Origin of the sequence: Nocardioides marmoribigeumensis, assembly GCF_031458325.1 — a bacterium.
Lineage (GTDB): Bacteria > Actinomycetota > Actinomycetes > Propionibacteriales > Nocardioidaceae > Marmoricola_A > Marmoricola_A marmoribigeumensis.
On the sequence record NZ_JAVDYG010000001.1, the window covers coordinates 1,237,094 to 1,293,710 of the forward strand.

Consider the following 56,617-nt stretch of genomic DNA (forward strand, 5'->3'; position numbering starts at 1 on the left):
ACGCCACCGGTGAGGTCCGCCAGGCCGTGGACGAGGACGAGGCCTACTACCTCGGGGAGTCGACCGTCGTCGACCGCGCCCGCCAGGACGTCGACGGCGACGGCACGCCCGAGCAGCTGGTGCTGGTCGACGAGGGCACCGACTCCGTCCTCCGCGTCCACGGCTCCGTGGACGGCGTCGTGAGCCTCCAGGCCGCGGACCCGGTCCGGGTCTCCGGTGTCGAGGACCTGGACGGGGACGGCGACCAGGAGGTGCTGGTCGACGTGCGCTGGCGCTCGGTCACCGCACTCGTGCTGGTGACGCTCGACGGAGGACGTCCGGCGCTGGTGACCTCCCCACCGGAGGGTCCACGGCGCTACTCCGGGGTGGTGGACGGCGACTTCCACGGCACGACGCTCATCGACGGCGTGCTGACCACCTGGGAGGGCCCGGGCGACGGCCGCCGCGTCGGTCCGGTCGACGGCGGCACCTGGGTGCTCGAGGGGACGCGGCTGCGGCTGGTGCCCTTCGGTCGGCCGACCTGCGCCGGCGTGGACGTCAGGCCGGCCCCGTGCTGAGCAGCTCCTCCAGCTCCGCGCGGCCGGGGAGGTCGTCGACCTCGACGACCTGTCCGTCGCGGACGTAGCAGAACGCCGCACGGACGCGGTGCAGCGGGAGGTCGTGCAGCTCGGCCCACGCCACGCGGTAGACCGCCAGCTGGAGCGGGTCGGCGCTGTGGGACCGGCTGGTCTTCCAGTCGACCAGCAGCCACGAGCCGTCGTCCTCGGGGAACGCGGCGTCGATGCGGCCGCGGACGACCTGGCCGGCGAGCACGAGCGCGAACGGCTGCTCGAGCACGGCACCCTTGCGGTCGGCGAACGGGCCCGCGCGGAAGCGGTCGGCGAGCTCCTGCAGGTCGGCGTCGTCGGCGAAGTCGGGGTCTCCGCGGCCCGCGACGTCGTCGAGGTCGAGCAGCACCTCCTGCCGTGCACCGAGGAAGTGCTCGACCCACGCGTGGAACCGCGTGCCGGCTCGCGCCGAGGGCGCGGGCGGCGTCGGCATCGGACGCGCGAGCCTGGCGGCGAACCCCTCGGGGTCGTCGCGCAGCTCGGACAGCGCGGTGGCGGACAGGGCCTGGGGCAGCGTCAGCTCGACGGTCGCGGCGGCCCGTGCCCGTGCCTCGGCGAGCAGGCGTCCGGCCTCGGCGTCCCAGGCCGCGACGAGGTCGGCCTCCTCGGCGCTCAGCCCGGTCGCGGGGTCGGTGGTCGGGGCCGCCCACTCCGCGACGACCCGCTCGGCGAGCGCGAGACGGCGCAGGGTCTCGGTGGTGTGCTCCTCCGGCGGCCAGGGGACCCGGGTGGGCTGCTCGTCGCAGGGGTTGGGGTCGCCCTTGGCCGGCTGGTCGGGCCACACCGGGAGCGGACCGTCCACGACGCCCGCGGCGACCTGGTCCTCGAGGAACGCACGGACCGTGCGCTGGTAGTCCGACGGGCCGCGCGGCGTCTTGAGCGAGGGCGCCCAGACGTGGGAGGTCACGACCAGCAGGTGGCGGGGCCGCGTCATCGCGACGTAGCCCAGGCGCAGCTCCTCGGTCGCGGCGTGCGCCTTGAACCGCGCGGCGTGGTCGGCGAGGTCCTCGCGGCTCCACCCGACCAGCCCGGGCAGGTCGAGCCGGTCGCCGCGCAGCTCGGTCGGGAGGACCGGAGCGCTGGTGAACCACTTGGAGCCCGCGCGCCCCGAGGGGAACCGCGACTGGCACACGCCCACGAGGAAGACCGCGTCCCACTCCAGGCCCTTGGCCTTGTGGACCGTGAGCAGCTTGACCGTGTCGGCGGCGCTCGGCGTCGCGACCTCCATGCCGTCCTCGTCCTCCTCGGCGGAGAGGTAGGACAGCAGGGCGGTCAGGCTGACCTCGCCGTCGATCGCCCGGAAGTCCGCGACCGCGCGCACGAACAGGTCGAGGTTGTCGCGCCGCGCGCGCGCGGCCGGGCTCACCGACGAGGCCAGCTCGACGTCGACCCCCGTGGTGTCGACGATGCGGCGCACCAGGTCGAGCAGGGGCTCGCCGACGTGGTGACGCAGCCGCGCCAGCTCACCCGACAGCAGGGAGAACCGCTCGAGCGCCTCGGCGGAGTAGGCACCCCGCTCCGGCTCGCCCGGGTCGTCCACGGCGTCGGCGAGCGAGACCACCTCGGTCGGGTCGGCCCCGGCCACGGCGTCGGCCAGCGCCCCGGCGAGGTCGTCGACCTCGCCTGCGGGGCGTCGGCCGGCCAGCTCGAGGGCGCGGGCGCCGAGCAGCGCCAGGTCGCGGGTGCCGATCGCCCACCGGGGCCCGGTGAGCAGCGTGAGCATCGCGGCGTTGTCGGTGAGGTCCTCGAGCAGGCTGAGCGTCGCGACGACGTCGGCCACCTCGGGGAGCTCGAGCAACCCCTTGAGCCCGACGATCTCGACCGGGACCTCGTGGCGCACGAGCTCCTCGTAGACCGCGGCCGCGTGCTTGTTGTCGCGGGTGAGCACCCCGATCTCGTTCCAGGCACCGAAGCGCTCGTGGGCGGCGACGACCTGCTCGGGCAACCACGCCAGCTCCTCGGCGTAGGTCGTGAAGGCCTCCGCGCGGATCTCGCCCGGGGCGGCGTCGGGCTTGGGGCGGAGGGGCTGGACGCCCGGGGAGTCGGCGTAGAGCGGGCCGGCGAGCCGGTTGGCCAGCTCGAGCACGAGCCGGTCGGAACGACGGTTGGTGGGCAGGCTGAACCGCGCGACGTCGGTCGAGCCGCCGGCGTCGGGGAAGGCCTCGCCGAAGCGGCGGATGTTGGAGACCGAGGCCCCGCGCCAGCCGTAGATCGCCTGGTTGGGGTCGCCGACCGCCATCACGGCGTGGCCGCGACCGGTCTCGACGGTGGGTCCGGAGAACAGCCGGCCGAGCATGAGCGCCTGGGCGACCGAGGTGTCCTGGTACTCGTCGAGGAGCACCACCGTGAAGCGTGCGCGCTCGGCCTCGCCGACCTCGGGGCAGGTGTCGGCCAGCCGCGCACCCAGCGAGATCTGGTCGGAGAACTCCATCAGGCCGAGGCGACGCTTGAGGGAGCGGTAGTCGCGCACGAGGTGGAGCAGCTCGTCGCGCTGGTCGAACACGCGCAGCGCCTTGGCGAGGTCGTCCTGGTGCCCCTTGAGCGTGGAGACGGCCAGGGCCTCGGCGATGCGCAGACGCTCCCGGTCCTGCAGGGCGGTCACCTCGGCGGGGTCGACGAGGTGCTCCGACATCGCGGCGTCGAGCGCGAGGAGGTAGGAGATCACCGTGCCGGGGTGCTCGCTGAGGTGCCGGACCTCGCGGGTGTGCCGGCTGATCACACGGGCGGCGAGCTGGTGCCGGGCCGCCTCGGTGATCACCCGGGTGTCGGGCTCGTGCCCGATGCGCAGGCCGTGGTCGGTGAGCAGGCTCGCGGCGTAGGAGTTGTAGGTCGCGATCGTCGGCTCGAGCGGCTCGGTCTCGGCGTCGGGGTCGCCGCCGACGGCCGCCTGGTCGAGCCCGGCCGCGGCGAGCGCCTGACGCACGCGGGTGGCCAGCTCGGAGGCGGCCTTGGTCGTGAAGGTCAGGCCCAGGACCTCCTCGGGGCGGACGCGACCGGTGCCGACCAGCCACACCACCCGGGCGGCCATGAGGGTGGTCTTGCCGGAGCCGGCGCCGGCGATCACCACGGCCGGGGCGAGGTCGGCGGTGACCGCCTCGAACTGCTCGGGGCTCAGGGGGAACGCGGCGTGCATGAACGCCTGCAGCTCCTCGGGCGTGCGCAGCCGCGGCGTGCTCACGACAGCACCGTCCCGCGGTTCTGGGCCGGGCAGAGCCGGCGGAACTCGCAGCGCTCGCAGTGGCTGCCCGGCGTCGCCGGGAAGTCCTCGTCGCGGACCAGCCGCGCGGCCGCGGCGAGCTGTCGCTCCACGACCCGCAGGCCGTCGTCGCCGGGCGCCTGGGGGTCCTGCTGCTGCACCTTGGGCGCGTGGGCGGCGCCCTTGCCCGCACCGACGCGCAGGTGGACCAGCTCGGCCCCGCCACTGGCGCCGCGCGTGCCGAGCAGCTCGTCGAAGCCGCCGTGGTCGACGGCCAGCTGGTAGACGCCGAGCTGCGGGTTGTCCGGGATCTTGTTGTCGGGCGGGGGGTACTTCCCGGTCTTGAAGTCGATCACGACCACCCGGCCGTCCTCGTCGACCTCGAGCCGGTCGGCGGCGCCCCGCAGCCGCACCCGCTCTCCGCCGACGGTCAGCTCGACGGTGAAGCCCTGCTCGGCGGCGACCACCCGGCGGGCCGACGGCCGGCGGCTCCAGGTCAGGAAGCGCTCGAGCGCGGCCCGGGCCTCGGCCCGCTCGCGCGGTCCCGACCACGGCGTGCGGAACTGGATCTGCTGCCACACCGCGTCGACGTGCGCCATCAGGGCGTCGACGCTCACGTCGGGGTCGATCTCGCCCTTGACGTAGCGGTCGACGATGGTGTGCACGACCTTGCCGAAGCCCTGGGCCTGGGTCGTCGCGTTGCGCCCACCCGCCTCGCGCTCGAGGAACCACTGGGCCGGGCAGCGCTGGAGCCCCTCGAGCGCGCTGGCGCTCAGCGCCACGGGACGGTCCTCGGGACGGACCGGCGTGCTCGCGCGGCTGCGGCCCCGCACGCCCCACCACGAGGCCGGGTCGGCAGCCGGCGCGACCGGACGCTCCCCCACGCGCTCCTGCGCGAGCCGCGCGAGCCGGCGTACGGCGGCCTCCCGCAGCGCGGGCGACCGGCTCTCGTCGGCGGCGGTGCGGCGCAGGTCGGCGACGAGCCCGTCGAGCGAGAGCGGCCGGACGGGCCGGCCGACGACGGCGCGCGCCTCGACCCCGAGCTCGGCGGTGAAGCGGGAGGGCTGGTCGCCGTCGTCGTCCGGCGAGGCCACCGCGGTGACCAGCAGCCGCTGGCGGGCGCGCGTGCACGCGACGTAGAACAGCCGACGCTCCTCGGCGAGCAGCGCGCGGACGTCGAAGGCCGGCACGCCCGGCGCGACCGGGTCGAGGCCGACCTCCTCGACGTGGAGCAGCGTGGACCGCCGGCGCAGGTCGGGCCAGGTGCCCTCCTGGACGCCGTGGACGACGACGAGCCGCCACTCGAGCCCCTTGGAGCGGTGGGCGGTGAGCAGGCGCACGGCCTCTCCGCGGACGCCCGCGTCGGCGAGCGTGTCACCGGGGATCTGCTGCGCGGCGAGGGTCTCGAGGAAGGTCTGCGCCGTCGTGCGGTCGCGCTGGTCCTCGACCGACGAGGCCTCGTCGAAGAGCGCGCAGATCGCGTCGAGGTCGCGGTGGGCCGCCGCGGACCCGCCGCCGCCCCCGACCGCGACAGCGCGCAGCCGGCGGGGCCAGTCGGTGCCCGACCACAGGTGCCACAGGACCTGCTCGGCGCTCTCCCCCGCCGCGACCCGGGCGTGTGCGGCGGCGAGCAGGACGCCGAGCGACCGGGCCCGCTCGACCGCTGGGCCCTCGAGGCCGTCGAGCTGTCGGGGGTCGGCCAGGGCCTCGCGGACCAGCTCGTCACCCGACCGGGCCGCGACGCCGGAGGCGTGCTCGCGGTGGCGCAGCTGCTTGGCCAGGGAGCGCAGCCCGGTGACGTCGAGACCGCCGAGCGGGGACATCAGGAGCCCGGCGACCCGGCCGGCGTCGAGGTAGGAGGGCGAGGCGGGGTCGGTGACCGTGAGGTCCACCGCGGCGCGCAGCGCGTCGAGCAGGGGGCGGACCGCGGGCTCGTCGACCAGCGGGGTGTCGTCGGAGGCCACCTCGACCGGGACACCCGCGGCGAGCAGCGCCCGGCGGAGGCCCGGGATCGCGGTGCGGCCGCTGCGGACCAGGACCGCCATCTCGGACCAGCCGATGCCGTCCTCGAGGTGCGCACGGCGCAGGCGGTCGGCGGTGTGCTCCACCTCGGCCCTCGCGGTGTCGAAGTGCAGCACCTCCACCTCGCCGTCGCCGAAGGCGCCGGGGGCGGGACGCGGGGTGCGGAACGACCGGAACGCCTCCCCCGGGATGGCGCCGTGGGTGGGCAGCGCCTGGGCGACCGTGCGCGACGCCGCGAGCAGGCGGGGCCCGAAGCGCCGGGTGGTCTGCAGGGCGAGCACCGGCGCCGGGCGGCCGTCGAGGTCGCGGAAGCGGTCGGGGAAGTCGAGGATGCCGCGCACGTCGGCGCCCCGGAAGCCGTAGATCGACTGGTCGGGGTCGCCCACGACGACCAGGTTGCGGCCGTCGCCGGCGATCGAGCGGAGCAGCGCGACCTGGCTGGGGTCGGTGTCCTGGTACTCGTCGACGAAGACCCACGACCAGCGCTGCCGCAGGGCCCGGCGCACGTCGGGGCGATCGGCGAGGCCACCGGCCTGCACGATGAGGTCGGCGTAGTCGACCGCGCCCTTGGCGTCGAGGACGGTGAGGTACTGCTCGAGGAAGCGGCCAGCGGCCACCCACTCGGGGCGACCGCGCTCGGCGCCCAGCCGGGCCAGGTCGGGACCGGTCAGCCCGCGCTCGCGCGCCCGCGCCAGCAGCGACTGCACCTCGCGGGAGAACCCGCGGGTGCGCACGGCCTCCTGCAGCGACTCGGGCCAGCGGACCGCCTCGGGCGTGGGCTCGAGGAGCTCGCGGATCGTGACGTCCTGCACCGGCGCGGAGAGCAGCCGCGGCGGGGCCGCCCACGCGTCGGGGTCGGCCCACTCCTTGACCAGCGACCAGGCGAAGGAGTGGAAGGTCGAGGCCAGGTCGGAGCCGGTGGTGCGGCCCAGGCGGGCGGTCACCCGGTCGCGCAGCTGCTCGGCGGCCTTGCGGCTGAAGGTGAGGGCGAGGACCTCCGACGGGTCGACCCCACGCCGCTCGACGAGGTCGACGACCGCCTCGACCATGGTCGTGGTCTTGCCGGTGCCGGGACCGGCGAGCACCAGCAGCGGGCCGCCCGCGTGCTCCACCACCGCCTGCTGGGACGCGTCGAGCGTCGGCGCGGGCGCGGCGGTGCGCGCGGGGCGGCGCAGGAGGTAGGTCGTCATCGCGTCCTATCCCAGCACGGCGCTCCGACAGAAGCCGAGGGGCACGCGCCGGTTAGCGTCTCCGCATGGACGACACGCCGGCGAACCCCCGCGGCCCCCTCGACGGGGTGCTCGTCCTCGACCTCACGCGCGCCCTCGCCGGGCCCCACGCCGCGATGATGCTCGGCGACCTCGGGGCGCGCGTGGTCAAGGTCGAGGGGCCCGACGGCGACGACAGCCGCGGGTGGGGACCGCCGTTCGTGGGCGAGGCGCAGAGCCGCCAGTCGACGTACTTCATGTCGGCCAACCGCAACAAGGAGTCGGTCGTCCTCGACCTCAAGCAGGACGACGACCTCGCGCTGCTCGAGCGCATGGTGCGCCGGGCGGACGTGCTCCTGGAGAACTTCCGGACCGGGGTCATGGACCGGCTCGGCCTGGGCGAGCGACGTCTCCACGAGCTCAACCCGCGGCTCGTGCTGGGGTCGGTCACCGGGTTCGGCCACGACGGTCCCGAGGCGACCCGGCCCGGCTTCGACCAGATCGCCCAGGGCGAGGGCGGCCTGATGAGCATCACCGGCGACACGCCCACCCGGGTCGGCGTGCCGATCGCCGACCTGCTGGCCGGCATGAACCTCGCCTACGGCGTGACCGCCGCCCTGCTCGAGCGCGAGCGGACCGGCCGAGGGCGCACCGTCCGTACGTCGCTGCTCGCCGGCGTCGTCGGCGTGCACGCCTTCCAGGGCACGATGTGGACCGTCGGTGGCGTGGTGCCCCGCCCGACGGGCGCGCACCACGCGGCCATCGCGCCCTACGGCCTGTACGCCGCCGCCGACGCGCCGCTGCAGGTCGCGTGCGCGAACGACAAGCTGTGGCGGCTGCTCGCCGGCCTGCTCGGGCTCGACACCGCCGACCCGCGCTTCGCCACCAACGCCGACCGGGTCGCGCACCGCGAGGACCTGACCTGCGCGATCGAGGACGTCCTGGCGACCCGCACCGCCGAGGAGTGGCTCGCCGACCTCGCCGCGCTGGGCGTGCCGGCCGGCAAGGTGCGCACGATCGACGACGTCTACGCCTGGGAGCAGACCCGCTCCCAGCACCTGCTCCTGGAGGTGGAGCACCCCGCCCACGGGACCCTCACGTTGCCCGGCTCGCCCCTGCGCTGGGACGACCAGCCGTGGTCGGGCGGTCGCCGCGACCACCTGCCGCCGCCGCTGCTGGGCGAGCACACCGACGCGGTGAGGGCCGAGTTCAGCGACTGACGCGCGTGCCGGCCGTGCCGGTGACCGCGTCGGCGATGTGGCACAGCGAGGTGATCACCCCGGTGCCGCCGGTGCGCTCGGCGAAGCGGGTGACCGCCTGCACCTTGGGACGCATCGAGCCGGCGGGGAGGTCCTCGCGCGCGGCGATCTCGCGCAGCTCGGCCACGCTCACCGACCCCACCGGGCGGGGGTCGTCGGTGTCGAAGCCGGTCATCACCGCCTCGACGTCGGTGGCGATGACCAGCAGGTCGGCCTCGATGTGCTCGGCCACCAGGGCGGCGGTGAGGTCCTTGTCGATCACGGCCTCGACGCCCTCGAGCGAGCCGTCGGGACGTCGCACGGTCGGCACGCCGCCACCCCCGGAGCAGACCACGACGAACCCGGCGGCGAGCAGCGCGTCGGCGGCCGCCGCGTCGAGGGTGTCGACCGGCTCGGGCGAGGCCACCACCCGGCGCCAGCCCTTGCGGGGCACCTCGGTGAAGACCTGGCCGTGCTCCTCCAGCACCGACTTCTCGTCCTCGGTGAGGTGACGGCCGATCGGCTTGGTGGGGTGGGCGAACCCCGGGTCGCCGGCGTCCACGAGCGTGCGGGACACCAGGGTCGCCGTACGCCCCGGGTGACCGCGGCGCGCCAGCTCGGCGTCGAGCGCGTCCATCAGCAGCGTCCCGATCGTGGCCTGGGTCTGGGCGTCGCACCAGTCCAGCGGGTCGGGGGGTACGTCGGCCGCGGCCAGCTCGTTGCGCCGCAGCAGGTCGCCGACCTGGGGCCCGTTGCCGTGGGTGAGGAGCACCTCGTGGCCGGCGGTGACGACGTCGGCCAGCGGCCCGACGGCCCGGCCGACCGCCGCCCGCTGGTCGTCCGGGGAGTCCCCGCCGTCGTCCCCGACGAGCGCGTTGCCGCCCAGCGCGATGACCAGGCGCATGGGCTACTCCATCCGGTCGCGCTCCTCGGCGATCGTGGTGTCGTCGCCGTGGCCAGTGTGGACGACGGTGTGGCCCGGGAGGGCGAAAAGCCGCGTGCGGATCGACGCGACGATGACGTCGGCGTCGCTGAAGGAGCGGCCCGTGGCTCCCGGACCGCCCTGGAACAGCGTGTCGCCGGTGAACACCGCGTCGAGGTCGGGCACGTGGAAGCACACCGCGCCGGGCGCGTGGCCCGGCGTGTGCAGCACGCGCAGGACCGTGCCGGCGACCTCGATCTCCTGCCCGTCGGCGAGGTCGTGGTCCCACCGCGTGGTCGGGTGGGTCAGCTCCCACACCGGGGCGTCGTCGGGGTGCAGGTGGATCGGGGCACCCGTGCGCTCCCGCACGTCGGGGGCCACGCGGACGTGGTCGTCGTGGGCGTGCGTGCACAGGACCGCGACCAGCCGGCGCGAGCCCACCGCGTCGAGGATGGCGTCGACCGAGTGCGGGGCGTCGATGACCACGCACTCCTCGTCGTCGCCCAGCACCCACACGTTGTTGTCGACGTCGAAGGTCTCGCCGTCGAGCGAGAAGGTCCCCGACGTGACCACGTGGTCCACCCTCACAGCTCGACCACCGATCGCAGGACGTCGCCGTGGTGCATGCGCTCGAAGGCGGCCTCGACGTCGTCCAGCCCGATGCGCTCGGACACGAACGCGTCGAGGTCGAGCCGGCCCTGCTGGTAGAGGTCGACCAGCATCGGGAAGTCGCGGTCCGGCAGGCAGTCGCCGTACCACGACGACTTGAGCGCACCGCCGCGACCGAAGACGTCGATCAGCGGGAGGTCGGGGATGCGCATGTCGGGGGTGGGCACCCCCACGAGCACCACGGTGCCGGCCAGGTCCCGGGCGTAGAACGCCTGCTTCCACGTCTCGGGGCGCCCGACCGCGTCGATGACGACGTCGGCGCCGAACCCGTCGGTGAGCTCCTGGATCGCCTCGACCGCGTCGCGCTCCTTGCTGTTGACGGTGTGCGTCGCCCCGAGCCCGCGCGCCCACTCCAGCTTGCGGTCGTCGAGGTCCACCGCGATGATCCGGCTCGCGCCGGCGAGCGCGGAGCCCGCGACCGCCGCGGCGCCGACACCGCCGCAGCCGATGACCGCGACGCTCTTGCCCCGCCCCACGGCGCCGGTGTTGATCGCCGCGCCGATGCCCGCCATCACGCCGCAGCCCAGCAGGCCCACGGCCGCGGGCGAGGCGGACGGGTCGACCTTGGTGCACTGGCCGGAGTGCACCAGCGTCTTCTCCGCGAAGGCGCCGATGCCGAGCGCCGGGGTCAGCTCGGTGCCGTCCTCGAGCGTCATCCGCTGCTCGGCGTTGAAGGTCGAGAAGCAGTACCACGGCTCGCCGCGGCGGCACGCGCGGCAGTCGCCGCACACCGCGCGCCAGTTGAGGATCACGAAGTCACCGGGGGCGACGTTCGTCACGCCCTCGCCCACGGACTCCACGACGCCGGCTGCCTCGTGGCCCAGCAGGAACGGGAAGTCGTCGTTGATCCCTCCCTCGCGGTAGTGCAGGTCGGTGTGGCACACCCCGCAGGTCTGCACCTGGACGACCGCCTCGCCGGGGCCCGGATCCGGCACCAGCACGGTCTCCACCGAGACCGGCTCGCCCTTGGCGCGGGCGACGACTCCTCTGACCTTCTGCACGGGCACTCCTCCGCCGTCGGGGTAACAGGTGGCCGGGCCGACACCCGGCATCGGGCTCAACCTATGCGGGCTCGTGAAACACTCACCCGCGTGACCGGGGATCTCGACAGCACCGCCCCGCGTCGTCGTGTCCCCCGCCCCGACCTGCTCGGTCTCCTCGTGGCCGCGGCCTCAGCCGCGGTCTTCGTGAGCCACGGCTTCCTCGGGCGGCTCGACCGCGACCTCGCGATCTACACCTACGCCGGCCAGCGCGTGGCCGACGGCCTGCCGCCGTACGTCGGCATCGTCAACCGGTCCGGCCCGCTCAGCCACCTCGCCCCCGGCCTGGGGATCTGGGTCGGGCGCTGGTTCGACGCCCCCGACGTCACGTCGGCCCGGGTGCTCTTCCTCGTGCTCTCGGTCGCGGCGGTGTACGCCGCCCACCGGCTCGGCCGGGCCCTGCTCGGCTCGCCGTGGCTCGGGGCCGGAGTCGGCCTCACCCTGGTCGCGGTGCACGGCTTCGTCGACTACGCCTCCCGCGGCCCGCGCGAGAAGACGTTGATGGTCCTCCTCCTGCTGCTGGCCCTCGAGGCGGTCGTCCGCCGTCGCTGGGCGACGACCGGGGTGCTGGTCAGCCTGGCGACCCTCACCTGGCAGCCCGTGTTCTTCGCCGCGATCGCGACCGCCCTCGTCGGGCTGGCGCTCGAGCGTCGGGGTCACCGCTGGCGTGCCCTGCTCCGCCTCGGCATCGGCGGCGTGGTCCCCCTCGGCGCGTTCATGGCGTGGTACGCCGCGATCGGCCACCTGCAGGACTTCCTCGACTGCTTCGTGCTCATCCACGTGCGCTACACCCGGCAGCAGAGCGCGCTGCACGACCTGCCGCGGTGGGGGCAGGACCTGGTCGACCACTACGGGTTCTCGCTGTGGGTGATGGTCCTGGGCCTCGTCGCCTCGATGGTCGCCGCGGTCGTCGCCGCGGTCCGCCTGGTCCGCGTGGCCCGGCGCCGCACGGAGCGCACCGAGGAGCAGCGGGCCCTCGACGCGGCGCTGCTGGCGATCGGGGTGGGCACGGTCGCGTCGCTGGCCTGGACCGTCCGGGCCTACAACGGCTGGCCGGACGCCTTCTTGGTGTTCCCGTTCGCGGTGGCCGGGATCGCGGTGGTCCTCGGGGCCGTGCGGGGCCTGGCCGGGTCCCGGGCGGCGGTGGCGGTCGCGCTGGCCTGGAGCGTCGCGGCGGTCGCGCTGGGCGCCGTCTACGCGGTCGACTCACGCTCCGACGGCCTGGAGCTGCAGCGCGCCCACGCGACCGCGATCATGGCCGCGGTCGGACCGGACGCGACCATGCTGTCGATCCAGGCGCCGGCCCCGCTCGTGGTGACCGGTCACGTGGACCCGATCCGCCACCAGATGTTCAGCCTCGGTCTCCAGAACTACGTCGCCGAGATCTGGCCCGGCGGTCTCGCCGGGCTGCGCGACTACCTGCTGCGCACCCGCCCGACGGTCGTCGTCGTCGCGGCGGGGTTCCGTCCGCCCTGGGTCGAGCAGCTGCTGGAGGAGGGCTACGCCCGCGTCGGCTTCGACCGGTCGGGCGGCTACAGCTGGTTCGTGAGCAACGAGGTCCCCGAGGAGAGGCGGACCGCGGCCCAGGACGTCCTGCGCGACGCCACGGGCTGAGGGCTCGCCGGTGCCCGGGCCTCACGCCGGGTGTGCCACGATTCGCCCCATGGAGCCGCTCTACTCGTTGGTGATCCCGGTCTTCAACAGCGGCCGGATCGTCGGCGACACGATCGACCGCGTGGTCGAGGTGTTCACCGCGGCGGGACTCCGCTTCGAGCTGGTCCTGGTCAACGACGGCAGCTCCGACGACAGCTGGCAGGTCATCTCCTCGCGCGCCCGGACCACGCCCCACGTCCTCGCGATCAACCTGCTGAAGAACTACGGCCAGCACCACGCCAACCTCGCCGGCTTCCGCGCCACCACGGGCGACTGGGTGATCACCCTCGACGACGACCTGCAGAACCCGCCCGAGGAGGCGCTCAAGCTCATCCAGGCCGCGCAGGACGGCGGTCACGACGTGGTGTTCGGGCAGTTCGAGACCAAGCAGGCCGCCGGCTACCGCCGGCTCGGCAGCAAGATGATCAACCTGATCAACCGGCGCGTCTTCGGGCAGCCCACCGACCTCGCGGTGTCGAACTTCCGCATCCTGCACCGCGACGTGGTCGACCGCATCTGCAACGACAACAACGCCTACCCCTACGTCACCGGGCAGGCCCTGATCTACAGCAACGACCCCGGCAACGTGCTCGTGCGCCACGACCCCCGGCCGGTCGGGTCGAGCAACTACAGCCTGCTGCGCATCGTGCGCCTGCTGCTGACGATCCTGTTCTCCTACTCGCTGTTCCCGCTGCGGCTCGCGGCCGGCGTCGGGTTCGCCGTGTCCGCGCTCGCGTTCCTCCTGGGGGGCGGCTACCTCGTCCGCGGGTTCATCACCGACTCACGGGCTCCCGGCTGGACGTCGCTGGTCGTGCTGCTGGCGGTGTTCAACGGCTTCCTCATCGCGTTGGTCTCGATGCTCGGTGAGTACGTCCTCCGCACGCTCAACGCGGTGACGACCCAGCGCCCCTACCACGTGGTCGAGCGGGTGTCGGTCGACGAGGCGGGCGGCCGGGGCGGCCACCGGTGACGGGCGGTCACCGCCACCTGGTGGTCATCGGCGGCCAGCGCTGCGGGACGACCTACCTCGCGGACCTGCTCGAGGCGCACCCCGACGTCGCCCTGGCCTCGCCGCGCCGCCCGGAGCCCAAGGTCTTCCTCTCCGACGAGGTCCTCGCCCGCGGGCACGAGTGGTACGTCGAGACCTGGTTCGCCGACCGCGGCTCGGCCCGGGTGCTGGCCGAGAAGTCCACCAGCTACATCGACCACCCCGACGCCGCGGCGCGGATCGACCGGGTCCTCGACGAGCCGCTCGTGCTCGCCCAGGTCCGCGAGCCGGTCGCCCGCGCGGTGTCGCACTGGCGGTTCTCGGCCCACCACGGCGTCGAGCACCGCTCCCTGCACGACGCCCTCGCGGAGAGCCTGGTGCAGGAGCGGGCGTGGGACCCGGAGACCTACTCCGTCTCGCCGTTCGCCTACGTCAGCCGGGGCGACTACGCCGCCGCGCTGCGGCCGTGGGTCGAGCGCTTCGGCGAGCGCCTGCGCGTGCAGTTCATGGACGAGGTGGTCAGCGGCGAGGCGGTCGACGACCTCTTCGCGTGGATGGGCCTCCCGGCCCCGCAGCACAAGGAGCGCGAGCCCGCCAACGAGAGCCCCGGCGAGGAGCCCGAGATCGGCGCCGAGCTGTTGCAGCGGCTCCACGAGCACTTCGCACCGAGGGACCAGGCCCTGCGCGAGCTCCTCGGGCGCTCGCTCCCCTGGGACGACACCCGACACGAGGGAGCACGATGAACCAGCAGCCCGAGCAGGTCCGCTTCAACGTCCCGTCCCTCGAGGGACGCGAGCTGGAGCACGTCGAGGCCGCGATGCGCAGCGGTCACACCTCGTCGGGCGGGCCGTTCTCCCAGGCAGCGGGCGAGATCATCCGCGAGGAGACCGGCGGGGCGGGGGTCCTGCTCACCACCTCGTGCACGGCCGCGCTCGAGCTGAGCGCCATGCTCCTGGACCTCCAGCCCGGTGACACCGTCATCGTGCCGTCGTTCACGTTCGTCACCACGGCGCTGGCCTTCGCACGCCAGGGCGCCAAGGTGCTGTTCTGCGACGTCGAGCCCGAGACCCTCGCCGTCGACCCTGCCCACGTCGCCGAGCTCATGGACGACTCGGTGCGGGCGGTCGTGCTGGTCCACTACGCCGGCGTGGCCGGGGACGTCTCCGGGCTGTCCGACGTGATGGCCTCGCGGCCCGAGGTGGCCCTCGTCGAGGACGCCGCGCACGGGCTGTTCGGGGGCTGGAAGGGTCACCCGCTGGGCAGCCTCGGCCGGTTCTCGACCTTCAGCTTCCACGAGACCAAGAACATCGTCTGCGGCGAGGGCGGCGCGCTCGTGGTCAACGACCCGGCCGACCTCGACCGCGCCTGGGTGCTCTACGACAAGGGCACCAACCGCCGCGCGTTCATGGAGGGCCAGGTCGACAAGTACTCCTGGCGTGACACCGGGTCGTCCTTCGGCCTGTCCGACACCCTCGCCGGTCACCTCCTCGGCCAGCTCGAGGCCCGGGAGACCATCCAGGCCAAGCGCCGCCGCGTGCACGAGAGGTACGTCGACCTGCTGGCCGAGCCGTGCGAGGAGCTCGGGGTGCGCCTGCCCGTCGTACCCCCGGCGAGCGACCCGGCCTACCACCTGTTCCACCTGCTCCTCCCCGACGCCGCCACCCGCAACCGGGTGATGCAGGAGATGCGCGAGGAGGGCGTGCAGGCGACGTTCCACTACGTGCCGCTGCACGACTCCGAGGGCGGACGCCGCTTCGCGGCACGGCCGACCGAGTGCCCGGTGACGACCGACGTGAGCAGCCGGCTGCTGCGGCTGCCGTTCCACAACAACCTCACCGACGCCGAGGCCGAGCGGGTCACCGAGGTGCTGCTGCGCGCCTTGCGCCGCTGACCTCCTCGATCCCCAGCCAGGCAAGGGCTGCGCCCTCCACCATGACGAACAGCCACGCCACGTCGACCACCGGCGAGAGCGGGGAGACCAGCATCCACGCCAGCCCGACCACGCCGCCGAACGCCCACCCGCGCACCAGGGCGGCGCTGCGTCCCTGGGCCACGATCATCACCGCGAGCACGAGGTTGCCCATCGCGAGGACGGTGCCGGCGGCGAGCAGCGCAGCGACGCCGTCGCCGAGCACCACGTCCTTGCCGAAGACCAGCGCCACCAGCCAGGCGCCGATCCACGCGGCCAGCAGCGCGCCCGCCCCGGTGCCGACGACGACGAGCCCGGCCACGACGGCCTCCACCCGCCGCCAGGCGGACGCGGTGCCCTCCAGCCACTGGCGGGTGAGTCGCCCGGTGACCGAGGCCATCAGCGCCGTCGCCACGGTGTAGGGCGCCCGGAAGAGCGCGAGCCCGGCGAACAGCGCGGTCACGTCCTGCGCCCGTCCGCCCGACAGCGCGAGGACCACCGGCGCGCCGGTGAGCGCGACCTGCGCGAGCAGCTGTCCCAGGCCGGTCGCGCCGACGGCCCGCACCGGGCTCTCGGCCTGGTCGGAGCCGGTGTCGTGCCACGAGACGAGCGCGCGGCCGTTGGCCACGGCGACGGCGTAGCCCGCGACGAGCGCGAGCCCGAACGCCCACGGCTCGGTCCAGCCGAGCGCGGCGAGGCCGAGGGCGGCGACGCTGCGGACGGCGTTCTCCAGCACGAGGTTGAGGCCGACGGCCGAGAAGCGACCCCGCCCCGTCAGGTGTCCGCGTACGACGCCCAGCAGCCCCGCGCCGAGCGTCACCACCGCGACCAGGACGGGGAACGTCGGGCCCCCGGTGCGGAACAGCCGCTCGCCCCCGCCCCACGAGACCAGCCCCGACCCGACGGCGACCGCCGCGACCAGCACCCCCAGCCGGGGCAGGGCGTCTCGCACCGCACGCTCACCGCCCGCGGCCTCGACCGTGCGGGTGATCCAGTGCTGGAGGGGGAAGGTGATCGCCGCCGCGGTGAAGCTCCACCAGGTCCACAGCACCGAGACGGCAGCCGCGTCCTGCGGACCGAGCGCGCGCGTGGCGGTGACGAAGAAGACGTAGGCGAGGACTCCCGCACCCACCGAGCCGAGTCCGAGGGAGGCGACCGAGCGCCGTCGCGCTGACGTCACGCGGCTCACCCTAGCCGCGTCACTACTATCGGGCGGGTGAGGAATCTCCTGGTCACCGGCGGCGCCGGGTTCATCGGCGCGAACTTCGTGCGGCACGTGGTCGAGCACACCGACGACGCGGTCGTCGTCCTGGACAAGCTGACCTACGCCGCGTCCCCCGAGGCGCTGGCCGACCTGCCCGAGGACCGCGTGCGCACGGTCGTCGGCGACGTCGCGGACGCCGAGCTCGTCGGCCGGCTCGTGCAGGACGCCGACGTGGTCGTGCACTTCGCCGCCGAGTCTCACAACGACAACTCCCTGCGCGACCCGTGGCCCTTCGTGCACACCAACATCGTGGGCACGGCCGTGCTGCTCGAGGCGGTCCGCCACCACGGCGTGCGGCTGCACCACGTGTCGACCGACGAGGTCTACGGCGACCTCGAGCTCGACGAGCCCCGTCGCTTCGAGGAGGGCAGCCCCTACCGGCCGAGCAGCCCCTACTCCGCCTCCAAGGCGGCCGCCGACCACCTCGTGCGCGCCTGGGTGCGCAGCATGGGGGTCCGGGCCACCCTGTCCAACTGCTCCAACAACTACGGCCCCTGGCAGCACACCGAGAAGTTCATCCCCCGGCAGATCACCAACCTGCTCTCCGGACGCCGGGTCAAGCTCTACGGCGAGGGGCTCAACGTCCGCGACTGGATCCACGTCGACGACCACAGCTCGGCGGTCCTGGCGATCCTCGACCGCGGCGAGGTCGGCGAGACCTACCTCATCGGCGCCGAGAACGAGCGCGCCAACATCGACGTCGTGCGCGCCATCCTGCGCTCCCTCGGGCACGCGGAGGACGACTTCGACCGCGTGACCGACCGGGTGGGCCACGACCTGCGCTACGCCATCGACCCGTCCAAGCTGCGCGCCGAGCTGGGCTGGGAGCCGCGCTTCGCCGACTTCGACGCGGGCCTGGCCGACACGATCAGGTGGTACGCCGACCACCGCGACTGGTGGGAGCAGGGCAAGGACCAGGTCGAGGCGGCCTACGCGAAGGCGGGTCAGTGATGCGCGGGATCATCCTCGCCGGCGGGTCCGGCACGCGGCTCCACCCGATCACCACGGCGCTGAGCAAGCAGCTCGTGCCGGTCTACGACAAGCCGATGATCTACTACCCGCTGACCACGCTGATGCTGGCGCAGGTCCGGGAGATCCAGATCATCACGACGCCGCACGACCAGGCGGCCTTCCAGCACCTGCTGGGCGACGGCAGCCAGTTCGGGCTCGACCTGTCGTGGAAGGTGCAGGACGAGCCCAAGGGGCTGGCGCAGGCCTTCCACATCTGCGCCGACCACGTGCGCGGCCACTCCAGCGCCCTGGTGCTGGGCGACAACATCTTCTACGGCGCCGGGATGGGCCTGGCCCTCAACCGGTTCCAGACGATCGACGGGGCGATGATCTTCGGCTACCACGTGGCCGACCCCCGCAGCTACGGCGTGGTCGAGATGGGCGAGGACGGCGTGGCCCTGTCGCTGGAGGAGAAGCCGGAGAAGCCGCGGTCGCGCCTGGCCGTCCCGGGCCTGTACTTCTACGGTCCCGACGTCGTCGACAAGGCCGCCGACCTCCAGCCGAGCCCCCGCGGCGAGCTGGAGATCACCGACCTCAACCGCCGCTACCTCGAGGAGGGCCGCCTGCGGGTCGAGCTGCTCCCCCGCGGCACGGCGTGGCTGGACACCGGCACCTTCGACTCCCTCAACGACGCCAGCAACTTCGTGCGCACGATCGAGGCGCGCCAGGGCAGCAAGATCGGGTCGCCGGAGGAGGTCGCCTGGCGCATGGGCTGGCTCAGCGACGACGACCTGCGCGAGCGCGGCGAGGCGCTGGCCAAGTCCGGCTACGGCGACTATCTCCTGAGCCTGCTCGAGCTGCCCGAGGAGTTCGTCGAGGGCCCGCTGGCCGACCCGATCGGCTGAGCCGTGGCGGGCACGGGGCGGCGGGTGGCGGTGCTCGGACCGCTCGAGGTGCGCCGCGACGACGGCACCCCGGTCGACCTCGGCGCCCCGAAGCCGCGCATGCTGCTCGCCGCGCTGGCGCTGTCGCCGGGTCGGGCGGTCTCCGTCGACGCCCTCCTCGACCTGGTCTGGGGCGGCTCCCCCACCCCGGGTGCGCTGTCGACGCTGCACGCCTACGTCTCCGGCCTGCGCAAGACCCTCGAGCCCGACCGCGCGCGGCGCACCTCCTCCGCCCTCCTGGTCACCCAGGCCCCCGGCTACGCCCTGCGCGTGGCCGTCACCGACGTCGACGCCGGTCACTTCGCCGCCGAGGTCACCGCGTGGCACCGTCGCCTCGCCGGCACCCTCCTCGGCCCCGAGGACGCCGACGCCTCCACCCTCGCCGAGGGGGTCGCGGCCCTCGACGAGGCGCTCGGCCTCTGGCGCGGCGAGGCGTACGTCGAGCTGGGCGACCTGCCCGCCGCCGTCGCCGAGCGCGGCCACCTCGAGGAGCTGCGGCTCGTCGCGCTCGAGGACCGGGCCTGGGCCAGGCTGGCGCAGGGCGACCACGCCACCGTCGCCGCCGAGCTCGAGCCGCTCACCGCCCTGCACCCGCTGCGCGAGCGGCTGTGGGCCCTGCGCTCGCTGTCCCTCGTCCGGTCGGGCCGCCAGGCCGAGGCGCTCGACGTGCTCCGGTCGGTGCGCGAGGTGCTGGCCGACGAGCTCGGGCTCGACCCCGGGGTCGAGCTCCAGGACCTCCAGGAGCGGATCCTGCGCCAGGACCCGGCCCTGGCGTGGCGACCGCCCGCCTCCCCGTCGCGTCCCGCGCCGGCCCGGCCCGCCGTCGTACCCCCGGCCGAGGCGGAGGCCCCCGCCCACGGCTGGCCCCTGCTGGGGCGCGATCGCGAGGTCGAGGTGCTCGGCGCGAGCCTGGCCCGCGCGGTGCGCGGGCGCACCGAGCTGGTCGTGGTCACCGGTCCGCCGGGCATGGGCAAGTCGCGGCTGTGCAGCGACCTGCTCGAGCGGGCGCGGGAGCGCGGTGCCCGCACGGTCGTCGGCCGCTGCTCCCAGGACGACGGCGCCCCACCGCTCTACCCCTGGCGCGCGGTGCTCGCCGACCTCGGTGCGGGGCTGGGCGAGGTCGAGGGAGAGGTCCGCGAGGGCAACGAGTTCCGCACCTGGGAGCAGATCACGGGCCGGGTCCGCGCGGCTGCCGCGCAGCAGCCGCTCGTGCTCGTCCTCGACGACCTGCACTGGGCCGACACCGCCACGCTCCGGGCGCTGCGGCTGCTCGTGGAGACCTCGACCGACGACGCCCTCCTGCTCGTGCTGACCTGGCGCGACCGGCCCGAGCCCTCCGGCGCCCTCGCCGACCTCTCCGATGCGCTGGCCCGCCGCCACGCGGAGCGCCTGCACCTCGCCGGCCTCGACGCGTCCTCGGTCGCCGGGCTCGTCGGGGCCCTCACCGACCGCCGGCCCACGGAGCACGACTCCGCGGCCCTGCTGGAGCGCACCGACGGCAACCCCTTCTTCCTGGTGGAGTACGCGCGGCTGGTCGGCCGCGGCGACGACCTCACCGAGGTGCTGCGGCGGGAGCCGCCGACCGTCGTGCAGGACGTCGTCGGCCGCCGCGTCGCGCGCCTGCCCGACGACACGCAGCGGGCCGTCGGCATCGCCGCGGTGCTGGGCCGCCGCTTCGACCTCGACCTGCTCGCCACCACCTCCGAGGCGGACGAGGACGACGTGCTCGACCTGCTCGACCCGGCGCTGGCGACGGGCCTCGTGCGCGAGGACGGGGTCGACCGGTTCGCCTTCGACCACGCCCTGGTGCGCGACACCCTGCTGGCCCGGCTGCCGGTGAGCCGGCGTGCCCGGCTGCACGCCCGCGCCGCCCGGGCCCTGCAGGGCGGGGAGGGTCGCGAGACCGAGGTGGCGAGGCACTGGCTCGCCGCGGGTCCGACCCACGCCGCCGAGGCCTGGCGCGCCGCCGAGGCGGCCGCCCAGGTGAGCCTGGCGTCCTACGCCCACGACGAGGCCGTCGACCTGCTCCGGCAGGCCCTGGAGAGCCTCGAGAGCGACCCGACCGCCACCGACCGCGACCGGTGGCGGCTGCTGACCTCGCTCGCCGTGGCCCACCGGTGGGGCGGACGCTGGACCGACCTGACCGAGACCGCGGCGCGGGCGATCGAGGTGGCCACCCGGCTCGACGACCCGGTCGCGCTGGCCGGGTCCTCGACCCTGACCCTCACCGGCGCGCACTGGCAGTCCGCGCGGCACGGCGGGGAGAACACCGAGATCGTCGCCGCCCTGCGTCGCAGCCTCGACCTGCTGCCGCCCCAGGACTCAGCCCTGCGGTGTCGCTGCCTGGTGTCGCTGGCCCACGAGCTCTACTACGTCTCCGGCCCCGACGAGCGGCGCGCGCTGTGCGACGACGCCGTGGCGATGGCCCGGCGGCTGGGCGACCAGCAGGTGCTGTTCGACGCCTGCCTGGGCTCCGCGATGTCGCTGTGGTTCCCCGGCACCGAGCACGAGCGGCTGAGCCTGACCCAGGAGGCCGTCGCGCTCGCCCAGGCGCTGGACGACCTCCCCGCCGAGGTCACCGCCCGCACCCAGGTCGCCAACGTGCAGGCCGCCCTCGGCAGGCCCGAACTGATGTGGCAGGAGTACGCCCTGGCCCGCCCCGCGGCCGAGCGGCTCCGCATGGACTACGCGATCCTCGTCCTCGACTCGATGGTCGTGGCGTGGCTGGTCATGGCCGAGCGCGACGACGAGGCCGACCGGGTCATGGCGCACTGCCACCAGGCGCTCGCCCGGGTCAACCTCCACCAGGCGGCCGACGCGCTCGCCGGCCTGGTCGCCGTGGCGACCATGTGGCGCGGGGCCCCGATCACCCAGGAGATCCTCGACGTCGCCCTCGACGGACCGATGCCGACCAACTCCATGCTGGCCTGGCTCCTGGTCCGCACGGGCGACGAGGCCGCGGGGATCGAGTTCCTCCGGGAGCACCCGGCGCAGCTCAACCACCAGGACTGGTTCAGCAACCTGGCCTGGGCGCTGGCCGGCGCGATGGCGGCGTACGCCGGGGACGCGGAGCTGGGCTCGCGCGCCTACGCCCTCCTCGCGCCGTACGCCGGGATGTCGGCAGTCGCGGGCAGCGGCGTGGCCTCGGGCCCGGTCGACGCCTACCTCGCGCTCGCCGCCGTGGCCGCGGGCGAGCGCGAGACCGCGACCCGCCACGCCGACGACGCCGAGCGGCTGGGCCGGGAGTGGGGCCTGCCCCGCTACAGCCGCTGGCTCGCCGAGACCCGGGAGCGGTTCTCGATCTAGCCGGGCAGGTGCGCGAACGCCGCCCGCTGCAGGCGGCGGAAGCTGCCGCGGGACACGACCCACGCGACCCGGTGCGCGGTCCCGCCCTCGCGCCCCAAGAGCTCCTCACGGACCTCGGTCGGGACCTCGACCAGTGCCCACGGCACGAGGCGGAACAGCCGCCGCGGCGTCAGGGTCTTCTTGAAGTGCTCGTCGATCGCGTCGTACTCCGCCGCGCTGAGGAGGCGCTGGACCAGCGCGATGGTCTCGGTCTCCTCGTGGTCGAGGTGGCGACCGAGGGCCTCGCGCAGCGCCACGAGCCGCACCGTCAGCGCCGACCGGGTGTCGGCCGAGGGCGCGGCCACCATCGCCGTCAGGCCGTCCCGGCACGCCTCGAGGAGCGGGTCGACTCCGGCGTGCTCGTCCTCCATCGCCTCGACCGTCGCGCGGTCCTCGCCCTGCGCTCGATCGAGCAGTGCCGGCCACAGGTGGGCGTCCTCGCCGCTGTGGTGGTGGTGCAGCACGTCGGCGAACACCGCCCACCTCCGCTCGAGCGCCCGCCAGGCGGCACGGTCCGTCACCGGCGTGAGCGGGACGGCGCGGGCGAAGTCGCGCAGGTCGCGCCGGAAGGCGTGGTGGGCGACGTACATCATGGCCATGTCGACCGGGCCCTCCGGGGCCGCGGCCTGACCGGGCAGCCGCAGCTGCGGCACGGGCGTGGTGGTGCTCATGGGGTCCTCCTCGGGATCGGCTGGTGCGACGACGCTCCCGCGGGCTCCTTGGGACCTGCTTGGGGGCCGCTTGGGGCCTAACCTGAGCCGCGTTCGGGTCGTTGGACCGGGGACGTCCACCCCCGGAGGAAGCCATGCCGCGCCCGACCCGTCCCGTCGCCGCCTTCGCCGCGCTGGCGGCCGCCCTGGCCACCCTCGCCGCGCCGCACGCGAGCCCCGCTGCCGCCACGTCGCTGCCCGTCCCCGGCACGGTCGTCTCCTCCGCGCCCCTGCCGAAGCGGCTGTGGATCCCCCGCGCGACCAGCCGCGCCTGGAGGCTCACCTACGTCACGCGCGACTCCCACGGTCACCGGGCACTGAGCACCGGCACGGTCTTCGTCCCCTTCGGCACGCCCCCGAGGGGCGGCTGGCCGGTGGTCTCGTGGGCCCACGGCATCTCCGGTCTCGGCGACGACTGCGCGCCGTCCCGGGTCGGGCCCGTCCTGAAGCAGCGCGACTGGTCCTACCTGCGCACCTGGATGAGGCAGGGGTACGCCGTCGTGGCCACCGACTACGTCGGCCTCGGCACCCCCGGGCTCATGCCCTACCTCGACGTGAGGGCGCAGGCCCACAACGTCGTGGACATGGTGAAGGCCGGCCGCGCGTTCACCGCCGAGAAGCGGCCGCGACTGCGCCTGGCGCGCACGTGGGTCACGATCGGCCAGTCCCAGGGCGGCGGCGCCGCCATCGGCACCGCCCGCTACGCCACGAGGTACGGCGGCCGCACGCTGTCCTACCGCGGTGCGGTCGGCACGGGCACGCCGGCGTACATCGAGGACTACGTCGAGCTCCTCGGCCCCGAGGTGCCGCCGCTGACCGGCGACCTGACCGCCTACCTCACCTACATCGTCGCCAGCCTGCGCGACGTCCACCCCGAACTCGGGATCGACGGGGTCCTCACGCCCGAGGGCAGGAAGTACGTCCGGCTCGCGGAGACGGTCTGCGACGAGCAGTTCGCCGCGATGATGGAGGGGGTGCGGATGGGCTCGTTCTTCACCACTCCCCTGGCCGCGCTCCCCGGCTTCCGCGAGACGGTGGTCGACTACATGGGGATGCCCGAGTCCGGCTTCGACAAGCCGTTCTTCATGGGCCACGGCGCGCTCGACGTCGACGTGCCCTACGCCCAGACCGCGCGCTACGCCAAGGTCCTGGAGGCCAACGGCGAGCCGGTGGTCTTCACGACCTACCCGACCGACCACTCCGGGACGATGCAGGCCTCGCTGGCCGACACGCTCCCCTTCGTCCGACGGGCGTTCAGGCGTCCCTGACCCCGGGTGACTATCTCGGTCCGAATGGGGGTGGAAACTCACACTTTCGGTTTCCTGAACCGTGGTCCAGGTTACGTTGGGCGCGTGAGCAGCGCGTTGACCTCCAGCGTCGTCGGCTCGGCGTCCATCTGGACCCTCGGCCGCGTCGCTGGTCCGCGCCGCGAGGCCACCGTCGTGCAGGGCGGGTCCGACGCGATCTACCTCGACCTCGAGGGCAGCTGCATCGCCGTGCTCGCCGGCCGCGCCGTCCAGGTGCCCCTCGGCGTGCGCACGCTGCTGCCGGAGCTGCCGTCGGTGGAGACCGGCGACCCCGCGACCATCCACGACGGCGTCGTGGAGGTCGAAGGCCTCTCGGTCCTGGTCACCAACATCGTCGACACCACCGTGCCCGTGCTCTCGGCCGAGGACGCCGCCTGGGGCCGCATGCACCTGCCCAAGTTCGCCGAGCACCACGTGTCCTACCTGCGCGACGTCCTGCCGGCGCAGGCCTTCGACCAGCTCGCGGAGGGCGATGCGCAGGCCGCCCACACCCTGCTCGGCGAGGGACGCGGCGCCACGACGCCGCTCGGCGACGACGTGCTCGGCGGGTGGATCGCCACCGCGGTCGCGATCCGCCTCCCCTCGCTCCAGGCGATCCGCTCCGAGGTGGCGCTCAACGCCTTCGACCGCACCAACCTCGTCTCCGCCAGCCTGCTGGCCTGCGCGGCCCGGGGCGAGGGCGTCCCGGAGTTCCACAGCGCCATGAGCGGCGTGGCCCGGCAGAACGACGACATCCTCAGCCAGTCCCTCGACCTGATGTTCGAGCGCTGCGGCGAGTCCGGGATGGCCTTCGTCCTGGGCTCGATGCTGGCCTTCGAGGCCTTCGACCCCGACGCCTGAGCGTCCCCTCCCCACAGCTGACCGGCCGCCCGGTCACGCCTGGGAGCGTGTCCGGACGGCCGGTCCGTGGGTGCGGCGGGTCAGAGCAGCGGCGAGAACGGCTCGGTGCCGTTGACCAGTGCCAGGCCGGAGATGCCGGAGTGCTGCTGGGCGAAGGCGAGCTCCTTGGCCAGGTCGCCGACGCCGTTGGAGCCGGCGAGCGGCGCGATCGCGACGGTCGACAGGACACCGAGCGCCTTGCCGTCCTTGTCCAGGAAGGCGCTGCCGGAGTCACCCGGGATGCCCGGGGTCACGGTGTAGACGGTGTGCGACCAGCCGTTGCCGTCGTCGCCCAGGCTCGCGCCCTGCTTGGGCTTGAGCAGCTCGATGCCCGCGCGCAGGCTCGAGTTGCCGTAGGAGAAGACGTCGTCGCCCGCGGCGGTGCCGGTGGTGTTGATGCCGGTCGGGCCGCCCCAGAACGGGATCGAGGGGTTGACCGTGGAGACGTACTGCGGGTCGACCTTGACCAGCGCCAGGTCGTTGTAGGCGCAGGTGTCGGGGTCGGTGGTGCCGTCCTTCTGCATCGTCAGCCAGCTCGAGTAGACCAGCGTGCCGGTGCCGACGGTGGTGCCGGAGGAGACCAGCGACCCGTTGTCGACGAAGTCGACCTTGGTCCCCAGCGGGAGCGAGCCGGTGTCGCAGCCGTCGGTGCTCGTGGCCGCGCCGGTGCCGGCGCAGTGCGCGGCGTAGCCGACGTAGGTGTTGGCGGCGGAGTCGGTGTAGACGAAGTTGGCGGTGCACTGGGCACCGTCGGTGTACATCATCGTGCCGGGGTGGATCTTGGCGGTGGACGCGGGCGCGTAGGCGACCGTCGCGGTGCCGGCGGACTTCTTGGCGGCCTCGGCGGGCATACCTGCCACGGCCACGGCGGCGGTGGCCAGGGTGGCACTGGCCAGGGCGGCGACGACGGGACGGCGGAAAGCCATGAGCGACTCCTTCGTGGGGCGGTCTGTCGTGTGTCCAACGACTCACCCCGCCCCCCGTTACGCCGGTCGGAGCGGCCGTCCAGCCCGAAGTGACTAGTACGACGGCTGCGACGGGTCGATCTGGGTGACCCAGGCCGAGACCCCGCCGCCGACGTGCACCGCGTCGGCGAACCCGGCCCCCTTGAGCACCGCGAGCACCTCCGCCGAGCGCCCCCCGGACTTGCAGTGCAGGACGACCTGCTTGTCCGAGGGCAGCCCACCCAGGGCGCTGCCGTTGAGGAAGTCGCCCTTGGGGATGAGCACCGCACCGGGGATGTGGTTGATCTCGGCCTCGTTGGGCTCGCGCACGTCGACCAGCAGGAAGTCGCGCTCGCCCTTGTCGCGCTCGGCGAGCCAGGTCTCCAGCGTGCCGACCGAGATGGTCGAGTCGGCCGCCGCGTCGGCCGCGGCGTCACTGATCGCGCCGCAGAAGGTGTCGTAGTCGATCAGCCCGGTGACCGTGGGGTGCTCCCCGCACAGCGCGCAGCCGGGGTCCTTGCGCATCTTGAGCTTGCGGTAGTTCATCTCCAGCGCGTCGTAGACCATGAGGCTGCCGACCAGCGGCTCGCCGATGCCGGTGAGGAGCTTGATCGCCTCGTTGACCTGGATCGAGCCGATGCTCGCGCACAGCACGCCCAGCACGCCACCCTCGGCGCAGGAGGGCACCATCCCCGGCGGCGGGGGCTCGGGGTAGAGGCAGCGGTAGCAGGGGGCGTCGGCGCTCTGCCCGTCGACCTCGAGGGTCGGCCAGAACACCGAGGCCTGGCCGTCGAAGCGGTAGATCGAGCCCCAGACGTAGGGCTTCTTCAAGAAGAAGGCGGCGTCGTTGACCATGTAGCGCGTCGCGAAGTTGTCGGTGCCGTCGACGATCAGGTCGTACTGCTCGAAGATCTGCAGCACGTTGTCGTTGTCGAGGCGCTCGTCGTGCACCACGACCTCGACCAGGGGGTTGATCTCCTTGATCGAGTCGCGCGCGGACTCGGCCTTGGGCCGGCCGATGTCGCTCTGCCCGTGGATGACCTGGCGCTGCAGGTTGGACTCGTCGACCTCGTCGAACTCGACGATGCCCAGCGTGCCGACCCCGGCCGCGGCCAGGTAGAGCAGCGCGGGCGAGCCGAGGCCACCGGCGCCGATCACGAGCACCTTGGCGTTCTTCAGCCGCTTCTGCCCGGCCATGCCCACGTCGGGGATGATCAGGTGGCGGCTGTAGCGACGGACCTCGTCGACGGACAGCTCCTCGGCGGGCTCGACCAGCGGAGGCAGGGACACGGCTTCTCCAGACGGACGGTGGTGCGGGACTCTCAGCCCAACCACCGTAGTGCGCAGGTTGTTCCGCGCCGGTCGCGTCCCAGGTCCGGCCGGGCCGGACGGTCGGGCCGGACGGTCGGGTCAGACGGTCGGGCGGGGCTCGGCGAAGACCACGACGTTGGAGAGGTACTTCGTGCCGTCCCAGTCCTCGCAGGTGATGAGCACCAGGCGGCCGGGCCCGGTCTGGCTGAACACCTGCTGGGCGTCCCGGGCCAGCGTGGCCTTGCGGTAGATGGTCACCTTGCTGACGCGGTAGGGGATGACCCCCTTGGTGGTCCGCACCCGCACGACGTCGCCGCGCCGCACCTGCTCGAGGTCGTCGAGCTGGCCGCCGCCGGTGTGCACGGTGTGGCCGGTCACCAGCGCGCCGCCGCGCACCGCTCCCGGCTCCGCCCCGTCGGACCACCAGCCGAGGGTCTGCGGGTCGCCGGGCGGGATGAGGACGCCGTTCTCGACGCCGATGGGGACGACCGGGGCGTCCACCCCGAGGCTCGGGATCACCACGTGCGTCGGGGCGGCCATGGAGCGGTCGGGCCTCAGCGCCCGGATCGTCACCGGCCGCAGCGTGCCGGCCGGCGTGGGGTCCGGGTCGGGGTCGACCACGTCCCGGCCCGCCACGACCGCCGGGTCGGCCCGCGGCTCGCCGTCGCGGAGCACCGACCACCCCACGAGACCGGCGCCGCCGCCCACGAGCGCGAGCGACAGCAGGGCGCGCACGACGGTCCCGCCGCGCACCCGTCGTACCCATCCGGCCATGCCTCCACGGTACGGCGCCGCGGCACGCCCAGCGGGTCCTCGCGGGGAAGTGACCCAGGAGTAGGCTGCGCCCGAGCCGGCCCGCCCGGGGTGGCACGACCAGGAGGAACGCGTGAGCGACGCGGCGACGGACGGACAGCGTCCCCGTGGGATCCGGCTGCCCCGCAAGGCGCGCCGTGCCCAGCTCCTCGACGCCGCGCTCGAGGTCTTCGTGGCCCAGGGCTACCACGCCGCGGCGATGGACGAGATCGCCGACCGTGCCGGTGTCTCCAAGCCCGTGCTCTACCAGCACTTCCCGAGCAAGCTCGACCTCTACCTCGCCCTGGTCGAGCAGTCCTCCGACCGCATCATCGACGCCTGCCGGCACGCCCTGGAGGCCACCCACGACAACCAGCAGCGGGTGCAGGGCGCGATGGCGGCGTTCTTCGACTACGTCGCCAACGCCCAGGGCGCCTTCCGCCTGGTCTTCGAGTCCGACCTGACCAACGAGCCCGCGGTCCGCGCCCAGGTCGACCGCGTCACCGAGGTCTGCGCCCGCGACATCTCACGCGTGATCCACGAGGACACCGGGCTCCCGGACGAGGCCTCCGGCCTGCTCGCGGTCTCCCTGGTCGGCATGGCCCAGGTCAGCGCGCGCTACTGGCTCGACACCGGCAACTCCCTGCGCGAGGACACCGCGGCCCAGCTGGTCGCCGGCCTGGCCTGGCGCGGCATCAGCGGCTACCCCCTCGAGGGCCAGCCCGAGGGGGAGCTGGGCTGACCCACTAGGTTGGGGTCTCACGCGATCCGCCGGGCACCGGCGACGAGGAGGAGTCCAGCATGGAGGTCAAGATCGGGGTCCAGCAGGCACCCCGCGAGCTCACCGTCGAGGTCGACCAGGACGCCGACAGCGTCGAGGCGTCGATCAAGGCGGCACTCAGCGACGAGTCCGGCCTGCTCTCCCTCACCGACAGCAAGGGCCGCCGCGTGCTGGTCCCCACCGCCAAGCTCGCCTACGTCGAGCTCGGCTCCCCCACCGTGGGCCAGGTCGGCTTCCGCTCCTGATCCCACCCGGCCAGCCTCAGGCGTCGAGCCCGAGGCTGGTCATCCGCGCGGTGTGGTTCTCGGTCAGCCGCGCGAACAACCGGCCGATCGCGGCCAGGTCGAGCCCCGGGCGGTCGACGCCGCCGGCCAGCAGAGCCGTCAGCTCGTCCCGCTCGGCCGCGACCCGCTGGGCCTGGGTGAGCGCCTCACCCATCAGCCGCCGGCCCCACAGCGCCAGCCGGCCGGCGACCCGGTGGTCCTGCTCGATCGCGGCCCTGACCCGGGACACGACGAACGCCGCGTTGCCGGCGTCGCGCAGGCTCTCGGTGACGATGCGGCGGGTCTCGGGGTCGAGGAACGCACCGATCTCGGTGTAGAAGTCCGCGGCCAGGCCGTCGCCGACGTAGGCGGTCACCAGCCCCTCGAGCCAGTCGTTGGACCGGGTGCGCTGGTGGAAGGCGTCGAAGGCCTGCGCGAACGGTCCCATCGCCTCGATCGGGTCGGCGCCGAGCTCGGCGAGGTAGGCGGTCAGCCGCTCGTAGTGGCCGAACTCCACCGACGCCATGCGCGCCAGCTCGGCCTTGTCGGCCAGGGTCGGGCACATCCGGGCGTCGGCGGCCAGTCGCTCGAAGGCGGAGATCTCGCCGTAGGCGATCGCACCGAGGAGGTCGACGACCGCCGCGTGGTAGGCCCGGTCCTCCATCGCGGGGTTGGACTGCATGCCCGGCAGCCTACCGAGCAGCCTCGCGGCCTGCGTCCCCCTGACCGCCCGGTAGCATGAGCCGTCACACTCACGATCCAAAGGCATCACCCTGACCACCTTCAGAGAACTCGGGGTCCTCCCCTCGATCGCCGACGCCCTCGAGCGAGGCGGCATCACGACCCCCTTCCCCATCCAGGAGATGACCCTCTCGGTCGCGCTCCTCGGCACCGACCTCATCGGTCAGGCGCGCACGGGCACCGGCAAGACCCTCGCGTTCGGCATCCCGCTGCTGCAGCGCACCGCCGTGCCCGGCACCCCGGCGTACGACGAGCTGGCCGCGCCCGGCAAGCCGCAGGCCCTGGTCGTCGCCCCGACCCGCGAGCTCGCCGTCCAGGTCTCCAACGACCTGACGCTGGCCGCCGCGGACCTCGGCGCCCGCGTGCTCACCGTCTACGGCGGCGTGCCCTACGAGCCCCAGCTCGACGCCCTCAAGGCGGGCGTCGACGTCGTCGTCGGCACGCCCGGCCGCCTCATCGACCTGGTCAACCGCGGTTCGCTGGTGCTGTCCCACGTGCAGGTCCTCGTCCTCGACGAGGCCGACGAGATGCTCGACCTCGGCTTCCTGCCCGACGTCGAGCGGCTGCTGCGCGAGACCCCGGCGTCGCGCCAGACCATGCTGTTCTCCGCGACCATGCCGGGCGCGATCGTGTCGCTGGCCCGCTCACACATGCACCACCCGGTCAACATCCGGGCCGAGTCCGCCGCCGACACGCAGATGGTCCCGGCGACCGCGCAGTTCATCTTCCAGGTGCACGACCTCGACAAGACCGAGATGCTCGCCCGCATCTTCCAGGCCGAGGGCGCCGGACGCGCGATCGTGTTCACCCGCACCAAGCGGGCCGCCCAGCGCGTGGCCGACGACCTGGCCGAGCGCGGCTTCCCCGCCAGCCCCCTGCACGGCGACATGGCGCAGGTGGCGCGCGAGAAGGCGCTGCAGCGGTTCCGCGAGGGCAAGGTGCGCGTGATGGTCGCCACCGACGTCGCCGCCCGCGGCATCGACGTCCAGGACGTCACCCACGTGATCAACCACTCCTGCCCGGAGGACCACAACACCTACGTCCACCGCATCGGCCGCACCGGCCGGGCCGGCGCGACCGGTGTGGCGATCACCTTCGTCGACTGGCAGGACGTCACGCGCTGGAACGTCATCAACAAGGCGCTCGACCTGCCGCACAACGACCCCCCGGAGACCTACTCCACCTCCCCGCACTTCTTCGAGCTGCTCGGCATCCCCTCCGACGTCAAGGGCTACGTCGGCGAGCCGGTCGGTGGCCCCCGCAAGGACAAGGACGCGGGCAAGCCGCGCAACGACGAGTCCCGCCAGCGCCCGCCGCGCAAGCGCAACGACCGCACCCGCACCCGCACCCGCGGTGGGCAGAAGGTCGACGGCGCGCCCGAGGCGTCCGAGTCCTCCGAGTCCTCCGAGTCCTCGGTCTCGGCGGCCGCGTCCGACCCGTCGAGCAGCCCCGCGGCCGAGACGCAGGGCGACGGCACCGCTGCCCCGGCCCGACGCCGTCGGCGTCGTCGCAGCGGCGGTGGAGGCGGCTCCGCCCCCGCGGAGGGCTGAGCCCTCCGGCTCAGCCGGTGACGACGACCTTGGTGCCCACCGGCGCGAACGCCCAGAGCGCCTGGGCGTCGCCCGGCGCCTGACGGATGCACCCGTGGCTCAGCGGCGTGCCGAGGTCGCCCAGCCGCTGCACCGGGTGGCCGGACTCGCCCAGCGGCAGGTCGTGGAACCCGATCGCGGCGTTGTCGCCGTGGGCGAACCGCACCATCCACCGCATCGTCGTGCCGTCGATCCCGATGGCGTGCTCGGAGTGGGAGTAGACCTCGTAGGTGCCCGGGTGGAGGTTGTCGGTGACGCTCCCCGAGGCCAGGTAGGTGCGCAGGACCGTGCCGGTGCCCGTCACCAGCCAGACCCGCTGCTGACCCTGGTCGAAGACGACCCGGCGGCCCTTGCCGCTGCCGGCCGGCAGCGGGTGCTCGGTGACGTCCTCGGCCGCCGTGGAGGCGTCGTCGGGGACGTCGGGCAGGGGCTGCGAGCCCACGGGGGCGGGTTCGGGGTCGCCGGCCGCGCCCTGGTCGGGACGGCCGTGGCTGGCGGAGGCGTCGGAGCCCGCGTCGGAGCCCGCGTCCGGGCCGGTCCCGGGGTCCGTGGTGACGACGTCGGTGAGCTCGCCGGTCGAGTCGCTGAGCCGCAGCGACCCCTGCGCGCGGGGCGCGGCCTGGGCCGGGGAGGCCCCGTCGGGCAGCACGCCGACACCGCCGAGGAAGGCGACCGCGCACACCAGCGCCGAGGTGCCGAACGCCGCGATGCGGCCGTAGCGAGGACGGACCGCCTGGTCCCCCACCACGCTGCCCTGGGTCCGTGCGGACGTCGGCGGCAGCGTGGTCTGGGTCATGGGGTCCGGCCCTCCTTGCGGGCGACGAGGTGCTTGGCGACCTCGCGGTAGGCGTCGGCACCACGATGCCTGCGCGTGGTGCGCAGGATCGAGCGACCCGCCGCAGGGGCCTCGGCGAAACGGATCGACTTGGGGATCGGGGGCTCGAGCACCTCGAGGTCGTAGGTCTCCGAGATGGTGTCCAGCACCGTGCGCGCGTGGTTGGTGCGGCCGTCGTACAGCGTCGGCAGGACGCCCCACACGGTGAGGCCCCGGTTGGTGAAGCGGCGCACGTCGTGGACGGTGTCGAGCAGCTGGCCCACGCCGCGGTGCGAGAGCGTCTCGCACTGCAGCGGGATGACGACGCCGTGGGCGGCGGTGAGGGCGGCGACGGTGAGGACGCCCAGCGAGGGCGGGCAGTCCAGCAGCACCCAGTCGTACTCGTCGAGGTCCTCCAGCGAGACCTTGAGGACGTACTCGCGGCCGGTGCGCGTGAGCAGGTCGGCCTCGGCCCGGGCGAGCTCGATGGTGGCCGGCAGGACGTCGACGGCGTCCTCGGTGGTGACGATGACCTCGGTCGGGTCCAGGCCCTTGGTGAGGACGTGGTGGACGGAGAGGTCGAGGTCCTCGGGGTCGATGCCGAGGGAGAAGGTGAGGCACGCCTGCGGGTCGAGGTCGACCAGCAGCACGCGGCCGCCGAGCTCGGCGAGCGCAGCCCCCAACGAGGCGACCGACGTGGTCTTGGCGACGCCGCCCTTCTGGTTGGCGATCGCGAGGATCGTCGGGCCCGAAGTCTTCGCCGCGCTGTTCACGCCGTCATTGTGCCCCAGGGTCCGGTGCCCCTCCCCGACCGTCCGTGGAATGCTGCGCGCATGTCGCGCGTGACCCACCTGTCCACCCGCCGGGCCGCCGAGTCGGCCGCCGCGGGGGCCCACGACCCCGCCCGCCCGATCGCCCTGGTGACCGGCCCGACCGCCGGCATCGGGCTGGCGTTCGCCCACGAGCTCGCCCGTCGCGGCTTCGACCTGGTGCTGGTCGCCCGGTCCGAGGACACGCTGCAGGACCTGGCCGCGCGGCTGCGCACCGAGCACGACGTCGCCGTCGAGGTCCTCGCCGCCGACCTCGGCGACCGCGAGCAGCTGGCACGGGTCGAGGCGCGCCTGTCCGACCGGTCCCAGCCGGTCGACCTGCTGGTCAACAACGCCGGCTTCGGGCTCAAGGAGCAGTTCGCCGACAACTCGGTCGAGGAGGAGCAGGCGATGCTCGACGTCCTCGTGGTCGCGGTGATGCGCCTGAGCCACGCGGCGACCACGACGATGCTCGAACGCGGCTTCGGCGGGATCATCAACGTCTCCTCGGTCGCGGGCTACCTCCCCCGCGGGACCTACGGCGCGGCCAAGGCCTACGTCACCCGCCTGTCCCTGTGGGCCGACGGCACCTACCGCGAGCGCGGCGTGCGGACGATGGCCCTGTGCCCCGGCTTCGTGCGCACGGAGTTCCACGAGCGCATGGACGTCGGCCGCGACTCGGTGCCGTCCTGGATGTGGCTCGACGCCGACAAGCTCGTGCGCGAGGCGCTCGACGACTTCGACGACGGCAAGGCGCTCTCGGTCCCCGACCTGCGCTACAAGGCGGTCACCGCGGCCGCGCGCTACGTCCCGACCGGGCTCCTCACGCGCTTCCAGACGATGGGGCGTCGCTAGCGCGCGGACGCGCCGCCTCGAGTCGTGCGAGCTCCTCCGGCGCCGTGAGGTGGCAGCCGAGGTCGTGACCGACCTTGCCGGTGCCGTGGTGGTCGCTGGCCCCGGTCACGACCAGGCCGAGGTCGCCGGCGATGCCACGCAGCTCCGCGCGCTGCTCGGCGGTGTGGTCCTCGTGGTCGACCTCGACCCCGGTCAGACCGGCCCGCTGCAGGGCGGCCAGGTCCTCGGCCTGCATGACCCCGGCGGACTCGCGCCCCCACGGGTGCGCCACCACGGTCACGCCGCCCGCGGCCGCGACCACGCGGACCGCCTCCTCCAGCGGGGCCGCCGGCCGGTCGACGTACGCCGGACCGCCGTTGCGCAGGAAGCGTGCGAACGCCTCGTCCCGGTCGCGGACCACGCCGCGGGCGACCAGGGCGTCGGCGACGTGGGGGCGGCCGACCGAGGTCGCCCCGGCCGCCTGGGCGAGCACGTCGTCCACGGTGACCTCGTGGCCCAGGTCGCGCAGCCGCTCGACCATGCGCGGCATGCGGTCGCTGCGCCCCCGCACGACCTCGTCGAGGAGCCGGACCAGGTCGGGGTGCCGCGGGTCCGGCCAGTAGGCCAGCAGGTGCACCCCGTGGCCGCGGTGCTTGCAGCTGACCTCCATGCCGGGCACGAGGACGATGCCGACCGTGGCGGCGGCCTCGGCGGCCTCCTCCCACCCGTCGGCGTTGTCGTGGTCGGTCAGCGCCACCACGTCGAGGCCGGCCGCCGCCGCGGCGCGCACCAGGTCGCGCGGGGCGTCGGTGCCGTCGGAGCGGGTGGAGTGGGTGTGGAGGTCGATGCGCACCGCGTGCCTCAGCGCCCCTGGAAGACCGGCGCGCGGCGCTCCCGGGAGGCGCGGACGCCCTCCTGGAGGTCCTCCGTCGCCAGGGTCACCGGCTGGGCCAGCGCCTCCCACTCCAGGCAGCTGGTGAGGTCGGCGTGCCCGCCGTCGCGCAGCGCGACCTTGGTCAGGCGGCTCGCGACCGGGGCGGTCGCGGAGATGCCCGCCGCGGTCTCCAGCACGGAGTCGAGGAACTGGTCGTCGGGCGTGACGGAGGAGACCAGGCCCATGCGGAACGCCTCGTCCGCGCCGACCATGCGGCCGGTGAGCAGCAGGTCGCGGGCGTGGGCCTCGCCGACGATCGCGGGCAGGTGGTGGGTCGCCGCCATGCCCGCGTGCATCCCGAGCCGCACGAACGGGACGGACATGCGCGCCGACGCGGCGGCGTACCTCAGGTCGCAGGCGAGCGCGAGGCACAGGCCGGCGCCGACGGCCGGGCCGTTGATCGCCGCGATCGTCGGCACCTCGAGGTCGCAGACCGAGAGCCAGGCGCGGTAGAAGCCGAGCATCCGGGTGCGCAGCGCGTGCACCGGGGCGTCGGGCTCGCCGGCGATCCACCGAGGGTCGCCCCCGGAGCAGAACGCGCTGCCCTCGCCGGTCACCACGACGCAGCGGACGTCGGGGTCGGCCCGCAGGTCGGCGATCGTCCGCTGCCAGGCCTCGGTCATCAGGCCGCTCATCGCGTTGCGCTGCCCGGGGTTGTCGAGGGTCAGCAGGACGACCCCGTCGGAGGGGCGGTCGACCCGGAGCTGGGAGTCGGGCTGGGAGTCGGGCTGGGAGTCGGGCAGCGGCTGGGTCATGGGCGGAGCCTACGGCCGCCCGCGGACCCGTCAGGCGACCGCGGGAGTGATCGTCGTCATGGTGGACGGGACTGTGGAACGGGGCACACCCACGTAGGCTGGAGATGCAGGAAACTGCCGAAACTAGAACGTGTTCTACACTTCTGGCTGCCGGGCCCCAGGCCGGACCAGACGAGAGGGCGGCACCGCGTGACCACCAAGCAGGTCAAGCAGCTCGACCGGGTCATCATCCGCTTCGCCGGGGACTCCGGCGACGGCATGCAGCTGACCGGCGACCGCTTCACCCAGGAGACCGCGTCCTTCGGCAACGACCTGTCGACGCTGCCCAACTTCCCCGCCGAGATCCGCGCCCCCCAGGGCACGCTGCCCGGCGTCTCGTCCTTCCAGGTGCACTTCGCCGACCACGACATCCTCACCCCGGGTGACGCCCCCGACGTGCTGGTGGCGATGAACCCGGCCGCGCTGCGCGCCAACCTCGGCGACCTGCCCAAGGGCGCCACCGTCATCGTCGACACCGCCGACTTCACCAAGCGCAACCTCGCCAAGGCCGGCTACGACGCCGACCCGCTCGCCGAGGACTCGACCGTGCTGGCCGACTACCACGTCCACCCGGTCGACCTGACCCAGATGACCGTCGAGTCGGTCAAGGAGTTCGGGCTCTCCCGCAAGGACGCCTCGCGGGCCAAGAACATGTTCGCCCTCGGCCTGCTGTCGTGGATGTACGGCCGCCCCACCGAGGGCACGGTCGGCTTCCTCCAGCGGCGCTTCGCCAAGGTCCCCGACATCCGCGACGCCAACGTCGCGGCGTTCAAGGCCGGCTGGTTCTTCGGTGAGACCACCGAGGCGTTCGCCGTGCAGTACGAGGTCAAGCCCGCCGTGATGCCGGCCGGCACCTACCGCAACATCACCGGCAACCTCGCGCTGTCCTACGGCCTCGTCGCCGGCGGCGTGCAGTCGGGCCTGCCGATCTTCCTCGGGTCCTACCCGATCACCCCGGCCAGCGACATCCTCCACGAGCTCAGCAAGCACAAGCGCTTCGGCGTGACGACGCTGCAGGCCGAGGACGAGATCGCCGGCATCGGGGCCGCGCTCGGTGCCTCCTTCGCCGGCTCCCTCGGCGTGACCACCACCTCCGGGCCCGGTGTCGCCCTCAAGAGCGAGACCATCGGCCTGGCCGTGATGACCGAGCTGCCGCTGGTGGTCGTCGACGTGCAGCGTGGCGGGCCGTCGACCGGCCTGCCCACCAAGACCGAGCAGGCCGACCTGCTCCAGGCGATGTTCGGCCGCAACGGCGAGGCCCCGGTGCCGATCGTCGCGCCGCAGTCCCCCAGCGACTGCTTCGAGGCCGCCGTCGAGGCCGTGCGCATCGCCGTCACCTACCGCACGCCGGTGATGCTGCTCTCCGACGGCTACCTCGCCAACGGATCCGAGCCGTGGCGCATCCCCGACCTCGACGAGCTGCCGACCGTCGACCCGGCGTTCGCCACCGTCCCCGACGACGGGTCCGAGTTCCTGCCCTACTCCCGCGACGAGGAGACCCTTGCGCGACCGTGGGCGATCCCCGGCACCCCGGGCCTCGAGCACCGCATCGGCGGGCTGGAGAAGGCCGACGGGTCCGGCAACATCTCCTACGACCCGGCCAACCACGACCTCATGGTCCGCACCCGCGCGGCCAAGGTGGAGCGCATCGCCGCGAGCCTGCCGCCGCTGGAGGTCGACGACCCGTCCGGCGAGGCCAAGGTGCTCGTGCTCGGCTGGGGCTCGACCTTCGGCCCGATCGGCGCCGCGATCCGCCAGGTGCGGCGCGCGGGCCACGAGGTCGCCCAGGTCCACCTGCGCCACCTCAACCCGTTCCCCCGCGACCTCGGCGAGATCCTGCAGCGCTACGACCGGGTCCTCGTCCCCGAGATGAACCTCGGCCAGCTCGCCCTGCTGGTCCGCGCCCGCTACCTCGTCGACGCGGTCGGCTTCAACCAGGTCAACGGCATGCCGATCAAGGCCGCCGACCTCGCCGACGCGATCATGAACCTCATCGAGGAGACCACCCGATGACCGCTGAGACCTCCGACCTCCCCTTCCCCGGCCTCCGGGGCGTCCCGACGTCCGAGGAGCCCCAGAACCGCAAGGACTACACCTCCGACCAGGAGGTGCGCTGGTGCCCGGGCTGCGGCGACTACGCCGTGCTCGCCGCGGTGCAGGGCTTCCTGCCCGAGCTCGGCCTCAAGCGCGAGAACATCGTCTTCGTCTCCGGCATCGGCTGCTCGTCGCGGTTCCCCTACTACCTCGACACCTACGGCATGCACTCCATCCACGGACGTGCGCCGGCCATCGCCACCGGCGTCGCGACCGCGCGCGAGGACCTCTCGGTCTGGGTCGTCACCGGTGACGGCGACGCCCTGTCGATCGGCGGCAACCACCTCATCCACGCCCTGCGCCGCAACGTCAACCTCAAGATCCTGCTGTTCAACAACCGGATCTACGGACTGACCAAGGGGCAGTACTCCCCCACCTCCGAGGTCGGCAAGGTCACCAAGTCCACCCCCATGGGCTCGCTCGACCAGCCGTTCAACCCGGTCTCGCTGGCGCTGGGCGCCGAGGCGTCCTTCGTCGCCCGCACGGTCGACTCCGACCGCAAGCACCTCACCGAGGTGCTCCGCGCGGCCGCCGCCCACCGCGGCTCCGCGCTGGTCGAGATCTACCAGAACTGCCCGATCTTCAACGACGGCGCCTTCGACGCGCTCAAGGGCGCCAAGTCCGACCAGGGCGGCTCGGGCGCGGCCAACGCGATCATCCCGCTCGTGCACGGCGAGCCGATCCGCTTCGGCACCCCCGGCGAGGACGGCCTGCCCGGCAAGGGGGTCGTGCGCGACCCGCAGACCGGCGGCGTGCGCGTGGTCGAGGTGAGCGCCGACAACGCCGACTCGGTCCTGGTCCACGACGCCCACGCCTCCGACCCGACCACCGCGTTCGCGCTCTCGCGGCTCACCGACGCGGGCTACCTCCACCAGGCCCCGGTCGGCATCTTCCGCCAGGTCGACCGCACGACGTACGACGACGCCGCGCGCGAGCAGGTGCGCCTGGCCGCCGAGACCCTCGACGACCCGCGGACCGCGCTCGACCAGCTGCTCCACGGCAGCGACACCTGGTCGGTCGACTGAGCCGTCAGGACGGACGGGCGGGCGCCAGGCTCACGCTGCCCCGACGTGTGATCAGCCGCGCACTGTAGCTCCTGTCGAAGTTTCCTCCAGCCGCCAGAGCAGCTCGCCAGGTCCAGACCACCCCCGCCTTCGAGGGGCGGTCGACGCGGAAGCTCCACCCACCCCAGCTGCCGGCGGGTTTGGCAGCGACCGACCGCCAGGCACAGGAGGAGCACGTCCTCCTCTGCAGCGTGATGGTCCGTCCGCCCCAGCCGGGATGGATCACCCCGCCGAGGACAACCTTGCCGTCGACCTGGCGCGACCTCGCGTTGAAGTCGCGCATCGCCGGAAGCAGGGGGAACGTCGCACTCGACGTGCCCTCGACGGCGTCTCCGTTGCCCTCGTACGTCGTGCCGTAGCGAGCACTCCCGACGACGCGCTGCGGGATGTCGTAGCGTCCGTCGGCATCGGTCCTCACGCTGAGCACCCGCTCGAACACGTCGTCGCTGGGGAGCTGGCGGAACAGGTTGATCACCTCGCCCCCGATCCCCTCCCCGGTGGTGTCCGAGGTCAGCCGTCCGACCACCCGGAAGGTGTCCTCGGAGATGAAGGGGCCGGAGGTGTCGTAGAAGACTCCGTAGGTCGCCGGACGCAACGTGGTCGAGCCGGGGTACTGACGCTTGAGAGCGACGGTGATGCTGGTGGTCTCTGGCGCCTCTGCCTGCGCGCCGGTGACGGGCAGGACCGCGAGCCCGAGCGCGACGGCGAGGCTCACCACGGGAGCCAGGAGGCGGCGTCCGCGGCACGATGACATACGGGGCATGGGCTGAGACTAGCCCTTGCGGGTGTAGACCCGCTGGGTCGTGAGCTGGGCGCTGTAGCTCCTCTCGAAGTCGCCCGCCGCGGCGAGGACCGCCTGCCAGCGCCATACCGGCCCGACCTTGGCCGGGTAGGTGACCCGGAACGACCAGCCGCCGCCGCGACCCGCGGTCCTGGACGCGACCGTGCGCCACGCGCAGGTGCGGCACGTCTGGCGCTGCAGGACCACCCGCCGGCCGCCCCAGCCCGGGTTGACGTCGCCGCGGAAGTACAGCTTGCCGTCGACCCTGCGCTTGCCGGCGTTGAAGTCGCGCATCGCCCGGATCCGGCGCGCGACGTCGGAGCGGACCTCGCCGTAGGTGCCGTCGGTGTCGTCGGTGTCGCCGGCGAAGTACGTCGCGTAGGCGGCGGTCGCGACCACCCGCCGGTCGAAGACGTAGCGGCCGTTCGCGTCGGTGGTCGCCTTCTGGGTGAGCAGGCGGTAGTCGGACTCGGTGTGCGTGCGCTTCTGCAGCAGCCGGATCGTGCGCCCGGCCATCGGCCTGCCCTGGTCGTCCCTGAGGTAGCCGGTGACCCGGAACTCGTCGTCCGCGATGGCCGGCCCCTGGGTGTCCCAGAAGACCCCGGTGGACCGGCTCAGGGCGAGGGTCAGCGTCGGCGTCACCGCGGCCCCGGCCCCGCCGGCCGGGAGGACGACCACGCCGAGACCGAGGACCACGCCCAGCAGCAGCGTGAGCAGGCGACGCGGACGGCGGGCGGCGGTGCGGTTCATGGGCGGAGACTAACCCCGCCTTGCCGTGCCCACCTAGGCTGCCGTCTCGTGACGCCACGATGACCGCCCCCGACCGCAACCGAGCCAGGGACGGGTTCGTGCTGGGGTTCGCCGCCTATGCCATGTGGGGCGCCTTCCCGCTCTACTGGCCGCTGCTCGAGCCGGCCGGCGCGGTCGAGCTGCTGGCCCACCGGGTGGCCTGGTCGGCCCTCGTCATGGCGGTCCTGGCCGTGGCGCTGCGCAAGCGGGAGGGCCTGGCCCGCGTGGTGCGCGACCGCCGCGTCCTGCTCCTGCTGCTCGCCGCGGCGTGCGTCATCTCGGTCAACTGGGGCGTCTACATCTGGTCGGTGAACCACGAGCACGTCGTGGACGCCAGCCTCGGCTACTTCATCAACCCCCTGGTCACGGTGCTCATGGGCGTCCTCGTCCTGGATGAGCGCCTGCGGACCCTGCAGTGGGCCGCGCTCGCGGTCGCCGGGGGCGCCGTGGTGTGGTTGACGCTCGCCGAGGGCCGCGCGCCGTACATCGCCCTGACGCTGGCGTTCTCGTTCGGCACCTACGGCCTGCTGCGCAAGAAGGCAGACGTCGGTGCGGTCGAGGGCCTCACGGTCGAGACGTTCCTGCTGGCTCCGCTGGCCGTGGCCTACCTGGTGTGGCTGCAGGCCTCCCGCGACGGGCGGGCCTTCTCGGAGGGCCCGGGCCACTTCGGGCTCCTGGCCACGGCGGGACTGGTCACGGCCCTGCCGCTGCTCTGCTTCGGCGGTGCGGCCACGCGGGTGCCGCTCACCACGCTCGGCCTGCTGCAGTACGTCGCCCCGACGCTGCAGTTCGTGCTCGGCACCACCGTCGGCGGCGAGTCGATGTCGGTCTCGAGGTGGGTCGGCTTCGCGGTCATCTGGGCCGCTCTGGTGCTGTTCAGCCTCGACTCCGTGCGGTCCCGTCGCCAGTCGCGGCTCGTGGTCGAGGCCTCGGCGGCCTGACCCTCACGACTGGCCCGGGGGGCCGGTCGGACCGCCGGCCTGCCAGGCCTGGAAGCGCCTGATGCCGAGCGCGACGACCTGCCAGGCGAGCACCGACATCGTCCCGAAGAGCAGGCCGCCGGTGGCACCGGCGACGTAGTCGCCCGCGGAGTTGGAGAACTCCAGCGAGGTGATCAGCCCGCCCCACAGCAGCACCGCGGCGAGCCAGACCACGGCCCACGCGAGGCGCCGGGCACCCCTGCCCGCGACCCGGGCCCGCGCCAGGAGGAAGCCGGCCGGGACGACGTAGGCCGTGCCGACGACCGTCACCAACCAGGCCCCGGTCAGCGTCGGGACGGCGAGCCAGACAACACCCGAGAGCAGGTTGCTCACCAGCACGGGTCGGTCGTGGGCCATCGCAGCCTCAGGCCGTGCGGGTCGCGATCACGCCCGCGAAGTCGACCAGGGCCTGCTTCACGGGCCCCTCGGGCACCACGGTCAGCAGGTCGATCGCGCTGTTGGCCAGCTGCAGGACGTAGCGTCGCGCCTCACCCATGGCGGGGTGGGCCCGCATCAGGGCCAGCGCCTCGGCGTGCCGGGCGTCGTCGGTCAGAGGCGCGGACAGCAGCTCGCGCAGGCGCGCGTCGGCCGGGTCGGTCGACCGCAGCGCCATCAGGGTCGGCAGCGTCGGCACGCCCTCGCGGAGGTCGGTGCCGGGGGTCTTGCCGGAGACGTCGGAGTCGCTGCCCAGGTCGAGGATGTCGTCGGAGAGCTGGAAGGCGGTGCCCACGCGCTCGCCGTAGCCCGTGAGGGCCGCGACGACCTCGGGCGGGCAGCCGGAGAACATCGCGCCGTAGCGCGCGGAGGTCGCGATCAGCGACCCCGTCTTGCCCCCCACCACGCGCAGGTAGTGGTCGAGCAGGTCCTCGCCGGGCCGCGGCTCGCGGGTCTCCAGGATCTGGCCCTCGACCAGCCGGCTGAACGTCTCGGCCTGGATGCGGACCGCCTCGGCCCCGAGCCGAGCGGTGAGCTCGGAGGACTTCGAGAACAGCCAGTCCCCCGCCAGGATCGCGACGTGGTTGTCCCAGCGCACGTTGGCCGAGTCGGCCCCGCGCCGCAGGTCCGCCTCGTCCATCACGTCGTCGTGGTAGAGCGAGGCCAGGTGGGTCAGCTCGACCACCGACGCGGCGGTGAGCACGTCCTCGTTGATCCCCTCGCCCGCCTCGGCGGCGAGCAGCACCAGCATCGGGCGGAACCGCTTGCCGCCGGCGTGGAGCAGGTGGCGGCACGCCTCGGTGATGAAGTCGGCCTCGGAGCGGATCTCCGCCTCGAGCCGCTCCTCGACGGTGAGCATGCCGCGGACGAGGCGCTCACGGAGCGCCGCGTCCACCACGGGGAGAGCCAGCGGCACGTCCTGGGCGGGGGTCATCGGTTGGCCGGTCTCACCGGATGAACGACCCCGCGTTGCCGGCGAGGTCGAGGATCGGACCCGGGACGATGCCGAGCAGGAGGGTGGCCGCGAAGCCGACCGCGATCACGACGGCGGTCAGCACCGACGGCATGGCGATGGTGGGCCCCTCGCCGACCGGGTCGGCGAAGTACATCTGCACGATCACGCGGAGGTAGAAGAACGCCGCCACCGCCGACAGGACCACCGCGATCACCACGAGCGGGACGGCCCCGCCCTGGGCGGCCGAGGTGAACACCGCCCACTTGCCGGTGAAGCCGCTGGTCAGCGGGATGCCCGCCATGCCCAGCAGGAAGAACGACATCACCGCCGCCACCAGCGGCGCCTCCTTGCCCAGGCCCGCCCACCGGCTGAGGTGGTTGGCCTCGCCGCCGGCGTCGCGCACCAGCGTCACGATGCCGAACGCACCGACGGTCATGAAGCCGTAGGTCACCAGGTAGAACAGGACGGCCTGCAGCGATGAGATCTGGACCGAGTCGGGGCCGCCGGAGTAGAGGCCGACGAAGCCGACCAGCACGAAGCCCGCGTGCGCGATCGAGGAGTAGGCCAGCATGCGCTTGATGTCGCTCTGGACCAGGGCGAAGAGCGAGCCGACCACCATCGTGGCGATCGCGACCGCCCAGATCATCGGGGTCCAGTCCTCGCGGGCGCCACCGAAGCCGACGTAGAACAGGCGCAGCAGGGCACCGAAGGCCGCGATCTTGGTGCACGCGGCCATGAAGCCGGTCACCGCGGTCGGGGCGCCCTGGTAGACGTCGGGGGTCCAGGAGTGGAACGGCACGGCGCCGATCTTGAACAGCAGGCCGACCGCCAGCAGCGCGATGCCGCCGAGCAGCAGCCCCTCGCCACCGACGCGGCCGGAGACCGCCTGCGAGATCGCGGCGAAGTCGGTGGCGCCGGCGTAGCCGTAGACCAGCGCGACGCCGTAGAGGAAGAAGCCCGAGCTGAAGGCGCCGAGCATGAAGTACTTCAGCGCTGCCTCCTGGCTGAGCAGCCGGCGGCGACGGGCCAGCCCGCAGAGCAGGTAGAGCGGCAGCGAGAAGACCTCGAGCGCGACGAACATCGTGACCAGGTCGTTGGACGCCGCGAAGAGCATCATGCCGCCGACCGAGAACATCAGCAGCGGGAAGACCTCGGTGTGCTCCAGGCCCTGCGAGGACGCCTGGCGCTCGGCCTCGGTGCCGGGCAGCGCGGCCGCCTGGCCGGCGAAGGCGGTGACGCCCCCGTCGAGCTGCCGCTCGGCGAAGAGCAGCGCGCTGAGCAGCGAGAGCACGAGGAGCAGGCCCCAGACGAAGACCGACGGACCGTCGACCGCGATCGCGCCCATCGCGGCGATCGCACCACGGGCGCCGTCGTACTCCTTCAGGTCCCGCGCGACGAGGACGGTCATGACCAGGGCGCCGACCGTGCCCAGCACCGTCACGGCGGTCTGCAGCAGGTAACGGCGCTCGCGCGGGGCGAAGGCCTCGACCAGGACGCCGACCAGCGCGACGCCGAAGACCACCAGGAGCGGGGAGAGCTCGAAGTACTCCAGCTTCGGGGTGTCGAACGCGTTCACTCGTGCGCCTCCTCGGCAGCAGGGACGTCACCGGGGCTCACGGCCGGCGAGGGGTCGTGGGCGCCGACCTGCGTCAGCGTGGTCTCGACCGCCGGGCTGATCACGTCGATCAGCGGCTTGGGGAAGAAGCCGAAGAAGACGATCAGGGCCAGCAGCGGCGCGAGCGCGGCCACCTCGCGACGGTCGAGGTCGCGGATCGGCGCGACGGCGGGGGTCACCGGGCCGGTCATGGTGCGTTGGTACATCAGCAGGATGTAGAGAGCGGCCAGCACGATGCCGAAGACCGCGAAGACGGCGTACCACCAGTTGTGCACGAAGGCGCCGGTCATCACCAGGAACTCCGAGACGAACGGCGAGAGGCCCGGCAGCGACAGCGACGACAGGCCGCCGACCAGGAAGATGCCGGCGAGCACCGGAGCGACCTTCTGGACCCCGCCGAAGTCCTGGATCTGCCGCGAGCCGCGGCGCGCGATGAGGTAGCCCGTCACCAGGAACAGCACACCGGTCGAGAGGCCGTGGTTGAACATGTAGAGCGTCGAGCCCACCTGGCCCTGGCTGTTCATCACGAAGATGCCCAGCACGATGAACCCGAAGTGGGACACCGAGGTGTAGGCGATCAGGCGCGGGATCGACTTCTGCGCGATCGCGACCAGGCCGCCGTACAGCACGCTGATGACGGCCAGCGTGAGGACGACCGGCGTCGCCCAGCGCGAGGCCTCGGGGAACAGCTCCAGGCAGAACCGGATCATCCCGAAGGTGCCGATCTTGTCGAGGATGCTCACCAGCAGCACCGAGGTGCCGGGCGTCGCCTCGTCGGCGGCGTCGGGCAGCCAGGTGTGCACCGGCACCATCGGCGCCTTGACCGCGAAGGCGATGAAGAAGCCGAGGAACAGCCAGCGGCCGGTCGAGGTGCTCACGTCCTGCATCAGCGGGTGCAGGTCGGAGAGCAGGTAGGTCGGGGTGCCCCCGTTGAGCTTGGCCGACTGGACGTAGAGACCCACGACCGAGGCCAGCATCACCAGGCCGCCGAGGAGGCTGAAGATCAGGAACTTGACCGCGGCATAGGTGCGGCGCGGGCCGCCGTACCCCCCGATGAGGAAGTAGATCGGGATCAGCGTCGCCTCGAAGAACACGTAGAACAAGAACACGTCGACCGAGGAGAAGACACCGATCGCCAGGCCCTCGAGCGCCAGGATCCAGGCGAAGAAGGCGTTGGTGGACCATCGGCCGACGTCGGCGTCGCGCCAGGAGGCGACGATCACGACGGGCACCAGGATCGTGGTCAGCAGCACCAGCACCAGGCCGGTGCCGTCCACGCCGAGGGCGTAGTGGGCGCCGAAGGCGCTGATCCACGCGTGGGTCTCGGTGAGCTGGTAGCCCTTCTCGCCGGTGTCGAACTGCAGCGCCACCGCGATCGAGAGCGCGAAGGTCAGCACCGAGAAGCCGAGGGCCGCCTGCCGTCCGATCGTGCCGTGCTTGGGCATGGCCATCACGACGATTGAGCCGACGATCGGCAGCAGGAGTGCTGCGGTCAGCCAGGGGAAGCTCATGTCAGGTTCACCGCCAGGAGGGCCCCGAGCACGAGCGCCGCGCCGAGGAGGAGGGACAGGGCGTAGGAGCGGACGTAGCCGGTCTGGATGCGCCGGAAGGTGCCGGACATGCCCATCGCGGAGGAGCCGGTGCCGTCGACCACTCCGTCGACGATCGTGTCGTCGAAGCGGGCCAGCCCCTCCACCATCGTGTTGCCGGGCCGCATCAGCACCGCCTCGTTGAACGCGTCGCCGTAGAGGTCGGCGCGAGCCGCGCGGGTGGCGAACGAGACCTTGGCGGGCGCCTGGCGCGGGATGTCGCGCTTCATGACCAGCAGCCACGCCACGGCGATGCCGATCGCGACCGTCACCAGGACGATGAGCGTGTAGGCGATCGCGGGCAGCGGGAGGTCGTGCTCCGGCTCCTCGCCCACCACCGGCGCGAGGAAGTCGGTGATCCACCCGCCGACGAGAAGCAGGCCGCCCAGGGCGGACAGCGCGGCCAGCACCATCAGCGGCACGGTCATCACCTTGGGCGACTCGTGCGGGTGCACGCCCTCGGACCAGCGCTTCTCGGAGACGAACGTCAGGATCATCAGCCGCGTCATGTAGAACGCGGTGATGCCGGCGCCGACCAGCGCGGCGGTGCCGGCCCACCAGCTCTGGCCGAACGCCGTCTCGATGATCTTGTCCTTGGACCAGAACCCGGAGAAGCCCGGGAAGCCGATGATCGCGAGGTAGCCCATCGCGAAGGTCAGGAACGTGATCGGCACGGCCTTGCGCAGCCCGCCGTAGTGCCGCATGTCGACGTCGTCGTCCATGGCGTGCATCACCGAGCCGGCGCCGAGGAACATGTTGGCCTTGAAGAAGCCGTGGGTCAGCAGGTGGAAGATCGCGAACGCGTAGCCCGCGACCCCGAGGCCGGCGGCCAGCATCATGTAGCCGATCTGGCTCATCGTCGACCCGGCCAGCGCCTTCTTGATGTCGTCCTTGGCGCACCCGATGATCGCGCCGAAGAGCAGCGTGACGACGCCGACGATCATCACCGCGGTGCGGCCCACCTCGGTGCGCTCGAAGATGAAGTTCGAGCGGACCACGAGGTAGACGCCGGCGGTGACCATGGTCGCGGCGTGGATCAGCGCGGAGACCGGGGTCGGACCCTCCATCGCGTCGAGCAGCCAGGACTGCAGCGGCACCTGGGCCGACTTGCCGCAGGCGGCCAGCAGGAGCAGCAGGCCCAGGACGTTCAGCGTGGTGTCCGACGCCCCGCCGGCCAGCTCGGAGACGCCGACGAACTGCACGGTGCCGAAGGTCGCGAAGAGCAGCATCGCCGCGAGTGCCATGCCGATGTCGCCGACGCGGTTGACCACGAAGGCCTTCTTGGCCGCGACCGCGGCGCTGTTGCGGTGCTGCCAGAACCCGATGAGGAGGTACGACGCGAGGCCGACCCCCTCCCAGCCGAGGAACAGGCCGAGGTAGCCGTCGGACAGGACCAGCACGAGCATCGAGGCGACGAACAGGTTGAGGTAGGCGAAGAACCGGGCCCGCCGCTCGTCGTGCTCCATGTAGCCGATGGAGTAGACGTGGATCAGGAAGCCCACGCCCGTGATCAGCAGGACGAACAACGCCGACAGCGGGTCGTAGAGGATCCCGAGGTCGACCTTGAACCTGCCCGCCTCGAACCAGGTCCACAGGTGGCTGCCGAGCTGGCGGTCACCCTCGTCGCGGCCCAGCAGGCCGACGAAGGCCAGCAGTCCGACCAGGAACGACAGGCCGACCGTGGCGGTGCCCAGCAGGTGGGCCCAGGCCGACGTACGCCGGTTGCCCAGGAGCAGGATCGCGGCGGCGCCGAGCGCCGGGAGCGCGATGACCAGCCACAGCACGTCGTACACCCCGCCACCGGAGGTGGGGTGGACGACCGGCACCGCGCCGGAGCCCTCGGACAGGAAGAGGTTCGCCATGTGTCTCAGTCGCTCCTCAGTACTTCAGCAGGCTCGCGTCGTCGACCGAGGCCGAGCGGCGGGTGCGGAAGATCGTCATGATGATCGCCAGGCCGACGACCACCTCAGCCGCGGCGACCACCATCACGAAGAAGGCGGTCACCTGCCCGTCGAGGTTGCCGTTGACCCGGGAGAACGTGACCAGGGCCAGGTTGCTGGCGTTGAGCATGAGCTCGACGCACATGAACACCACGATCGCGTTGCGTCGCGTGAGGACGCCGATGCAGCCGATCGTGAACAGGATCGCCGAGAGGGTCAGGAAGGGTGTGGCGCTCATCGGCGCGCCTCCTCGTCGTCGCCGGTGGTGAGCTCGGTGACGTCGTCGGCCAGGTCGGCAGTGGACTGCACGTTGCCGCGCGCGGCCAGGACCCGCGAGACCGAGAGCTCCGAGGCGGTGCCGTCGGGCAGCAGGGCCGGGGTGTCGACCGCGTTGTGGCGGGCGAACACGCCGGGGCTGGGCAGCGGGCCGACGTGCTTGCCGTGGTCGGCGTAGTCGCGCATGCGCTGGCGGGCCATGTCGGCCTGGCTGAGCTTGGGCGTGAGCCGCTCGCGGTGGGCCAGGACCATCGCGCCGAGCGCGGCGGTGATGAGGAGGGCCGAGGTCACCTCGAAGGCGAAGATGTACTTGCTGAACAGCAGCTGGGCCAGGCCCGGCACGTTGCCGCCCTTGTTGACCTCGTCGAGCCCGACGATCGCGCCGACCGACGTCTGCGCGACGCCGAGGGCGAGGAGCAGGCCGAAGACCAGGCCGACGACCGCCGCCATGAGGCGCTGCCCGCGGATCGTCTCCACGACCGAGTCGCCGGCATCGACGCCGACCAGCATCAGCACGAAGAGGAACAGCATGAGGATCGCGCCGGTGTAGACGATGATCTGCGTCGCGAAGAGGAAGGGGGCGTCCTGCACGAGGTAGAGGATCGCCAGCCCGACCATCACGACCGCCAGCAGCAGGGCGGCGTGCACGGCCTTGCGCACGAAGAGGATGCCGAGCGCGGCCAGGACCATGAACGGCGAGAGGATCCAGAAGGCGATCACGACTTGAACTCCCCTCGGTAGTAGTCGCCCTCGTCGTCGCCGAGGCGCATCGGGTGCGGCGGCTGCTCCATGCCCGGCAGCAGGGGGGCGAGCAGGTCCTTCTTCTCGTAGATCAGGTCCATGCGGTTGTCGTCGGCCAGCTCGTACTCGTTGGTCATCGTGAGCGCACGCGTCGGGCACGCCTCGATGCACAGGCCGCACAGGATGCAGCGCAGGTAGTTGATCTGGTAGACGCGGCCGTAGCGCTCACCGGGCGAGAAGCGCTCGTCCTCGGAGTTGGAGGCCCCCTCGACGTAGATCGCGTCGGCCGGGCACGCCCAGGCGCACAGCTCGCAGCCGATGCACTTCTCGAGGCCGTCGGGCCAGCGGTTGAGCTGGTGACGACCGTGGAACCGCGGCGCGGTCGGCTTCTTCTCCTTGGGGTACTGCTCGGTGACGACCTTGCGGAACATCGTCCGGAAGGTCACCCCGAACCCGGCGACCGGGTCCCAGAACTGCTCTTTGAGGGTCGGCATCAGCTCTCCTGGTTCGAGGTCTGGTGGCTCACGGTCCGGCCGGTCACGGAGTAGGCCGGCGCGGTCATCGGCGGGACGGGGTAGCCGCCGGCGTAGGGGTCGAAGGCGTCCGCGGTCTCCTCGTCGGCCTCCTCCTCGTAGTCGCCGCCGAAGAAGAAGGCCACCAGGGTGATCGCCGCGACCACGCCGATCGCGATCAGCAGGGTCTGCCGGTCGACGCCCCCGTCGAGGGTCATCGCGCGGATCGTCGCGACCGCCACGATCCAGCCCAGCGAGATCGGGATGAGGCGCTTCCAGCCGAACGCCATGAACTGGTCGTAGCGCAGCCGCGGCAGCGACCCGCGCAGCCAGATGAAGAAGAAGATGAAGACCAGGACCTTGCCCATGAACCACAGGAACGGCCAGTAGTCCTGGTTGGCGCCGTCCCACAAGCTGATCGGCCACGGTGCGCGCCAGCCCCCGAGGAACAGGGTCGTGGCCAGGGCCGAGACCGTCGCCATGTTGATGTACTCGGCGAGGAAGAACAGCGCGAACTTCAGCGAGGAGTACTCGGTGTGGAAGCCGCCGACCAGCTCGCCCTCGGCCTCCGGCAGGTCGAACGGCGCGCGGTTGGTCTCCCCCACCATCGCGATCACGTAGATCACGAACGACGGCACGAGGATCAGCCCGAACCAGATGTCCTTCTGGGCCTCGACGATCTGCGAGGTCGACATCGAGCCGGCGTAGATGAAGACCGCGACCAGCGCCAGGCCCATCGCGACCTCGTAGGAGATCATCTGCGCCGAGCTGCGCAGGCCGCCCAGCAGGGAGTACGTCGAGCCGGAGGACCAGCCGCCGAGCACGATGCCGTAGATGCCGACCGACGAGATCGCCAGGATGAACAGCACGGCGACCGGCATGTCGGTCAGCTGGAGCTGGGTCGTGGTGTCGGTGAACGGGATGCGCACCTCGGGGCCGAACGGGATCACCGAGAAGGCGACGAAGGCCGGCACCACCGACAGCACGGGCGCGAGGATGAAGACGATCTTGTCCGCCGCCTTGGGCGTCAGGTCCTCCTTGAGCGCCAGCTTCACCCCGTCGGCGAGGCTCTGCAGCAGGCCGAACGGGCCGTGCATGTTGGGGCCGATGCGGTGCTGCATCCGGGCCACCACGCGCCGCTCCCACCAGATGTTGAACAGCGTGAGCAGCACGAGGACCACGAAGATCATCAGCGCCTTGAGCAGCACCACCCACAGCGGGTCGTTGCCGAAGGGACCGTTGAGGTCGGCCTCCCCTGCCTTGGTGAAGATCAGGTGGGTCACCGGACTCCCTCCAGAGTGGCCTCGGCCAGGGAGAGCGTGACGCTCCCACCCGACGCGACGCCGAGGTCTCGGCGCAAGTGCACCCCGCCGGCGGCGGTGGGCGCCCACACCACGTGGTCGTCGAGGTCGGCGACCTCGGCGGGCAGGACGACCGACCCGCGCGGGCCGCCCAGCTCGACCGAACCGCCCTCGACCAGGCCGAGACGGTCGGCCGTGGCGCGGCTGACCAGCACCACCGTCGGCGGTCCGCTGGCCTTGTAGAACTCGTCGCCGTCCTGCATCGGGCCGTCGCCGATCATCGACTTCCAGGTGGCGAGGACCAGCGTGGTCTCGGCGGGCTCGGCCACCGGCTCCGGCGCCACGCTCGGGGCCTCCGCACGGCCGCCGTCCCACGCCCCCAGCTCGTCGAGCTCGGCCGCGGCACCCTCCGGGGTGCGGAAGCCGAGGTGCGCGCCGAGCTCATCGGCGATGCCGGCCAGGGCGCGGACGTCGGGGATGGCGTTGGAGGTGGTGAGGACCTTGCCGAACGGGCGGACCCGGCCCTCCCAGCTGGTGAAGCTGCCCGCCTTCTCGGCGGGCGGTGCGACCGGCAGGACCACGTCGGCCAGGGCGGTCACCGCGCTCTCGCGCAGCTCGAGGCTGACCACGAAGCCGGCGGCCTCGACCGCGGCGCGCGCGGCGGCCGGGTCGGCCAGGTCGTCGAGCTCCACGCCGGCGACGACGAGGCCGGCGAGGTCGCCGCTCGCGGCGGCGGCCAGGATCGCGTCGGTGTCGCGGCCGGGGGCGGACGGGACGGTCGTGCCCCAGACGGTGCCGACGTCGACCCGCGCCGAGGCGTCGCCGACCGGGCGGCCGCCCGGCAGCAGGGTCGGCAGGGCACCGGCGTCGAGGGCGCCGCGGTCGCCCGCGCGCCGCGGGACCCAGGCCAGCCGGGCCCCGGTCTGCGCCAGGAGCACGCTGACCGCGCTCAGAGCGCCCGGGACGCTCGCCAGGCGCTCGCCGACGAGGATCACTCCCCCGGCGTCGAGCGCGAGCTCACCGTCGTGGCCGAGCCGCTCGATCGCGGCCGGCTCCTCACCGGGCGCCGTGCGTACGACGGTCGCGGACAGCTTGGCCAGGCCGCGCGAGGTGTGCGGGGCGACCGCGAAGACGCGCGGGCCACCGGCACGGACGGCCTTGCGGAGCCGCAGGAACAGCGAGCCGGCCTCCTCCTCGGGCTCGAGGCCCAGCAGGAGCACCGCACCGGCCCGCTCGAGGTCGGCGTAGGTGACCCCGAGGCCGGTGCCGGCGACGTGGGCGCCGAGGAACTGCGTCTCCTCGGCCGACAGCGGACGGGACCGGAAGTCGACGTCGTTGGTCTCCAGCGCCACCCGGGCGAACTTGGCGTAGGCGTAGGCGTCCTCGCGGGTGAGCCGGCCGCCGGTCAGGACCCCGACGCCGCCGTTGCGGCGGGCGTGGGCGAGGCCACGGGCGGCCACGGCGAAGGCCTCGGGCCACGAGGCCGGGCGCAGCTCACCGGTCTCCTCGTCGCGCACCTGCGGGTGCGTGAGGCGGTCGGTGGCGGTGGCGTAGCCGAAGGCGAAGCGGTCCTTGTCGGAGATCCACTCCTCGTTGACCTCCGGGTCGTTGCCCGACAGCCGCCGGACGACCTTGCCGCGCCGGTGGTCCACCCGGATGGCCGACCCGCACGAGTCGTGCTCGGCGACCGACGGGGTCGAGACCAGGTCGAAGGGGCGGGCGCGGAAGCGGTACTGCGCCGAGGTGAGCGCGCCGACCGGGCAGATCTGGATCACGTTGCCCGAGAAGTTGGAGCGGTAGGGCTCCTGCTCGTAGATGCCGACCTGCTGGAGCGCGCCACGCTCGATCAGCGCGATGAACGGGTCGCCGGCGATCTGCTCGGAGAAGCGGGTGCAGCGGGCGCACAGCACGCAGCGCTCGCGGTCGAGCAGCACCTGGGCGCTGATGTTGATCGGCTTGGGGAAGGTGCGCTTGACCTCGACGAAGCGCGTCTCGCCGCGTCCGTTGGTCATCGCCTGGTTCTGCAGGGGGCACTCGCCGCCCTTGTCGCACACCGGGCAGTCGAGCGGGTGGTTGATCAGCAGCTGCTCCATGACCCCGTGCTGCGCCTTGTCGGCGATCGGGGAGCTGAGCTGGGTGTTGACGACCATCCCCTCGGAGACCGTCATCGTGCAGGAGGCCTGGGGCTTCACGCGACCGGGCGGGCCCATCATCGTGCGGGGCTCCCCGTCCGGACCGGGCAGGGCGACCTCGACGAGGCACTGGCGGCAGGCGCCGACCGGCGCGAGCAGCGGGTGGTCGCAGAAGCGCGGGATCTGGATGCCGACGGTCTCGGCCGCACGGATCACCAGGGTCCCCTTGGGGACGCTCACCTCGATGCCGTCGATGGTGAGGGTGACCAGGTCGGTCTTGTCGACGTCGCTCTTCGAGCCAGCCGTCACGGTCATGCGCGTGCTCCCGCGGTCGCGAACAGGGTGGAGGCCACCGGGTCGAAGGGGCAGCCGCCGCGCTCGAAGTGCGCGAGGTACTCCGCCCGGAAGAACTGGATCGACGAGGCGATCGGGCTGACCGCGCCGTCGGCCAGGGCGCAGAACGACCGGCCCAGGATGTTGTCGCACTGGTCGAGCAGCTGCTCGAGGTCGTCCTCGGTGCCGATGCCCTTCTCGAGCCGCGCGAGGACCTGGACCAGCCACCAGGTGCCCTCGCGGCACGGGGTGCACTTGCCGCAGGACTCGTGCTTGTAGAACTCGGTCCAGCGCAGCACCGCCCGGACGACGCACACGGTCTCGTCGAAGATCTGCAGCGCCTTGGTGCCGAGCATCGAGCCCGCGGCGCCGACGCCCTCGTAGTCCAGCGGGACGTCGAGGTGCTCGGCGGTCAGCAGCGGCGTCGAGGACCCGCCGGGGGTCCAGAACTTCAGCTCGTGACCGGCACGCACACCGCCGGCCATCTCCAGCAGCTCGCGCAGGGTGATGCCGAGCGGCGCCTCGTACTGCCCGGGGCGCTCGACGTGGCCGGAGAGGGAGTAGAGCGTCATCCCCTTGGACTTCTCGGTGCCCATCGAGGAGAACCACGCGGCGCCGTTGCTCACGATGCAGGGCACCGAGGCGATCGACTCGACGTTGTTGATCACCGTCGGCGAGGCGTAGAGCCCGGCGACGGCGGGGAACGGCGGCCGCAGCCGGGGCTGGCCGCGCCGGCCCTCGAGGGAGTCCAGCAGCGCGGTCTCCTCGCCGCAGATGTAGGCGCCGGCACCGGCGTGCACCACGATGTCGAGGTCGTAGCCCGTCCCGTGGATGTCCTTGCCGAGGTGCCCGGCGGCGTACGCCTCCGCGATGGCCGCCTGGACGCGCCGGACCACGTGGAGGACCTCGCCGCGGATGTAGATGAAGGCGGTGTTGGCCCGGATCGCGTAGGAGCTGATGATCACGCCCTCGACCAGCGTGTGGGGGCTGGCCATCATCAGCGGGATGTCCTTGCACGTGCCCGGCTCGGACTCGTCGGCGTTGACCACGAGGTACTTCGGCTTGGGGTTGTCCTGCGGGATGAAGCCCCACTTCATGCCGGTCGGGAAGCCCGCGCCACCGCGACCGCGCAGGCCGGAGTCCTTGACCAGCTGGATGAGGTCGTCGGGCTGCATGCCGAGCGCCTTGTCGAGGGCCTCGTAGCCGCCCGCGCGGGTGTAGGAGTCCAGTCGCCACGGCGTGTCATCGCGCCAGGTGGCGGACAGGACCGGGGTGAGCTGCGTCGCCTGGGTGGTCACTTGTCCTTCTCCTCCCCGCTGGTCAGGGCCTTGTCGTCGGGCGAGGGCGCGGTCCAGCCCCGCTCCCGGGCCAGGTCGAGGCCGACCATGGAGGCAGGGCCGCCGGCCGGGCCCTCGTCGGCGAGCCCGTCGTTGTAGCCGGCGAGCACGCGCTCGGCCTCGCGCCAGGTGCAGATGCGGGGACCGCGGGTGGAGCGGACCTCCTTGCCGGCGCGCAGGTCGTCGACCAGCTGTGTCGCGGACGAGGGGTCCATGTTGTCCATGAACTCCCAGTTGACCATCATCACCGGGGCGTAGTCGCACGCGGCGTTGCACTCGACGTGCTCGAGCGTGATCGCGCCGTCCTCGGTGGTCTCGTCGTTGCCGATCCCGAGGTGCTCCTGGAGCCGCTCGAAGATCGCGTCGCCGCCCATGACCGCGCACAGCGTGTTGGTGCAGACGCCGACGTGGTAGTCGCCGACCGGCCGGCGCTTGTACATCGTGTAGAAGGTCGCGACGCCGGCGACCTCGGCGGCGCTGAGGCCGAGGATCTCGGCGCAGGCCTCGATGCCGGCCGAGGTGACCCTGCCCTCCGCGCTCTGGACCAGGTGGAGCATGGGCAGCAGCCCGGAGCGGGCCTGGGGGTAGCGGGCGGCGATGTCGCGCAGCTCGGCCATCGTCGTCTCGTCGAGCGGTCCGCTGCCGGGCGTGATCGCGTCGCTGTGCGTGGACAGACCGCTCATCGGTCGACTCCTCCCATCACCGGGTCGATCGAGGCGATGGCGACGATGACGTCGGCCACCTGCCCGCCCTCGCTCATCACCGACGTGGCCTGCAGGTTCGTGAACGACGGGTCGCGGAAGTGGACCCGGTAGGGGCGCGTGCCGCCGTCGGAGACGACGTGGGCCCCGAGCTCGCCGCGCGGCGACTCCACCGGCACGTAGGCCTGGCCCGGCGGGACGCTGAAGCCCTCGGTGACCAGCTTGAAGTGGTGGATCAGCGCCTCCATCGACTCGCCCATGATGTGGCGGATGTGGTCGAGGGAGTTGCCCATGCCGTCGGTGCCGACCGCGAGCTGGGCGGGCCAGCCGATCTTCTTGTCCTCGATCATGACCGGCGCGCCCTGGAGCTTCTCCAGGCGGGCCGCGCACTGCTCGACGATGCGCAGCGACTGCCACATCTCCTCGAGGCGGATGCGGAAGCGGCCGTAGGAGTCGCTGGTGTCCCAGGTGACCACGTCGAACTCGTAGTCCTCGTAGCCGGAGTAGGGCTGGGTGCGGCGCAGGTCCCAGGCGTAGCCCGTCGAGCGGAGCACCGGCCCGGTGATGCCGAGCGCGAGGCAGCCGGCGAGGTCGAGGTGCCCGACGTCCTCGAGGCGGCCCTTGAAGATCGGGTTGGCGTTGCACAGCGCGGCGTACTCCGGGAGCCGCTTCTTCATCAGCTTGACGAAGTCCTTGATCTGGCCGAGCGCACCCGGTGGGAGCCGCTGCGCGACGCCGCCGGGACGGATGAACGCGTGGTTCATGCGCAGTCCGGTGATCAGCTCGAACAGGTCGAGGACCAGCTCGCGCTCGCGGAAGCCGATCGTCATCACGGTCAGCGCGCCGATCTCCATGCCGCCGGTGGCGATGCAGACCAGGTGGGAGGAGATGCGGTTGAGCTCGGAGAGCAGCACCCGCAGGACCTGGGCCTTCTCGGGGATCTCGTCCTCGATGCCGAGGAGGCGCTCGACGCCGAGGCAGTAGGTGAGCTCGTTGTGGAACGGCGCGAGGTAGTCCATCCGGGTGCAGAACGTCACGCCCTGCGTCCAGGTGCGGAACTCCATGTTCTTCTCGATGCCGGTGTGGAGGTAGCCGATGCCGCACCGGGCCTCGGTCACCGTCTCGCCCTCGAGCTCGAGGATCAGGCGCAGCACGCCGTGGGTGGAGGGGTGCTGCGGGCCCATGTTGACGACGACGCGGTCCTCGCCCTCGTCGGCGACGCCGCTGACGACGGAGTCCCAGTCCTGGCCCGTGACGGTGAAGACCCGGCCCTCGGTGGTCGCGGACTCGGCGGCGGCGTAGGGGTCGGCGCCCTGGGTGCCCTGGGTGCCCTGGGTGGTGGTCATGAGTAGGACCTCCGTGTGTCCGGCGGCGGGATCGTCGCGCCCTTGTACTCGACGGGGATGCCGCCGAGGGGGTAGTCCTTGCGCTGCGGGTGGCCCGGCCAGTCGTCGGGCATCTCGATGCGCGTCAGTGCCGGGTGGCCGTCGAAGACCAGCCCGAAGAAGTCGTAGGTCTCGCGCTCGTGCCAGTCGTTGGTCGGGTAGACCGAGACGACCGAGGGGACGTGCGGGTCGGCGTCG

The 56,617-nt window shown here is 72.9% G+C and carries 49 protein-coding genes (2 of these 49 cut by a window edge); 18 read left to right on the top strand and 31 right to left on the bottom strand.

The annotated features are described in order from the left end of the window. On the top strand, positions 1-557 hold the 3' portion of the coding sequence (locus J2S63_RS06005; RefSeq protein ID WP_310299884.1) for a hypothetical protein. The gene continues 556 nt to the left of window position 1, outside the view; 557 of the gene's 1,113 nt are visible here — the last part of the coding sequence; its start codon lies beyond the left edge, outside the window; it ends in the stop codon at positions 555-557. Here J2S63_RS06005 and J2S63_RS06010 read toward each other — a convergent pair. Together J2S63_RS06010 and J2S63_RS06015 are read right to left on the bottom strand one after the other, a co-directional pair. Then, positions 538-3,786 carry an ATP-dependent helicase gene (locus J2S63_RS06010; protein ID WP_310299887.1) on the bottom strand — a complete coding sequence of 1,083 codons (3,249 nt, stop codon included), beginning with the start codon at positions 3,784-3,786 and terminating at the stop codon, positions 538-540. The two genes, J2S63_RS06005 and J2S63_RS06010, sit on opposite strands and share 20 nt — an antisense overlap. Further along, positions 3,783-7,016: an ATP-dependent helicase gene (locus J2S63_RS06015; RefSeq protein WP_310299889.1), complete on the bottom strand. Its 3,234-nt coding sequence runs from the start codon at positions 7,014-7,016 to the stop codon at positions 3,783-3,785. Before J2S63_RS06015 ends, J2S63_RS06010 begins: the two co-directional genes overlap by 4 nt. A 65-nt stretch (positions 7,017-7,081) precedes the next feature. On the opposite strand from J2S63_RS06015, the gene J2S63_RS06020 reads away from it, so the two are divergent. Continuing rightward, positions 7,082-8,254 (top strand): CaiB/BaiF CoA transferase family protein, encoded by a 1,173-nt coding sequence (locus tag J2S63_RS06020; protein ID WP_310299892.1) that lies wholly within the window; start codon positions 7,082-7,084, stop codon positions 8,252-8,254. Here the strand turns inward: J2S63_RS06020 and J2S63_RS06025 are convergent. From J2S63_RS06025 to J2S63_RS06035, 3 genes are read right to left on the bottom strand one after another with little or no spacing between them, the layout of a single operon-like run. Then, positions 8,244-9,176 carry a carbamate kinase gene (locus J2S63_RS06025; protein WP_310299895.1) on the bottom strand — a complete coding sequence of 311 codons (933 nt, stop codon included), beginning with the start codon at positions 9,174-9,176 and terminating at the stop codon, positions 8,244-8,246. The genes J2S63_RS06020 and J2S63_RS06025 overlap by 11 nt on opposite strands. A gap of 3 nt (positions 9,177-9,179) precedes the next feature. Then, entirely contained in the window at positions 9,180-9,767 is a 588-nt protein-coding gene (locus J2S63_RS06030) for an MBL fold metallo-hydrolase (protein ID WP_310299898.1), read from the bottom strand. A gap of 11 nt (positions 9,768-9,778) precedes the next feature. After that, entirely contained in the window at positions 9,779-10,864 is a 1,086-nt protein-coding gene (locus J2S63_RS06035; RefSeq protein WP_310299901.1) for an S-(hydroxymethyl)mycothiol dehydrogenase, read from the bottom strand. 90 nt (positions 10,865-10,954) lie between these two features. Here J2S63_RS06035 and J2S63_RS06040 point away from each other — a divergent pair, with 90 nt between their 5' ends. The 4 genes from J2S63_RS06040 to rffA are packed head-to-tail and all read left to right on the top strand — an operon-like array spanning position 10,955 to position 15,435. After that, complete coding sequence (locus tag J2S63_RS06040; RefSeq protein WP_310299903.1) at positions 10,955-12,517, top strand: glycosyltransferase family protein; 1,563 nt, start codon at positions 10,955-10,957, stop codon at positions 12,515-12,517. A gap of 49 nt (positions 12,518-12,566) precedes the next feature. Then, complete coding sequence (locus tag J2S63_RS06045) at positions 12,567-13,526, top strand: glycosyltransferase family 2 protein (RefSeq protein ID WP_310299904.1); 960 nt, start codon at positions 12,567-12,569, stop codon at positions 13,524-13,526. Next, entirely contained in the window at positions 13,523-14,287 is a 765-nt protein-coding gene (locus J2S63_RS06050) for a sulfotransferase family protein (RefSeq protein WP_310299907.1), read from the top strand. The genes J2S63_RS06045 and J2S63_RS06050 overlap by 4 nt, the downstream gene beginning before the upstream one ends. Further along, positions 14,284-15,435 (top strand): dTDP-4-amino-4,6-dideoxygalactose transaminase, encoded by a 1,152-nt coding sequence (gene rffA / locus J2S63_RS06055; RefSeq protein ID WP_310299910.1) that lies wholly within the window; start codon positions 14,284-14,286, stop codon positions 15,433-15,435. Before J2S63_RS06050 ends, rffA begins: the two co-directional genes overlap by 4 nt. Here rffA and J2S63_RS06060 read toward each other — a convergent pair. Next, positions 15,401-16,633: a lipopolysaccharide biosynthesis protein gene (locus J2S63_RS06060; RefSeq protein ID WP_310299914.1), complete on the bottom strand. Its 1,233-nt coding sequence runs from the start codon at positions 16,631-16,633 to the stop codon at positions 15,401-15,403. The two genes, rffA and J2S63_RS06060, sit on opposite strands and share 35 nt — an antisense overlap. A 36-nt stretch (positions 16,634-16,669) precedes the next feature. Between J2S63_RS06060 and rfbB the strand changes: the two genes are divergently transcribed. The 3 genes from rfbB to J2S63_RS06075 are packed head-to-tail and all read left to right on the top strand — an operon-like array spanning position 16,670 to position 21,918. After that, the gene (gene rfbB / locus J2S63_RS06065) at positions 16,670-17,668 is read left to right on the top strand and encodes a dTDP-glucose 4,6-dehydratase (RefSeq protein WP_310299918.1); all 999 of its coding nucleotides are present in this window, start codon (positions 16,670-16,672) and stop codon (positions 17,666-17,668) included. Next, complete coding sequence (gene rfbA, locus J2S63_RS06070; RefSeq protein WP_310299921.1) at positions 17,668-18,573, top strand: glucose-1-phosphate thymidylyltransferase RfbA; 906 nt, start codon at positions 17,668-17,670, stop codon at positions 18,571-18,573. The genes rfbB and rfbA overlap by 1 nt, the downstream gene beginning before the upstream one ends. A 3-nt stretch (positions 18,574-18,576) precedes the next feature. After that, positions 18,577-21,918 (top strand): ATP-binding protein, encoded by a 3,342-nt coding sequence (locus J2S63_RS06075; protein ID WP_310299923.1) that lies wholly within the window; start codon positions 18,577-18,579, stop codon positions 21,916-21,918. On the opposite strand, the gene J2S63_RS06080 is transcribed toward J2S63_RS06075, so the two are convergent. Beyond that, positions 21,915-22,628, bottom strand: a complete 714-nt coding sequence (locus tag J2S63_RS06080; RefSeq protein ID WP_310299925.1) for a hemerythrin domain-containing protein — start codon at positions 22,626-22,628, stop codon at positions 21,915-21,917. The two genes, J2S63_RS06075 and J2S63_RS06080, sit on opposite strands and share 4 nt — an antisense overlap. 134 nt (positions 22,629-22,762) lie before the next feature. Here J2S63_RS06080 and J2S63_RS06085 point away from each other — a divergent pair, with 134 nt between their 5' ends. After that, positions 22,763-23,935 carry an alpha/beta hydrolase family protein gene (locus J2S63_RS06085; protein ID WP_310299928.1) on the top strand — a complete coding sequence of 391 codons (1,173 nt, stop codon included), beginning with the start codon at positions 22,763-22,765 and terminating at the stop codon, positions 23,933-23,935. Between the two features lie 84 nt (positions 23,936-24,019). Continuing rightward, positions 24,020-24,814 (top strand): oxamate carbamoyltransferase subunit AllH family protein, encoded by a 795-nt coding sequence (locus tag J2S63_RS06090; RefSeq protein ID WP_310299931.1) that lies wholly within the window; start codon positions 24,020-24,022, stop codon positions 24,812-24,814. 80 nt (positions 24,815-24,894) lie between these two features. Here the strand turns inward: J2S63_RS06090 and J2S63_RS06095 are convergent, their stop codons facing one another. The 3 genes from J2S63_RS06095 to J2S63_RS06105 all read right to left on the bottom strand — a co-directional run bounded on the left by J2S63_RS06095 (position 24,895) and on the right by J2S63_RS06105 (position 27,882). Continuing rightward, a complete protein-coding gene (locus J2S63_RS06095) occupies positions 24,895-25,779 on the bottom strand; it encodes a hypothetical protein (protein ID WP_310299934.1) in 885 nt (294 codons plus the stop codon). A 93-nt stretch (positions 25,780-25,872) separates the two neighbouring features. Beyond that, a complete protein-coding gene (gene moeZ / locus J2S63_RS06100; RefSeq protein ID WP_310299936.1) occupies positions 25,873-27,087 on the bottom strand; it encodes an adenylyltransferase/sulfurtransferase MoeZ in 1,215 nt (404 codons plus the stop codon). Positions 27,088-27,207: 120 nt separating this feature from the next. Further along, positions 27,208-27,882, bottom strand: a complete 675-nt coding sequence (locus J2S63_RS06105) for a class F sortase (RefSeq protein WP_310299938.1) — start codon at positions 27,880-27,882, stop codon at positions 27,208-27,210. A 112-nt stretch (positions 27,883-27,994) separates the two neighbouring features. Between J2S63_RS06105 and J2S63_RS06110 the strand changes: the two genes are divergently transcribed. Next, positions 27,995-28,642, top strand: a complete 648-nt coding sequence (locus J2S63_RS06110) for a TetR/AcrR family transcriptional regulator (protein WP_310299942.1) — start codon at positions 27,995-27,997, stop codon at positions 28,640-28,642. A gap of 59 nt (positions 28,643-28,701) precedes the next feature. After that, positions 28,702-28,926, top strand: a complete 225-nt coding sequence (locus J2S63_RS06115; RefSeq protein ID WP_310299946.1) for a DUF3107 domain-containing protein — start codon at positions 28,702-28,704, stop codon at positions 28,924-28,926. 16 nt (positions 28,927-28,942) lie between these two features. On the opposite strand, the gene J2S63_RS06120 is transcribed toward J2S63_RS06115, so the two are convergent. Next, positions 28,943-29,626: a ferritin-like fold-containing protein gene (locus tag J2S63_RS06120; RefSeq protein ID WP_310299948.1), complete on the bottom strand. Its 684-nt coding sequence runs from the start codon at positions 29,624-29,626 to the stop codon at positions 28,943-28,945. Between the two features lie 181 nt (positions 29,627-29,807). On the opposite strand from J2S63_RS06120, the gene J2S63_RS06125 reads away from it, so the two are divergent. Continuing rightward, entirely contained in the window at positions 29,808-31,235 is a 1,428-nt protein-coding gene (locus J2S63_RS06125) for a DEAD/DEAH box helicase (protein ID WP_344114963.1), read from the top strand. Positions 31,236-31,245: 10 nt separating this feature from the next. Here the strand turns inward: J2S63_RS06125 and J2S63_RS06130 are convergent, their stop codons facing one another. Together J2S63_RS06130 and J2S63_RS06135 are read right to left on the bottom strand one after the other, a co-directional pair. After that, positions 31,246-32,070, bottom strand: a complete 825-nt coding sequence (locus J2S63_RS06130; protein ID WP_310299955.1) for a L,D-transpeptidase — start codon at positions 32,068-32,070, stop codon at positions 31,246-31,248. After that, positions 32,067-32,861 carry a ParA family protein gene (locus J2S63_RS06135; RefSeq protein WP_310299958.1) on the bottom strand — a complete coding sequence of 265 codons (795 nt, stop codon included), beginning with the start codon at positions 32,859-32,861 and terminating at the stop codon, positions 32,067-32,069. The genes J2S63_RS06130 and J2S63_RS06135 overlap by 4 nt, the downstream gene beginning before the upstream one ends. Before the next feature lie 60 nt (positions 32,862-32,921). Here J2S63_RS06135 and J2S63_RS06140 point away from each other — a divergent pair, with 60 nt between their 5' ends. Beyond that, positions 32,922-33,752: an SDR family NAD(P)-dependent oxidoreductase gene (locus tag J2S63_RS06140; protein ID WP_310299961.1), complete on the top strand. Its 831-nt coding sequence runs from the start codon at positions 32,922-32,924 to the stop codon at positions 33,750-33,752. Here the strand turns inward: J2S63_RS06140 and J2S63_RS06145 are convergent. Both J2S63_RS06145 and J2S63_RS06150 read right to left on the bottom strand, forming a co-directional pair. Then, the gene (locus J2S63_RS06145) at positions 33,721-34,584 is read right to left on the bottom strand and encodes a PHP domain-containing protein (protein ID WP_310299965.1); all 864 of its coding nucleotides are present in this window, start codon (positions 34,582-34,584) and stop codon (positions 33,721-33,723) included. The genes J2S63_RS06140 and J2S63_RS06145 overlap by 32 nt on opposite strands. A gap of 8 nt (positions 34,585-34,592) precedes the next feature. Continuing rightward, on the bottom strand, positions 34,593-35,420 hold the full coding sequence (locus J2S63_RS06150) for an enoyl-CoA hydratase/isomerase family protein (protein ID WP_310299967.1): 828 nt from the start codon (positions 35,418-35,420) through the stop codon (positions 34,593-34,595). Between the two features lie 147 nt (positions 35,421-35,567). Between J2S63_RS06150 and J2S63_RS06155 the strand changes: the two genes are divergently transcribed. Together J2S63_RS06155 and J2S63_RS06160 are read left to right on the top strand one after the other, a co-directional pair. Next, the gene (locus J2S63_RS06155) at positions 35,568-37,472 is read left to right on the top strand and encodes a 2-oxoacid:acceptor oxidoreductase subunit alpha (protein ID WP_374725134.1); all 1,905 of its coding nucleotides are present in this window, start codon (positions 35,568-35,570) and stop codon (positions 37,470-37,472) included. After that, positions 37,469-38,578, top strand: coding sequence for a 2-oxoacid:ferredoxin oxidoreductase subunit beta (locus tag J2S63_RS06160; RefSeq protein ID WP_310299973.1), 1,110 nt, complete (start codon positions 37,469-37,471; stop codon positions 38,576-38,578). Before J2S63_RS06155 ends, J2S63_RS06160 begins: the two co-directional genes overlap by 4 nt. Before the next feature lie 4 nt (positions 38,579-38,582). Here J2S63_RS06160 and J2S63_RS06165 read toward each other — a convergent pair whose 3' ends face one another. Both J2S63_RS06165 and J2S63_RS06170 read right to left on the bottom strand, forming a co-directional pair. Further along, on the bottom strand, positions 38,583-39,380 hold the full coding sequence (locus J2S63_RS06165; RefSeq protein WP_310299976.1) for a hypothetical protein: 798 nt from the start codon (positions 39,378-39,380) through the stop codon (positions 38,583-38,585). 9 nt (positions 39,381-39,389) lie between these two features. Beyond that, complete coding sequence (locus J2S63_RS06170; RefSeq protein ID WP_310299978.1) at positions 39,390-40,148, bottom strand: carboxypeptidase-like regulatory domain-containing protein; 759 nt, start codon at positions 40,146-40,148, stop codon at positions 39,390-39,392. Between the two features lie 59 nt (positions 40,149-40,207). Between J2S63_RS06170 and rarD the strand changes: the two genes are divergently transcribed. Continuing rightward, positions 40,208-41,128: an EamA family transporter RarD gene (gene rarD, locus J2S63_RS06175; protein WP_310299981.1), complete on the top strand. Its 921-nt coding sequence runs from the start codon at positions 40,208-40,210 to the stop codon at positions 41,126-41,128. 3 nt (positions 41,129-41,131) lie between these two features. On the opposite strand, the gene J2S63_RS06180 is transcribed toward rarD, so the two are convergent. The 14 genes from J2S63_RS06180 to J2S63_RS06245 all read right to left on the bottom strand — a co-directional run. Beyond that, on the bottom strand, positions 41,132-41,524 hold the full coding sequence (locus tag J2S63_RS06180; protein WP_310299984.1) for a hypothetical protein: 393 nt from the start codon (positions 41,522-41,524) through the stop codon (positions 41,132-41,134). A gap of 7 nt (positions 41,525-41,531) precedes the next feature. Then, a complete protein-coding gene (locus J2S63_RS06185) occupies positions 41,532-42,536 on the bottom strand; it encodes a polyprenyl synthetase family protein (protein ID WP_310299987.1) in 1,005 nt (334 codons plus the stop codon). Positions 42,537-42,549: 13 nt separating this feature from the next. Further along, positions 42,550-44,133 carry an NADH-quinone oxidoreductase subunit NuoN gene (gene nuoN / locus J2S63_RS06190; protein ID WP_310299989.1) on the bottom strand — a complete coding sequence of 528 codons (1,584 nt, stop codon included), beginning with the start codon at positions 44,131-44,133 and terminating at the stop codon, positions 42,550-42,552. Beyond that, positions 44,130-45,683, bottom strand: a complete 1,554-nt coding sequence (locus J2S63_RS06195; protein WP_310299992.1) for an NADH-quinone oxidoreductase subunit M — start codon at positions 45,681-45,683, stop codon at positions 44,130-44,132. The genes nuoN and J2S63_RS06195 overlap by 4 nt, the downstream gene beginning before the upstream one ends. Continuing rightward, a complete protein-coding gene (nuoL, locus tag J2S63_RS06200; RefSeq protein WP_310299995.1) occupies positions 45,680-47,623 on the bottom strand; it encodes an NADH-quinone oxidoreductase subunit L in 1,944 nt (647 codons plus the stop codon). Before nuoL ends, J2S63_RS06195 begins: the two co-directional genes overlap by 4 nt. A 16-nt stretch (positions 47,624-47,639) precedes the next feature. Then, on the bottom strand, positions 47,640-47,939 hold the full coding sequence (gene nuoK / locus J2S63_RS06205) for an NADH-quinone oxidoreductase subunit NuoK (protein ID WP_310299999.1): 300 nt from the start codon (positions 47,937-47,939) through the stop codon (positions 47,640-47,642). Beyond that, on the bottom strand, positions 47,936-48,697 hold the full coding sequence (locus tag J2S63_RS06210) for an NADH-quinone oxidoreductase subunit J (protein WP_310300001.1): 762 nt from the start codon (positions 48,695-48,697) through the stop codon (positions 47,936-47,938). The genes nuoK and J2S63_RS06210 overlap by 4 nt, the downstream gene beginning before the upstream one ends. Continuing rightward, entirely contained in the window at positions 48,694-49,212 is a 519-nt protein-coding gene (gene nuoI / locus J2S63_RS06215) for an NADH-quinone oxidoreductase subunit NuoI (protein ID WP_310300003.1), read from the bottom strand. The genes J2S63_RS06210 and nuoI overlap by 4 nt, the downstream gene beginning before the upstream one ends. Then, positions 49,212-50,420 carry an NADH-quinone oxidoreductase subunit NuoH gene (gene nuoH / locus J2S63_RS06220; RefSeq protein ID WP_310306610.1) on the bottom strand — a complete coding sequence of 403 codons (1,209 nt, stop codon included), beginning with the start codon at positions 50,418-50,420 and terminating at the stop codon, positions 49,212-49,214. The genes nuoI and nuoH overlap by 1 nt, the downstream gene beginning before the upstream one ends. An 89-nt stretch (positions 50,421-50,509) precedes the next feature. Continuing rightward, the gene (locus tag J2S63_RS06225) at positions 50,510-52,978 is read right to left on the bottom strand and encodes an NADH-quinone oxidoreductase subunit G (protein ID WP_310300006.1); all 2,469 of its coding nucleotides are present in this window, start codon (positions 52,976-52,978) and stop codon (positions 50,510-50,512) included. Then, positions 52,975-54,294: an NADH-quinone oxidoreductase subunit NuoF gene (gene nuoF / locus J2S63_RS06230; protein WP_310300009.1), complete on the bottom strand. Its 1,320-nt coding sequence runs from the start codon at positions 54,292-54,294 to the stop codon at positions 52,975-52,977. The genes J2S63_RS06225 and nuoF overlap by 4 nt, the downstream gene beginning before the upstream one ends. Next, entirely contained in the window at positions 54,291-55,016 is a 726-nt protein-coding gene (nuoE, locus tag J2S63_RS06235) for an NADH-quinone oxidoreductase subunit NuoE (protein WP_310300013.1), read from the bottom strand. Before nuoE ends, nuoF begins: the two co-directional genes overlap by 4 nt. Next, positions 55,013-56,380, bottom strand: a complete 1,368-nt coding sequence (locus tag J2S63_RS06240) for an NADH-quinone oxidoreductase subunit D (RefSeq protein WP_310300016.1) — start codon at positions 56,378-56,380, stop codon at positions 55,013-55,015. Before J2S63_RS06240 ends, nuoE begins: the two co-directional genes overlap by 4 nt. After that, on the bottom strand, positions 56,377-56,617 hold the final stretch of the coding sequence (locus tag J2S63_RS06245) for an NADH-quinone oxidoreductase subunit C (protein WP_310300019.1). It continues 503 nt past the right edge of the window; the window shows 241 of its 744 coding nt (coding positions 504-744); its start codon lies beyond the right edge, outside the window; its stop codon occupies positions 56,377-56,379. The genes J2S63_RS06240 and J2S63_RS06245 overlap by 4 nt, the downstream gene beginning before the upstream one ends.

Bases quoted from the DNA above. Each gene is read 5' to 3' on its own strand.
- J2S63_RS06015 (WP_310299889.1), bottom strand. From the start codon at position 7,016: ATGACGACCTACCTCCTGCGCCGCCCCGCGCGCACCGCCGCGCCCGCG.
- J2S63_RS06160 (WP_310299973.1), top strand. From the start codon at position 37,469: ATGACCGCTGAGACCTCCGACCTCCCCTTCCCCGGCCTCCGGGGCGTC.
- J2S63_RS06105 (WP_310299938.1), bottom strand. From the start codon at position 27,882: ATGGCCGGATGGGTACGACGGGTGCGCGGCGGGACCGTCGTGCGCGCC.
- J2S63_RS06125 (WP_344114963.1), top strand. From the start codon at position 29,808: ATGACCCTCTCGGTCGCGCTCCTCGGCACCGACCTCATCGGTCAGGCG.
- nuoL (WP_310299995.1), bottom strand. From the start codon at position 47,623: ATGGCGAACCTCTTCCTGTCCGAGGGCTCCGGCGCGGTGCCGGTCGTC.
- J2S63_RS06140 (WP_310299961.1), top strand. From the start codon at position 32,922: ATGTCGCGCGTGACCCACCTGTCCACCCGCCGGGCCGCCGAGTCGGCC.
- J2S63_RS06180 (WP_310299984.1), bottom strand. From the start codon at position 41,524: ATGGCCCACGACCGACCCGTGCTGGTGAGCAACCTGCTCTCGGGTGTT.
- nuoH (WP_310306610.1), bottom strand. From the start codon at position 50,420: ATGATCTTCGTGGTCCTCGTGCTGCTCACGCTGTTCAACATCTGGTGG.
- J2S63_RS06225 (WP_310300006.1), bottom strand. From the start codon at position 52,978: ATGACCGTGACGGCTGGCTCGAAGAGCGACGTCGACAAGACCGACCTG.
- J2S63_RS06185 (WP_310299987.1), bottom strand. From the start codon at position 42,536: ATGACCCCCGCCCAGGACGTGCCGCTGGCTCTCCCCGTGGTGGACGCG.
- rffA (WP_310299910.1), top strand. From the start codon at position 14,284: ATGAACCAGCAGCCCGAGCAGGTCCGCTTCAACGTCCCGTCCCTCGAG.
- J2S63_RS06150 (WP_310299967.1), bottom strand. From the start codon at position 35,420: ATGACCCAGCCGCTGCCCGACTCCCAGCCCGACTCCCAGCCCGACTCC.
- rfbA (WP_310299921.1), top strand. From the start codon at position 17,668: ATGCGCGGGATCATCCTCGCCGGCGGGTCCGGCACGCGGCTCCACCCG.
- J2S63_RS06045 (WP_310299904.1), top strand. From the start codon at position 12,567: ATGGAGCCGCTCTACTCGTTGGTGATCCCGGTCTTCAACAGCGGCCGG.
- J2S63_RS06115 (WP_310299946.1), top strand. From the start codon at position 28,702: ATGGAGGTCAAGATCGGGGTCCAGCAGGCACCCCGCGAGCTCACCGTC.
- J2S63_RS06095 (WP_310299934.1), bottom strand. From the start codon at position 25,779: ATGGCTTTCCGCCGTCCCGTCGTCGCCGCCCTGGCCAGTGCCACCCTG.
- J2S63_RS06240 (WP_310300016.1), bottom strand. From the start codon at position 56,380: ATGACCACCACCCAGGGCACCCAGGGCACCCAGGGCGCCGACCCCTAC.
- J2S63_RS06195 (WP_310299992.1), bottom strand. From the start codon at position 45,683: ATGAGCTTCCCCTGGCTGACCGCAGCACTCCTGCTGCCGATCGTCGGC.
- J2S63_RS06025 (WP_310299895.1), bottom strand. From the start codon at position 9,176: ATGCGCCTGGTCATCGCGCTGGGCGGCAACGCGCTCGTCGGGGACGAC.
- J2S63_RS06130 (WP_310299955.1), bottom strand. From the start codon at position 32,070: ATGACCCAGACCACGCTGCCGCCGACGTCCGCACGGACCCAGGGCAGC.
- nuoI (WP_310300003.1), bottom strand. From the start codon at position 49,212: ATGCCGACCCTCAAAGAGCAGTTCTGGGACCCGGTCGCCGGGTTCGGG.
- J2S63_RS06170 (WP_310299978.1), bottom strand. From the start codon at position 40,148: ATGAACCGCACCGCCGCCCGCCGTCCGCGTCGCCTGCTCACGCTGCTG.
- J2S63_RS06120 (WP_310299948.1), bottom strand. From the start codon at position 29,626: ATGCAGTCCAACCCCGCGATGGAGGACCGGGCCTACCACGCGGCGGTC.
- rarD (WP_310299981.1), top strand. From the start codon at position 40,208: ATGACCGCCCCCGACCGCAACCGAGCCAGGGACGGGTTCGTGCTGGGG.
- nuoK (WP_310299999.1), bottom strand. From the start codon at position 47,939: ATGAGCGCCACACCCTTCCTGACCCTCTCGGCGATCCTGTTCACGATC.
- J2S63_RS06085 (WP_310299928.1), top strand. From the start codon at position 22,763: ATGCCGCGCCCGACCCGTCCCGTCGCCGCCTTCGCCGCGCTGGCGGCC.
- J2S63_RS06080 (WP_310299925.1), bottom strand. From the start codon at position 22,628: ATGAGCACCACCACGCCCGTGCCGCAGCTGCGGCTGCCCGGTCAGGCC.
- J2S63_RS06165 (WP_310299976.1), bottom strand. From the start codon at position 39,380: ATGCCCCGTATGTCATCGTGCCGCGGACGCCGCCTCCTGGCTCCCGTG.
- nuoE (WP_310300013.1), bottom strand. From the start codon at position 55,016: ATGAGCGGTCTGTCCACGCACAGCGACGCGATCACGCCCGGCAGCGGA.
- J2S63_RS06020 (WP_310299892.1), top strand. From the start codon at position 7,082: ATGGACGACACGCCGGCGAACCCCCGCGGCCCCCTCGACGGGGTGCTC.